The organism is Corynebacterium sp. UMB4614 (assembly GCF_030217065.1).
Lineage (GTDB): Bacteria > Actinomycetota > Actinomycetes > Mycobacteriales > Mycobacteriaceae > Corynebacterium.
In genome coordinates this window covers 115,343-173,013 of record NZ_JASONC010000002.1, presented here as the reverse complement: position 1 = coordinate 173,013, position 57,671 = coordinate 115,343, and the positions used below count along the sequence as shown (strand labels likewise).

The 57,671-nt window shown below is 63.7% G+C and carries 55 protein-coding genes and 1 pseudogene (2 of these 56 running past the window's edge); 34 read left to right on the top strand and 22 right to left on the bottom strand.

Annotated features, from left to right (window positions below; translation table 11 throughout):
• From QP413_RS01910 to QP413_RS01885, 6 genes are all read left to right on the top strand, one after another.
• Positions 1-36, top strand: partial view of a DNA translocase FtsK gene (locus QP413_RS01910; protein ID WP_284780338.1) — the final stretch only. It extends 3,243 nt beyond the left edge of the window; the window shows 36 of its 3,279 coding nt (coding positions 3,244-3,279); the start codon falls outside the window, past its left edge; it ends in the stop codon at positions 34-36.
• A gap of 243 nt (positions 37-279) precedes the next feature.
• Complete coding sequence (locus QP413_RS01905) at positions 280-1,395, top strand: TerC family protein (RefSeq protein WP_148811655.1); 1,116 nt, start codon at positions 280-282, stop codon at positions 1,393-1,395.
• Between the two features lie 10 nt (positions 1,396-1,405).
• Entirely contained in the window at positions 1,406-2,020 is a 615-nt protein-coding gene (gene pgsA / locus QP413_RS01900) for a CDP-diacylglycerol--glycerol-3-phosphate 3-phosphatidyltransferase (protein ID WP_070759031.1), read from the top strand.
• Positions 2,021-2,041: 21 nt separating this feature from the next.
• Positions 2,042-2,578 (top strand): CinA family protein, encoded by a 537-nt coding sequence (locus QP413_RS01895; RefSeq protein ID WP_284780295.1) that lies wholly within the window; start codon positions 2,042-2,044, stop codon positions 2,576-2,578.
• A gap of 22 nt (positions 2,579-2,600) precedes the next feature.
• A complete protein-coding gene (locus tag QP413_RS01890) occupies positions 2,601-3,041 on the top strand; it encodes a helix-turn-helix domain-containing protein (protein WP_070759029.1) in 441 nt (146 codons plus the stop codon).
• Between the two features lie 107 nt (positions 3,042-3,148).
• Positions 3,149-4,015: a PspA/IM30 family protein gene (locus QP413_RS01885; RefSeq protein WP_284780292.1), complete on the top strand. Its 867-nt coding sequence runs from the start codon at positions 3,149-3,151 to the stop codon at positions 4,013-4,015.
• A gap of 18 nt (positions 4,016-4,033) precedes the next feature.
• Here QP413_RS01885 and QP413_RS01880 read toward each other — a convergent pair whose 3' ends face one another.
• From QP413_RS01880 to QP413_RS01870, 3 genes are read right to left on the bottom strand one after another with little or no spacing between them, the layout of a single operon-like run.
• Positions 4,034-4,669, bottom strand: coding sequence for an energy-coupling factor transporter transmembrane protein EcfT (locus tag QP413_RS01880; protein ID WP_070760759.1), 636 nt, complete (start codon positions 4,667-4,669; stop codon positions 4,034-4,036).
• A complete protein-coding gene (locus QP413_RS01875; RefSeq protein WP_148811661.1) occupies positions 4,657-5,364 on the bottom strand; it encodes an energy-coupling factor ABC transporter ATP-binding protein in 708 nt (235 codons plus the stop codon). Before QP413_RS01875 ends, QP413_RS01880 begins: the two co-directional genes overlap by 13 nt.
• Positions 5,365-5,381: 17 nt before the next feature.
• Complete coding sequence (locus tag QP413_RS01870; RefSeq protein WP_284780289.1) at positions 5,382-6,014, bottom strand: biotin transporter BioY; 633 nt, start codon at positions 6,012-6,014, stop codon at positions 5,382-5,384.
• Positions 6,015-6,057: 43 nt separating this feature from the next.
• Between QP413_RS01870 and QP413_RS01865 the strand changes: the two genes are divergently transcribed.
• From QP413_RS01865 to QP413_RS01845, 5 genes are all read left to right on the top strand, one after another.
• Positions 6,058-6,264: a DUF3046 domain-containing protein gene (locus tag QP413_RS01865; protein WP_070760753.1), complete on the top strand. Its 207-nt coding sequence runs from the start codon at positions 6,058-6,060 to the stop codon at positions 6,262-6,264.
• A gap of 410 nt (positions 6,265-6,674) precedes the next feature.
• Positions 6,675-7,790, top strand: a complete 1,116-nt coding sequence (gene recA, locus QP413_RS01860; RefSeq protein ID WP_070759023.1) for a recombinase RecA — start codon at positions 6,675-6,677, stop codon at positions 7,788-7,790.
• Between the two features lie 8 nt (positions 7,791-7,798).
• Positions 7,799-8,440, top strand: coding sequence for a recombination regulator RecX (recX, locus tag QP413_RS01855; protein WP_284780288.1), 642 nt, complete (start codon positions 7,799-7,801; stop codon positions 8,438-8,440).
• Positions 8,441-8,533: 93 nt separating this feature from the next.
• Positions 8,534-10,075, top strand: a complete 1,542-nt coding sequence (gene miaB, locus QP413_RS01850) for a tRNA (N6-isopentenyl adenosine(37)-C2)-methylthiotransferase MiaB (RefSeq protein WP_284780337.1) — start codon at positions 8,534-8,536, stop codon at positions 10,073-10,075.
• Positions 10,068-10,832 carry a hypothetical protein gene (locus tag QP413_RS01845; RefSeq protein WP_148811671.1) on the top strand — a complete coding sequence of 255 codons (765 nt, stop codon included), beginning with the start codon at positions 10,068-10,070 and terminating at the stop codon, positions 10,830-10,832. Before miaB ends, QP413_RS01845 begins: the two co-directional genes overlap by 8 nt.
• A gap of 57 nt (positions 10,833-10,889) precedes the next feature.
• Here the strand turns inward: QP413_RS01845 and QP413_RS01840 are convergent, their stop codons facing one another.
• The gene (locus QP413_RS01840) at positions 10,890-12,278 is read right to left on the bottom strand and encodes a DUF349 domain-containing protein (protein ID WP_284780284.1); all 1,389 of its coding nucleotides are present in this window, start codon (positions 12,276-12,278) and stop codon (positions 10,890-10,892) included.
• A 141-nt stretch (positions 12,279-12,419) separates the two neighbouring features.
• Here QP413_RS01840 and miaA point away from each other — a divergent pair, with 141 nt between their 5' ends.
• The gene (gene miaA, locus QP413_RS01835; protein WP_284780283.1) at positions 12,420-13,406 is read left to right on the top strand and encodes a tRNA (adenosine(37)-N6)-dimethylallyltransferase MiaA; all 987 of its coding nucleotides are present in this window, start codon (positions 12,420-12,422) and stop codon (positions 13,404-13,406) included.
• A gap of 2 nt (positions 13,407-13,408) precedes the next feature.
• Here the strand turns inward: miaA and QP413_RS01830 are convergent, their stop codons facing one another.
• Complete coding sequence (locus QP413_RS01830) at positions 13,409-14,233, bottom strand: hypothetical protein (RefSeq protein ID WP_284780282.1); 825 nt, start codon at positions 14,231-14,233, stop codon at positions 13,409-13,411.
• Between the two features lie 179 nt (positions 14,234-14,412).
• Between QP413_RS01830 and hflX the strand changes: the two genes are divergently transcribed.
• Together hflX and QP413_RS01820 are read left to right on the top strand one after the other, a co-directional pair.
• Positions 14,413-15,933, top strand: coding sequence for a GTPase HflX (gene hflX / locus QP413_RS01825; protein ID WP_284780280.1), 1,521 nt, complete (start codon positions 14,413-14,415; stop codon positions 15,931-15,933).
• 63 nt (positions 15,934-15,996) lie between these two features.
• Positions 15,997-17,373 (top strand): uracil-xanthine permease family protein, encoded by a 1,377-nt coding sequence (locus QP413_RS01820; RefSeq protein ID WP_148811681.1) that lies wholly within the window; start codon positions 15,997-15,999, stop codon positions 17,371-17,373.
• 149 nt (positions 17,374-17,522) lie between these two features.
• On the opposite strand, the gene QP413_RS01815 is transcribed toward QP413_RS01820, so the two are convergent.
• Together QP413_RS01815 and lexA are read right to left on the bottom strand one after the other, a co-directional pair.
• Entirely contained in the window at positions 17,523-18,323 is an 801-nt protein-coding gene (locus QP413_RS01815) for a DeoR/GlpR family DNA-binding transcription regulator (protein WP_012360132.1), read from the bottom strand.
• Between the two features lie 32 nt (positions 18,324-18,355).
• Complete coding sequence (lexA, locus tag QP413_RS01810) at positions 18,356-19,105, bottom strand: transcriptional repressor LexA (protein ID WP_284780277.1); 750 nt, start codon at positions 19,103-19,105, stop codon at positions 18,356-18,358.
• 338 nt (positions 19,106-19,443) lie between these two features.
• Between lexA and QP413_RS01805 the strand changes: the two genes are divergently transcribed.
• Positions 19,444-19,893 (top strand): cell wall hydrolase, encoded by a 450-nt coding sequence (locus QP413_RS01805; protein WP_070759012.1) that lies wholly within the window; start codon positions 19,444-19,446, stop codon positions 19,891-19,893.
• A gap of 108 nt (positions 19,894-20,001) precedes the next feature.
• Positions 20,002-20,475, top strand: a complete 474-nt coding sequence (gene nrdR, locus QP413_RS01800) for a transcriptional regulator NrdR (protein ID WP_070759011.1) — start codon at positions 20,002-20,004, stop codon at positions 20,473-20,475.
• A gap of 52 nt (positions 20,476-20,527) precedes the next feature.
• On the opposite strand, the gene hrpA is transcribed toward nrdR, so the two are convergent.
• Positions 20,528-24,646 (bottom strand): ATP-dependent RNA helicase HrpA, encoded by a 4,119-nt coding sequence (gene hrpA / locus QP413_RS01795; RefSeq protein WP_284780274.1) that lies wholly within the window; start codon positions 24,644-24,646, stop codon positions 20,528-20,530.
• A gap of 130 nt (positions 24,647-24,776) precedes the next feature.
• Here hrpA and QP413_RS01790 point away from each other — a divergent pair, with 130 nt between their 5' ends.
• Positions 24,777-25,745, top strand: coding sequence for a hydrogen peroxide-inducible genes activator (locus tag QP413_RS01790; protein WP_284780271.1), 969 nt, complete (start codon positions 24,777-24,779; stop codon positions 25,743-25,745).
• Here the strand turns inward: QP413_RS01790 and QP413_RS01785 are convergent.
• Together QP413_RS01785 and QP413_RS01780 are read right to left on the bottom strand one after the other, a co-directional pair.
• The gene (locus QP413_RS01785; protein WP_284780270.1) at positions 25,729-28,287 is read right to left on the bottom strand and encodes an RNA helicase; all 2,559 of its coding nucleotides are present in this window, start codon (positions 28,285-28,287) and stop codon (positions 25,729-25,731) included. The two genes, QP413_RS01790 and QP413_RS01785, sit on opposite strands and share 17 nt — an antisense overlap.
• Positions 28,287-29,270, bottom strand: a complete 984-nt coding sequence (locus tag QP413_RS01780) for a PAC2 family protein (RefSeq protein WP_246818090.1) — start codon at positions 29,268-29,270, stop codon at positions 28,287-28,289. Before QP413_RS01780 ends, QP413_RS01785 begins: the two co-directional genes overlap by 1 nt.
• A 264-nt stretch (positions 29,271-29,534) precedes the next feature.
• Here QP413_RS01780 and QP413_RS01775 point away from each other — a divergent pair.
• Positions 29,535-30,128, top strand: a pseudogene (locus tag QP413_RS01775) (DUF4192 family protein); the annotation flags it as partial.
• 82 nt (positions 30,129-30,210) lie between these two features.
• Complete coding sequence (locus tag QP413_RS01770) at positions 30,211-30,852, top strand: hypothetical protein (protein WP_284780341.1); 642 nt, start codon at positions 30,211-30,213, stop codon at positions 30,850-30,852.
• On the opposite strand, the gene galE is transcribed toward QP413_RS01770, so the two are convergent.
• The 6 genes from galE to QP413_RS01740 form a co-directional block, all read right to left on the bottom strand.
• Entirely contained in the window at positions 30,849-31,865 is a 1,017-nt protein-coding gene (gene galE, locus QP413_RS01765; protein WP_187441025.1) for a UDP-glucose 4-epimerase GalE, read from the bottom strand. The two genes, QP413_RS01770 and galE, sit on opposite strands and share 4 nt — an antisense overlap.
• Positions 31,866-31,927: 62 nt before the next feature.
• A complete protein-coding gene (locus tag QP413_RS01760) occupies positions 31,928-32,647 on the bottom strand; it encodes a metal-dependent transcriptional regulator (protein ID WP_284780267.1) in 720 nt (239 codons plus the stop codon).
• Positions 32,648-32,738: 91 nt separating this feature from the next.
• A complete protein-coding gene (locus QP413_RS01755; RefSeq protein ID WP_070759003.1) occupies positions 32,739-33,761 on the bottom strand; it encodes a sigma-70 family RNA polymerase sigma factor in 1,023 nt (340 codons plus the stop codon).
• 173 nt (positions 33,762-33,934) lie between these two features.
• Positions 33,935-34,402 carry a D-aminoacyl-tRNA deacylase gene (gene dtd, locus QP413_RS01750; RefSeq protein ID WP_070759002.1) on the bottom strand — a complete coding sequence of 156 codons (468 nt, stop codon included), beginning with the start codon at positions 34,400-34,402 and terminating at the stop codon, positions 33,935-33,937.
• Positions 34,403-34,412: 10 nt separating this feature from the next.
• A complete protein-coding gene (locus QP413_RS01745; protein WP_284780265.1) occupies positions 34,413-36,143 on the bottom strand; it encodes a methyltransferase in 1,731 nt (576 codons plus the stop codon).
• A gap of 124 nt (positions 36,144-36,267) precedes the next feature.
• Positions 36,268-36,738 carry a DUF3099 domain-containing protein gene (locus QP413_RS01740; RefSeq protein WP_070760719.1) on the bottom strand — a complete coding sequence of 157 codons (471 nt, stop codon included), beginning with the start codon at positions 36,736-36,738 and terminating at the stop codon, positions 36,268-36,270.
• 60 nt (positions 36,739-36,798) lie between these two features.
• Between QP413_RS01740 and QP413_RS01735 the strand changes: the two genes are divergently transcribed.
• The 3 genes from QP413_RS01735 (at position 36,799) to QP413_RS01725 (ending at position 39,228) form a co-directional block, all read left to right on the top strand.
• The gene (locus QP413_RS01735) at positions 36,799-37,041 is read left to right on the top strand and encodes a DUF3039 domain-containing protein (RefSeq protein WP_070760717.1); all 243 of its coding nucleotides are present in this window, start codon (positions 36,799-36,801) and stop codon (positions 37,039-37,041) included.
• Positions 37,042-37,053: 12 nt separating this feature from the next.
• On the top strand, positions 37,054-38,790 hold the full coding sequence (locus QP413_RS01730; protein WP_148811699.1) for a DEAD/DEAH box helicase: 1,737 nt from the start codon (positions 37,054-37,056) through the stop codon (positions 38,788-38,790).
• 78 nt (positions 38,791-38,868) lie between these two features.
• Entirely contained in the window at positions 38,869-39,228 is a 360-nt protein-coding gene (locus tag QP413_RS01725) for a DUF308 domain-containing protein (protein WP_246818088.1), read from the top strand.
• An 87-nt stretch (positions 39,229-39,315) separates the two neighbouring features.
• Here the strand turns inward: QP413_RS01725 and QP413_RS01720 are convergent, their stop codons facing one another.
• Together QP413_RS01720 and QP413_RS01715 are read right to left on the bottom strand one after the other, a co-directional pair.
• Complete coding sequence (locus QP413_RS01720; protein ID WP_284780263.1) at positions 39,316-40,944, bottom strand: RNA polymerase sigma factor; 1,629 nt, start codon at positions 40,942-40,944, stop codon at positions 39,316-39,318.
• Positions 40,945-41,298: 354 nt separating this feature from the next.
• Positions 41,299-42,204, bottom strand: a complete 906-nt coding sequence (locus tag QP413_RS01715; protein WP_070760712.1) for an ROK family protein — start codon at positions 42,202-42,204, stop codon at positions 41,299-41,301.
• A gap of 38 nt (positions 42,205-42,242) precedes the next feature.
• Here QP413_RS01715 and QP413_RS01710 point away from each other — a divergent pair, with 38 nt between their 5' ends.
• Complete coding sequence (locus tag QP413_RS01710; protein ID WP_284780262.1) at positions 42,243-43,265, top strand: inositol monophosphatase family protein; 1,023 nt, start codon at positions 42,243-42,245, stop codon at positions 43,263-43,265.
• A gap of 185 nt (positions 43,266-43,450) precedes the next feature.
• Complete coding sequence (locus tag QP413_RS01705; protein WP_070758995.1) at positions 43,451-43,750, top strand: DUF4193 domain-containing protein; 300 nt, start codon at positions 43,451-43,453, stop codon at positions 43,748-43,750.
• 67 nt (positions 43,751-43,817) lie between these two features.
• Here the strand turns inward: QP413_RS01705 and QP413_RS01700 are convergent, their stop codons facing one another.
• Positions 43,818-44,339 carry a DUF3093 domain-containing protein gene (locus tag QP413_RS01700; RefSeq protein WP_070760708.1) on the bottom strand — a complete coding sequence of 174 codons (522 nt, stop codon included), beginning with the start codon at positions 44,337-44,339 and terminating at the stop codon, positions 43,818-43,820.
• Between the two features lie 221 nt (positions 44,340-44,560).
• Here QP413_RS01700 and dut point away from each other — a divergent pair, with 221 nt between their 5' ends.
• The 8 genes from dut to QP413_RS01660 all read left to right on the top strand — a co-directional run bounded on the left by dut (position 44,561) and on the right by QP413_RS01660 (position 53,265).
• Complete coding sequence (gene dut, locus QP413_RS01695) at positions 44,561-45,010, top strand: dUTP diphosphatase (protein ID WP_070758993.1); 450 nt, start codon at positions 44,561-44,563, stop codon at positions 45,008-45,010.
• Positions 45,011-45,125: 115 nt separating this feature from the next.
• Positions 45,126-45,872, top strand: a complete 747-nt coding sequence (locus tag QP413_RS01690; protein WP_070760706.1) for a DUF3710 domain-containing protein — start codon at positions 45,126-45,128, stop codon at positions 45,870-45,872.
• Entirely contained in the window at positions 45,865-47,115 is a 1,251-nt protein-coding gene (locus tag QP413_RS01685) for a class I SAM-dependent RNA methyltransferase (RefSeq protein WP_284780259.1), read from the top strand. The genes QP413_RS01690 and QP413_RS01685 overlap by 8 nt, the downstream gene beginning before the upstream one ends.
• Before the next feature lie 70 nt (positions 47,116-47,185).
• Complete coding sequence (gene dxs, locus QP413_RS01680) at positions 47,186-49,075, top strand: 1-deoxy-D-xylulose-5-phosphate synthase (protein WP_284780258.1); 1,890 nt, start codon at positions 47,186-47,188, stop codon at positions 49,073-49,075.
• 223 nt (positions 49,076-49,298) lie between these two features.
• Complete coding sequence (locus tag QP413_RS01675; protein ID WP_284780257.1) at positions 49,299-50,258, top strand: siderophore ABC transporter substrate-binding protein; 960 nt, start codon at positions 49,299-49,301, stop codon at positions 50,256-50,258.
• A gap of 87 nt (positions 50,259-50,345) precedes the next feature.
• On the top strand, positions 50,346-51,491 hold the full coding sequence (locus QP413_RS01670) for an iron chelate uptake ABC transporter family permease subunit (protein WP_284780255.1): 1,146 nt from the start codon (positions 50,346-50,348) through the stop codon (positions 51,489-51,491).
• Positions 51,492-51,526: 35 nt separating this feature from the next.
• A complete protein-coding gene (locus QP413_RS01665) occupies positions 51,527-52,513 on the top strand; it encodes an iron chelate uptake ABC transporter family permease subunit (RefSeq protein ID WP_284780254.1) in 987 nt (328 codons plus the stop codon).
• Complete coding sequence (locus tag QP413_RS01660) at positions 52,510-53,265, top strand: ABC transporter ATP-binding protein (RefSeq protein ID WP_070758986.1); 756 nt, start codon at positions 52,510-52,512, stop codon at positions 53,263-53,265. Before QP413_RS01665 ends, QP413_RS01660 begins: the two co-directional genes overlap by 4 nt.
• A 114-nt stretch (positions 53,266-53,379) precedes the next feature.
• On the opposite strand, the gene QP413_RS01655 is transcribed toward QP413_RS01660, so the two are convergent.
• On the bottom strand, positions 53,380-54,057 hold the full coding sequence (locus tag QP413_RS01655; protein WP_284757564.1) for a DUF3000 domain-containing protein: 678 nt from the start codon (positions 54,055-54,057) through the stop codon (positions 53,380-53,382).
• 107 nt (positions 54,058-54,164) lie between these two features.
• On the opposite strand from QP413_RS01655, the gene hemE reads away from it, so the two are divergent.
• Entirely contained in the window at positions 54,165-55,286 is a 1,122-nt protein-coding gene (gene hemE / locus QP413_RS01650; RefSeq protein ID WP_284780253.1) for a uroporphyrinogen decarboxylase, read from the top strand.
• Positions 55,283-56,686: a protoporphyrinogen oxidase gene (gene hemG, locus QP413_RS01645; RefSeq protein ID WP_284780252.1), complete on the top strand. Its 1,404-nt coding sequence runs from the start codon at positions 55,283-55,285 to the stop codon at positions 56,684-56,686. The genes hemE and hemG overlap by 4 nt, the downstream gene beginning before the upstream one ends.
• A gap of 94 nt (positions 56,687-56,780) precedes the next feature.
• On the opposite strand, the gene msrB is transcribed toward hemG, so the two are convergent.
• Both msrB and QP413_RS01635 read right to left on the bottom strand, forming a co-directional pair.
• Positions 56,781-57,191 carry a peptide-methionine (R)-S-oxide reductase MsrB gene (gene msrB, locus QP413_RS01640; protein ID WP_148811721.1) on the bottom strand — a complete coding sequence of 137 codons (411 nt, stop codon included), beginning with the start codon at positions 57,189-57,191 and terminating at the stop codon, positions 56,781-56,783.
• 7 nt (positions 57,192-57,198) lie between these two features.
• Positions 57,199-57,671, bottom strand: the 3' portion of a protein-coding gene (locus QP413_RS01635; protein WP_284780251.1) for a glycosyltransferase family 87 protein. It continues 874 nt past the right edge of the window; 473 of the gene's 1,347 nt are visible here — the last part of the coding sequence; its start codon lies beyond the right edge, outside the window; the stop codon is at positions 57,199-57,201.

Sequence of the window (57,671 nt, the reverse complement as noted above, 5' to 3'; positions counted from 1 at the left end):
GTCATTCCCGCCAGCCCGCCCTCGGGGGCTTTCTAAGGCACGCCTGCGGGGACGCCCCGGCGGGTGGTGCGGACCTTGTCTGCTCGCTGGTGTAGCATTGCTCCCGATGGAGGGGAGTACCCCAATCCACGGAGTCGGTCGTCAACACGGCGGAGCGGCGGCGAGCAGGCCTCAACCCTGCCGGCGTGGCGCTCACCCGGCCACTCCGGTCAGGTCGCGTTGACGCCTGGCGGGGGAGACCTCCGGTCATTGAACACGCTTTAAGGGCCGGAGGAACCAATGGAAGTTAACGCCTTAACCTGGATCATCACGATTGTCGTGGTGCTCGGATTCTTTGTTTTCGATTTTCTTACGCACGTGCGCACACCGCACGAGCCGACGCTGAAGGAGTCCGCACTCTGGTCGGCGTTTTACGTCGGCCTGGCGATGGCCTTCGGGGTGTTCCTGTGGTTCACCTGGGGCGAGCCGGGCAATCCTCACCAACACGGGCTGGAGTTCTTCGCCGGCTACATCACCGAGAAGGCGCTCAGCGTCGATAACCTGTTCATCTTCTCGCTGATCCTGACCACGTTTAAGATTCCGCGGAAGTACCAGCAGAAGGTACTGCTCGCCGGCATCCTCATGGCACTTGCCCTGCGCGGCATCTTTATCTGGCTCGGCGCGGCTGCGATCGCACGCTGGTCCGATGTGTTCTATCTCTTCGGCATCTTCCTGCTGTGGACCGCCGCGAAGCTGGCCTACGACGAGGTCACCGGCGCCGAGGAGACCGACCTCAACGACATGAAGATCATCCGGATCCTGCGCAAGGCAGTGCCGGTGACGGACAAGGTTCATTCGGACCGCCTCTTCGTTCGGGAGGGCGGTGCGACCGGCGACGTCGAAGGAAAGAAGAAGTCTTCCGGCAAGGGGCGCCTCGTGGTGACCCCGCTGTTCGTCGCGCTGTTGGCCATCGGCTTCATCGATGTGCTCTTCGCGCTGGATTCGATTCCCGCGATCTACGGCATCACCAGCGAGCCCTACATCGTCTTCACCGCCAATGCACTGGCTCTGATGGGGCTGCGACAGCTGTTCTTCCTGCTGAATGGGCTGCTGGAGAAGCTGGTCTACCTTTCCTACGGGCTGTCCATCATCCTCGCCTTCATCGGCGTGAAGCTGGTACTGCACGCGCTGCACGAAAATAACCTGCCGTTCATCAACGGTGGCGGCAACGTTTCCGTCCCGGAGGTGTCGGTCGAGTTCTCCTTGATCTTCATCGTGTTGACGCTGGCCATTACGACGGTGCTGAGCCTCACGGTGGGGAAGAAGGCCCAGCAGAAACAGGCCGGGGTGACCGAGGAGCCAGCACCTACGCATGCAAGCGATGCCGGTTTCGGTAAAGATCCCGCAGGTAGGTAGAATTACCAGCGTGGAGACAACAGTGGAGCGGAACACGCAACCAGATACGCTGAGCGCATTTGGTCGTTTTGTGCGTCGCTTTAACGTGCCGAACGTTCTCACGACCATTCGCATCCTGCTGATCCCCATCTTCCTGTGGGCGATCGCGGGCACAGGGGCGTGGCCGGACGAGGCCGCCGCTCGAGCGGACCGTTGGTGGGCGCTTGTCGTCTTCTTGCTGCTGATGGTGACCGACCAGCTGGACGGGTACCTCGCGCGCAAGTATGAGGTGATCACGGACTTCGGAAAGCTTGCCGATCCGATCGCCGACAAGCTGCTGATGCTTGCGGCCTTCATCAGCCTCAACCTGCTGGGCGAACTGTGGTGGACGGTCACTGCGGTCATCGTCGTCCGCGAACTCGGCATCACGCTGTGGCGGCTGGTTCTCGCCCGGCGCGGGCTGGTGGTCCCGGCATCCAAGGGTGGGAAGCTCAAAACCGTGCTGCAGACGCTTGCCGTCGCGCTGTACATCATGCCGCTGGCAGGTGCCGTCGCCTGGATCGGGCACGGGGTCATGGCCGTGGCTGTCGCGGTCACCGTGGTGACTGGACTGCAGTACATGGTGGACTCCCGGAAACAGAACTAGTCGAGAGGGCTGGGCAGGATCGTGCAGCAGGTTGGGAAAAACTCGCTGGAAGCGCTCCGCGCGCAGGCGGCGGAGCTATCCGCCCAGGTGATCGACACCTGCCGGGAACGAGGCTGGACACTGGCCACCGCTGAATCCCTCACTGCGGGAATGCTCGCCGCATGCATCGCCGATACTCCGGGGGCCTCAGCTGTACTGCGCGGTGGCCTGGTGGTGTACGCGACAGACCTCAAAGCCACGCTGGCGGGGGTGGACCGGGAGTTGCTGCGCAAGCGCGGCCCCGTCGACCCTGCGGTGGCGGTCCAGCTGTCCAAGGGTGCGGCGCAGCGTTGCGGGGCGAGCATTGGCATCGGGCTGACTGGTGTGGCGGGGCCGGATGGGCAGGACGGCCATTCGGTCGGCGAGGTGCATATCGGGTTGTCAGCGCCCGCAGGAGCCGGGGGAACGACCGTACGTACCCTGGATCTCGGAACCCGGTCACGCGCCGTGATCCGACAGCTCGCTGTGAATGGTGCGCTGGAGATGATCCTCGGGATCGCCGGCGACGGGAACAAATAGTCCGCCAGGATCGTTAGAGGTAATGATGGTAGAAAATATTTTGCTGCTAGATTCCCCCTCGCGCAGTCCAGAGACTTCCCGCGGGAGCGCTCAGCGAGCCCACTCGGCGGACAAGCTGGATGACTTCAGCGCGGAACACGTATTGGAGCAGAACTGGGATGCCTCCATGCCGATGGCACCCAGTGACGAGCCGCTGCTGCGCGAAGCTCTCGGCGCGACGCTGCGGGATACGCGTCGGCAGACAGGATTCACCCTCCGCGAGCTGGCTAAGCTCGCCAACGTCAGCCCCGGTTATCTTTCGGAGCTGGAGCGGGGGCGTAAGGAAGTTTCCTCCGAGCTGCTCGCGAGCGTGTGCCACGCTATGGGAATCAGCGTTGCTTCGGCGATCCTCGAAGCGGCGTCCATGATGACCCTTGACGCGGCAGCGGCAGAGCTGGCTTCGTCGATGGCGCGCGTGAACTAAGCACTATTGGCAGCGCGGATGCTGCTAAAATTAGCGCAGATGAGGCTCGTCTCCCACGGGGCGGGCAAAAATTTTGTCGATAGTTATCCCCAAGGAGTGCAGGCCGCATGGCAAATCCCTTCACTAAGGCGTGGAAGTACCTCATGGCTCTCTTCGACTCCAAGATTGAAGAGAATGCGGATCCGAAGATCCAGATCGAGCAGGCCATCCAGGAAGCTCAGCGCCAGCACCAGGCGCTGTCTCAGCAGGCAGCAGCGGTCATCGGTAACCAGCGCCAGCTGGAGATGAAGCTCAACCGCCAGCTGGCTGAGGTGGAGAAGCTCCAGGACAATACTCGCCAGGCGTTGAAGCTGGCGGACGATGCACAGAACAATGGCGACGCGGCCAAGGCTGCGGAGTACAACAACGCCGCTGAGGCCTTCGCCGCCCAGTTGGTGACAGCGGAGCAGTCCGTAGAGGATCTCAAGGGCCTCCACGACCAGTCGCTGCAGCAGGCCAACCAGGCCAAGCAGGCAGTTGAGCGCAACGCCATGCAGCTGCAGCAGAAGGTGGCCGAGCGCACCAAGCTGCTCAGCCAGCTGGAGCAGGCGAAGATGCAGGAGAAGGTCGCGGAATCCCTGCAGTCGATGAACCAGGCCGTATCCGGTTCCTCGCCGAACCTCGACCAGGTGCGGGAGAAGATCGAGGGTCGCTACGCACGTGCGCTGGGCCAGGCGGAGCTCGCCCAGAACTCGGTGCAGGGGCGCATGGCGGACATCAACCAAGCCAGCACCCAGCTCGCGGGGCACTCCCGTTTGGAACAGATCCGCTCGGAGATGCGCAAGGAGCAGGGGCAGATCAGCGGTTCGGCTCAGAAGTCCATCGACGCCAGCACTTCCGGGTCGGCTGGCACTGCACACTCTGCCGACCAGCAGGCGCAGCCGAATGCGGACGCCGTTGCCGAGCGCATGCGTCAGCTGCGCGAAGGCAACTAAACCCTTCCTCGTGGGCGCTTAGTCGCCCACCCCGCGCGCCTGCAGCGCCTCGCCGACTTCCCGGCCGCGAAGCAGGGTGCGGATCACCAGGGGGATGCCCAAGGCCCGGGCGGAAAACTTTCCGCCACGGGCCTGTTGTGCTTCTACGACCTCGTTGATGGTGCGCAGCTGCAGGGGGATCATGTGGATCGTCAGACTGATGGCCAGGGAGATCTTGTCCACCGGCAGGCCGATGGTAGCAGCCGGGGCGAGTGCCCGTTCCACGGCGCGCTGGAGGTCGGAGACCTTGGTGGTCATCGTCAACAGGATGGCTACGGAGACCGAGGCCCACAGCACTAGGAAACGCACCAGGGCTTCGTTCAGACCGCTGCGCCACCACGTCAGCGCGCCGAAAGCCAGCAGAATGATGAGAATCGGGATGAGCTGGCGTAGCGCGGTGCGCCAGGGGATCTTCGCCAGAGCGTAAGCGACAACCGCGGCCACCACACAGCCCGCGCCAGCCACCAGAGTCTTGGCGAAGATGGCGGCGAGCACGAGAAAAGCAATGAGACCAGTGAGCTTCGCTCCGGCGGGAAGCCTATGAATGACCGAGCCCGTCGGGATGTACAGAACCGGGGCCGCGGTATTGATGCGGGGCAGTCTCACAGCATGCACGTCCGGTAATCCGAGAGCACAGTGGTGACGGAATCTTCGTCGGCACTATCGGCCCGAATGCGACCATCGTCGATCCAAATGACCCGATCGAAGCCTTCGAAGAGCTCCAGGTCGTGCGACACCACGATCAGCTGCTGCTCCAATGACGCCAGCGTGCGGGCGATACGTTGGCGGTTGCGCAGATCGAGTAGCGTGGTCGGCTCATCGGCGATGATGAGACGCGGGTTCATCACGAGGATCGACGCCAGCGCAAGGAGCTGCTTCTCTCCGCCGGAGAGGGTGTGGGGTGACTGCTCTTCCTTGCCCGCCAGCCCAAGCTGGTCGAGAATCTCGGCCACCGCGGCGCGCTTCTCCTGGCGGCTCAGCTTCTTGCCGCGCAGGGAGAACCCGACGTCCTCAGCCACGGTGGGCATGATGATCTGGTTATCCGCGTTGGAGAACAGGAAGCCCACCTGGCGGCGGATCTCGCCGGCGCGCTTGGCGGTGGAGAGTCCATCGACGGTGACTTCACCCTCGTCGGGAATGTTGAGCCCGTTGATGCACCGCACCAGCGAAGACTTCCCGGAGCCGTTGGCGCCGATGATGCCGATGCGGTGTTCGGAGAGCCGGAGACTGATCGAATCGAGAATGGGCGGGGCGTCGGGGGAGCGGCCGATACCCCGCAAGGTAAGGTCGCGGAACTCGATGAGAGGCATGGGGGGGGGAGGGAAATCTAGTTGCGGGAGCGCAGGTTCGCGGCCGGAACCAGGTGAGGTACCGCGCGGAAGACACCGAAGGTGATGACAGCCGCGGCGACGCACTTAATCAGGTCGGGAAGGATGAACGGAGTGTTGGACACCAGGGCGCCCGGGAAATCCAGGCCGAGCCGGAACATCAGCCCGACGGAACCGAAAAGGTACATCACGGCCATACCGATCACACCCGCGATTGTCAGCCCGACGATGGAAGACCAGCTCTGTCCGGGTTGATCAGTGCGGTTGCGGCGGCCGAGGATTGCTTGAGAGATTGCACCAACGATGAAGGCTGCGAAGATATAGCCCACGATGTAGCCGATGCTGGGGCCGGAAATCGCGGAAATCGTCGGGCTCCACCCAGCGAGGTTCGGCACGCCCACGAGGCCGACGCCGACGAACAGGCTGATGGATAGCCCGCCACGGAGGCAGCCGAGAATCATGGCGGTGAGGATAACGCCCATGTTCTGGAGGACGATCGGCACACCGGTGAAGCCGACTGGAATGGTTACTGCGCCTAGTGCGATGGTCAGGGCGGCGAATGCGACGATCGCGCCCAGATCGCGAACATTGAGAGTTTTCATCGATGGACATATTAACAAGTCATTGAACAAAGCTTCCCATTTTGTTCAACTATTTTTGTGCTAGCGTCCGAGCATGAGGAGAACCGAGTTTGACCGGCTTATCGCGGGTGAGTTTGGCGCCACCTACGGTGGCTGGATCGTGGAAAGCCACGTGTTGTCCAGGCTGGGGAAGACCGCCGAGGAGGCGATCGAGGCTGGTGAAGAGCCACGAAATGTGTGGTGGGAGCTCTGCCGCGACTTCGACATTCCCGAAGAGCGGATGCTCGGGGAGGATGACTGAGCCCTAAGGGAGGAAAAGGCTTTTGACTCATTCGCGCCGTTTCCCGGTGGTGTGAGGGGGGCGGGCAAACGCTAAAAGCGTGCGGCGCGCCGTTCGAATAAATCGAACAAAGGTTCGTGTAATGTGGTTCGAGGTGGTGGGTGGCGCGCTGCGTGTCTGCCCGGTGTCCTATAACTAAATCCGAACAACGTGCCAGTACCTCATGTTCCTGTGGATAGCCGCCATCGCTGCCCACAGCGAGCGCAGGTGGGCGAGGTCGGTGTCCGCTGCGGGTGATAAAACTAGCCCCAAGCGGAAGACAATAGCTTTCGCCCTCGCCGCGCGGACGCGGGGCGAGGTGACGCCACGTTGTCGGCTTGAACTGATTAAGACAAGAACGAAAACACAGACGCGAAAACGAGGAGGGTGTCATGGCACCAAAGAAGAAGGCCACCACGGCGGCACAGAAGGATCGCTCCAAGGCTCTCGATCTAGCAATGGCCCAGATCGAGAAGGACTTCGGCAAGGGGGCGATCATGCGACTGGGCGATGACAATCGCCCACCCATTAGCGCAATCCCGTCGGGCAATATCGCCATCAATGTTGCTCTGGGTATCGGAGGCTTCCCGCGTGGCCGTGTCGTAGAGATTTACGGGCCGGAATCCTCGGGTAAGACCACCGTCGCGCTGCACGCCATTGCTGAAGCTCAGAAGGGCGGCGGCATTGCAGCCTTCATCGACGCCGAGCACGCGCTGGACCCGGAGTATGCCAAGGCTTTGGGCGTGGATACGGATGCGTTGCTGGTCTCCCAGCCGGACACGGGCGAGCAGGCCCTCGAGATTGCGGACATGCTGGTGCGTTCTGGCGCGATCGACGTGGTGGTCATCGACTCCGTGGCGGCGCTGACCCCCAAGGCGGAGATCGACGGCGAAATGGGAGATTCTCACGTGGGTCTCCAGGCTCGACTCATGAGCCAGGCGCTGCGCAAGATGACCAGCGCGCTGTACCAGACCGGCACCACCGCGATCTTTATTAACCAGCTGCGTGAGAAGATCGGCGTGATGTTCGGCTCTCCGGAGACCACCACCGGTGGTAAGGCCCTGAAGTTCTACGCCTCCGTTCGCTGCGACATCCGCCGCATCCAGGCACTGAAGGACGGCCAGGACGTGGTGGGTAACCGCACCCGGTTGAAGATCGTGAAGAACAAGGTTTCGCCACCGTTCAAGATCGCGGAGTTCGACATCCTCTATGGCGAGGGCATCTCTCGGGAAGGCTCGATCCTCGACCTCGGCGTGGACGCCGGGATTATCAAGAAGTCGGGGTCCTGGTTCACCTATGAGGGCGAACAGCTCGGCCAGGGCAAGGAAAAGGCCCGCGAGTTCCTGAAGTCCAACCCCGAGCTGGCCGAACAGCTAGAGGATCGCATCATGCAAGAGCTCAAGGTTGGCCCCTACGCCAAGGCGAAGGACGAGCCCATCGCCGATGAGGATAAGCCCATCGACGTGGTTCCGAACTTCGATGACCCAGACGTCGAGACGGAGAACTAGGCCCCGCTGTGACTGAAGGCAACGCAGACGACCATTGGGCTACAGCCGGGGGTGCCCCGGAGAGCCGGGAACAGAAGATTGCCGCGCTGCGGCGGGCAATCGCGTCCTGGACGCAGGGGAGCGGTAGCCCGCTCGTCGATCGGGAGAAGGAGGAGGCTCTCGCCCCGGTTGTCAACCGGGCGCAAAGCCTCATCAACCATCGCCCGCGCTCGGTGGCGGAGCTCGAGGAGCGGCTACTCAAGCAGGACTATGCCCCGGAACTCGTCAGGGAAGTCGTCGAGCGCTGCCAGCGCAACGGCATGCTCGATGACGGCGAGTTCGCGAGGCTCTGGGTCGAGCAAAGAAGCAGGAATCAAAAGAAATCTGTCGCTGTGCTGCGCCGCGAACTGCGGGATAAGGGGGTCGCCGAGCAACACATCGAGGCTGCTGTGGAGCTCGTCGACGAGGAGGATCAGGACGCGATCATGCGTGGACTGATCGACAAGAAGGCCGCGAGCATTCGGGCCGTGCCTGCGGACCGCGCGGAATACACTAAATTCCTCAAGCGAGTGGTGGGGGTCGCTGCCCGCCGCGGTTTTCCCGCGGGCACCAGCCTGGCCTACGCCCGTGAGGCGTTGGATCAACAGCTCGCCGAGCTCAAATCTAGTTAGCGCGGGGTGCCGGCGGGCGGGGCAGTGGCGAACGTGACACGGTTCGTGTTCGCCCCCGCCCTGGGGGTAGGATCTGCACACGTGACTCACGCTATGGAGAAGAAAACTTCCGCATCTGAGCAGCTCGAACAGCGCACCTACGAGGTCCGCACCTTCGGCTGCCAGATGAACGTTCACGATTCCGAGCGCCTCTCCGGGCTCCTCGAGGACTCGGGCTACCAACCTGCGGCGGACGGTGAGGAACCAGACGTCCTCGTCTTCAATACCTGCGCGGTGAGGGAGAATGCGGATAACCGGCTCTACGGAACGCTCGCCATGGTCAAGCCCATGAAGGATCGCAATCCCGGCATGCAGATCGCCGTTGGCGGTTGCATGGCGCAGAAGGACAAGGACGTGGTGGTCGACCGCGCCCCCTGGGTGGACGTCGTCTTCGGCACCCACAATATCGGCTCGCTGCCCACTCTGCTGGAGCGTTCCGCCCACAACCAGCGGGCAGAGGTTGAGATCCTCGATTCCCTCGAGGAATTCCCCTCCGTGCTCCCGGCAAAGCGGGAATCCGCTTACTCGGGTTGGGTATCGGTCTCCGTGGGCTGCAATAACACCTGCACCTTCTGCATCGTGCCCTCTCTCCGAGGCAAGGAGCAGGACCGCCGGCCGGGGGAGATCCTCGCTGAGGTTCAGGCGCTGGTGGACCAGGGCGTGCAGGAGGTCACCCTGCTGGGCCAGAACGTCAACGCCTACGGCGTGAACTTCGCCGACGAGGACCTGCAACGAGATCGGGGCGCATTCGCCAAGCTGCTGCGCGCCTGCGGCGAGATCGAAGGTCTCGAGAGGCTGCGCTTCACCAGCCCTCACCCTGCTGAATTCACCGACGACGTCATCGATGCGATGGCAGAGACCCCCAACGTCTGCCCCCAGCTGCACATGCCGCTACAGTCGGGTTCCGACCGCATCCTCAAGGAGATGCGTCGCTCCTACCGCTCGAAGAAATTCCTGGGGATCCTGGACAAGGTCCGCGAACGCATTCCACACGCGGCCATCACGACCGACATCATCGTGGGATTCCCCGGCGAAACGGAGGAGGACTTCCAGGCGACCCTCGACGTCGTCGAGAAGGCGCGTTTCTCCAGCGCATTTACCTTCCAGTACTCGCCACGCCCCGGCACCCCGGCAGCTAGCATGCCAGACCAGGTCCCCAAGGCCGTCGTGCAGGAGCGCTACGAGCGCCTCATCGCGCTGCAGGAGCGCATCCAGGCCGAGGACAACCAGGAGCTGGTGGGAACGACCCAGGAACTGCTGGTCCAGGAGACCGGTGGCCGCAAGGACGCCCAGCGCCACCGCATGTCGGGCCGTGCTCGGGACGGTCGGCTCGTGCACTTCACCCCAAGCGAGGACGTTCGTCCTGGGGATATAGTGGAAGTCACGATTACCGACGCCCGTCCGTTCTTCCTCATTGCGGACGGCCCACTCGTCAACCACCGGTTGACCAAGGCCGGCGACATGTCGGGTGCTGGCCAGACCCCGACCACCGCGCCGATCGGGGTGAGCCTCGGCGTGCCAACCATCGGTATTAGGCCCCAGGCTGATGCAACCGCGGCGCCCAAGAACGTCCACGAAGGGTGTGGCTGTGACTAAAAAGAACGACGCGAATTCCGCCGATTCACCGCAGGAAAGCAAGCCCGGCGTAGCCGGCGCCACCGAGGACACGCAGGGCAAGGATCCGCTGGCCGCCTACCGGGGCGACCTCACAGCCGCCGAGGAAAAGGCCGCGAAGATGGTCGACTACCGCCAGCAGCTGCCGTTCATGGCTCTCGGCCTCATGTTGGTGCTCGTCTCCCTCTTCCTGCCGCACTCCCGGGACGTGCTGGGCATCGATGTGCTCTTCAACTCGCCGACCGCACAGAAATTCCAAATCACCATGCCGGAACGGGTGTACGCCACCCTCGCCGTCCTGGGCGGCGTCATGCTGACCATCGGAACGATCGTCTCGCGATCCTGGTTGGTTGCGTGGGTCAACTGGGCTTTCGCAGGCGTGGGCTGGTGGTATAGCGTGTTCGCGATTTGGATGCGCCAATCCCGCCCGGTCACCGACCCGGCCGGCCCGCCTTCTTATGGCCTGGTCATTGGTGCGATCGGCATGACGATCTTGTTCGTGATGATCACGTGGGTCCTGTTCCGCCGTAATCCATTGCAGCGCGCGCTCGCGGCCGCCCGTCGCGAGGAGGCACACCGTTCTGCGGAGGCCCAGGCCGCCCAGCAGCGCCTACGCACGGGCGTCGAGGAATGGCCTAAGGCGGATCTTGAGGACATCGTCGATGATCGCCGCGCTCGCGCTAAGCAGCGCCGCCGGAAAACCGACGGCGATAAGAACATCGGTGGCCAAGAAGGCTAAAGACAAGCCCTAGCTCTTGACAAAAAGCTAGGGCTAGGGGGCTTCGAGCCCCCTCTTTTAGTTTTCCTCGGATTCGGAGCCAGACTTGGTGGAGGCCTGTGCGGTCTCCGCCCACTGCCGCCACTGATCGGCCTGCTCCTGCAGCGTAGCGGCGAGCTTATCCTTCGCAGCCTCCTTGGCCTCATTGGCCTGCTGCTGCAGATCCTTCGCCTTGGCGAAGAACTGGTCGACCCGAGCCTGCAGCTCCGGATCGGTCTGGCGCCACTTCTCCTCAACCGCGTCCGTGACGCGCTTTTCGATCGCCCCGATCTTGTCCTCGAATTCGCGGATCTTAGCCCGCGGCACGAAGCCGATCTCGTCCCACTTCTCCTGCAGCTCCCGCAGCAGGCGCTGGGCGTTCTCGAGGTGAGCCTTGGGGTCGATCAGGGAGGAGTATTCGTCGAGCAGCTGCTGCTTCTTGGTCGCATTCTCTTCGAACTCTTCGTCGCGGGCATCCTGATCCGCCCTGCGGGCGTTGAAGAATACCTCGCGCGCAGCGCGGAAGCGCTCCCACAGCTCGTCGTCGACGTTGCGCGGGGCGTGCCCGGCGGCCTTCCACTGGTCCATCAGATCGCGGTAGGCTGCCGACGTCTCCGCCCAGCGGGTGGAGTGCTGGAGCTCCTCCGCGGCGACGATGAGCTCTTCCTTCTTTCGGCGTGCCACCTCACGCTGCTTATCGAGGTCTGCGAAGTGAGCCCCGCGACGCTTATTGAACTGCTCGCGAGCCCGGGAGAAACGCTCCCACAACTCATCGTCGGTCTTCTTATCAAGGCCGCGGAATCCTCGCCACTCGTCGACCATCGCGCGGAAACGGTCTCCCGTTGCCTTCCACTCGGTCGAGCTTTCGCCCAGCTTCTCAGCCTCCTCGGCAAGCGCCCTCTTACCCCGGAGGGCCCGGTCCTTGCGGTCCGCCTTGGCCTGCGCGACCTCCTGCTGCGCCTTATCGCAGTCCCGCAGCAACGCCTCTAGCTTGACCTGCAGGGCATTGAGGTCACCCACGACCTCCGCATCATCCAGTCCGTCGAGGAGCTCGGTGGCCGAGGCCTTGATCGTTGCCGCTTGCTCCGGCTGGGTGCTCAGCCGTGTTTCGAGCGTGGCGACCTGTGTGGCGAGGTCATCGAATTTCGCCCCGAAGTGCTTGAGACCCTCCTCGGGAGCCCCAGCCTGCCACTGCCCGACAACGCGGTTCTCATGGCCTTCGCGGCGCAGCCACACCGCACCGTCGGCGTCGACTCGCCCGAAGTCCGCTGGATTGGACCTGACCGGGTGTACTGACACAGGAGCTTGCGCCTTCATCCCCGGGGTGGGCTTCACCTTTTTGGGCATGGCACCCGGGCCTGGGCGTGGGCCCGGCTTCGGGCGGGCAGCCCCGGTCTGGGGCTGGGAACTCTGCTGCTTGTCGGTCATGCTTTCTTCCTTTGCACGTCAGTCACCGGCTCCGCGAGCGGAAATACTCGTTGCGGACTCATTATGGCAGATGCCCCGGCCAAGACCGCGGCCAACTGAGGCTTTAAGGCGTCCGGAGACTAAGATTTGGCGGTGATAGCCATGGATAACTCTCAAACTGATTCGCCGCTCACCGCACCCGCCGGGGTAACCGCAGCGGACGGCCTGCGTCCACTATTGATCGTGGGGCCCACAGGCTCCGGTAAATCCGAGCTTTCCCTTGAACTTGCGCGCAGACTGGATCAGCCGGTGGAGATTATCAACGGCGATTCGATGCAGATGTACCGCGGCATGGATATCGGCACCGCCAAGATATCCCGCGCTGAACGCGCCGAATTCCCGCACCACCTCTTCGACTGTTTGGACGTCGACGACACGGCCAGCGTGGCTGCGTACCGCGCGATGGCGGGGGAGACGGTGGAACAGATCCAGGCCCGCGGTGCCCGTCCGATCATCGTCGGCGGCTCGATGATGTACCTGCAGGCGCTGGTCGACGACTGGCAGTTCCCGCCGACCGATCCGGCGGTGCGGGCGAAGTGGATGGCCGAACAGGATCGCATCGGGGTGGAAGCGCTCCATGAGGTGTTGCGTTCCAAGGATCCCGATGCGGCAGACATCATTGAGCAAAAGGACCCGCGCCGCATTGTCCGCGCCTTGGAGGTCATCGAGCTGACGGGCAAACCCTTCGCGGCCTCGCAACCGCCGAAGAACGTCCCAACCCGGTGGGGGACGAGGATCTTCGGGCTCAACGCCCCGGGGAATTGGCTCAACCCCCGGCTGGAGGCTCGCGTCGATCGTATGTTTGCCGCTGGTCTCGTCGGTGAGGTCGAGGCCTTGGCCGCAGCTGGGCTGAGTCGGGAATCCACGGCCGGCAAAGCGATTGGCTACGCCCAGGTCTTAAGCGCGCTGGCGGGCGAGTGCAGCATGGAACAGGCCCGGGAGGATACGGTCGTGGGAACCCGTCGCTATGCCCGCCGCCAGCGCAGCTGGTTCCGCCGTGACCCGCGGATCCACTGGTTGGATGCGACTCTCGCCGACCCTGGCCTGCTCGCCGACCAGGTCGTCGACGAGCTGCGGGGAAACACCTAGAGCTAGTGGCCTCCGCAGCCACAATCCCCGCTGCCGCAGCCGCCGGGGCTGCATGCGCCAGGATCGTTAATGCTGACGGCGAACTGGACGTCCCCGCTGACGATGGTTCCAGGTGTGGCGAACGGCGGGCGAGTGGCGTCTGTCGGAAGGTCGGGGTGATCCGCGGCCACCGCGAGCGAAAACTCGAACGGGTGGCGGCACGTCAGCGCCCAAAACTGCTGGCCGTTGAGTTCGTTCGTCTTCAGCTCTGCCTCGGTGACTTCGACCGCGACCGTGGCCTGCGCGTGCGGGGAAGCAGAGCCGTTGTTGAGCTCGGATAGGCCCCGGGAAGTCACGGAGCCGACCTCGGTTCCGCCGGACTCAGCGAAGGCGACTGCGTCCGGGAAGATGCGAACATCCGTGGCCAAGGCGGAGATCGAGAGCGGCTGATACTCCAGCGGCTCCTGCTCTGCGATCATGGGGCCCTGCCCAACCGTCGCGGTGAAGGAGGCGATGACCGGGGCGCTAGCGCCACTGACCTGCAGCATCGGGCTATCAGCGACGATGTCCACGATCCCGATGAGGTCGTTAACCATCGTCACGTGCCCCGTCGTCGACAGCTGACCTGCCGGGTGCAGACCCACGAAGGAGCCATACGGCGGGGCAGCGAGGATCGTCAGCGTCGCCCCGGAAGCGTCCGCGTACTGGAGGACCTGGCCGCCCGATACCTCCCCGATGACCGAGAGCTGGCCGGAAGCATAAGCGGCCTCGAGGGCATCCTGCCACTGGGGATAGGCCAATCCAACGCTGCTGAGCTCGGGAATCTCCTTCTGAGATGCAGTAGCCATGGGGAACCAACGCCTTAAAACTCGGGGAGCGGGATAGCGGGGTTGACACGTGCTCAGCGTCCCGGCCCACAGCCGGTGAAAGGAGCATGAGCGAGTGGGGACACCGCCGGGGTTTACGCCCCGAATAAGCCCGCTATTTACTTTCTTTTATGCAGGTGACAGTGTAGAACTGGAAGGCAATGGCTTCAAATTCAGATAATGTTGTCGATCTTTTTACAGACTCGTCGGAGGGCGAGGATTTCGACCTCGAATCTCAGCAGAGTCCGACCATCGGTGAGCTCGATCTGGAGGCGCGTTCCAGCCTCCGGCGGCTGACCAGAGGGGTCAGCAGCTACACGGACGATCAGTCCGAGATTACTGAGGTCGAGTACCGCCAGCTTCGCCTGGAGAAGGTCATCCTCGTGGGGGTGTGGACCGAGGGAACAATCGCTCAGATCGAAGCGAGCCTGGAGGAGCTGGTCGCCCTTGCTGAGACCGCTGGATCCGAGGTCCTGGAGACGGTCTATCAGAAGCGCGATAAGCCGGACCCGGGCACCTATATCGGCCGCGGCAAAGTCAGCGAGCTCGCGGAGATCATCCAATCCACGGGTGCGGATACCGTGATCTGCGATGGTGAGCTGAGCCCCGGACAGATGATCGCCCTGGAGAACGCGCTGAACGCGAAGGTCATCGACCGCACCATGCTGATTCTCGATATCTTCGCGCAGCACGCGAAGTCCCGCGAGGGCAAAGCCCAGGTCTCCCTGGCTCAGATGGAGTACCTCATCAACCGGGTTCGCGGCTGGGGTACCTCGCTGTCACGACAGACGGGTGGCCGGGCTGGCTCCAATGGCGGCGTCGGTCTGCGTGGCCCGGGTGAGACGAAGATCGAGGCCGACCGTCGCCGCTTGCGCGCCGAGATGGCACGCCTGCGCAAGGAAATCGCGGCGATGAAGACCTCCCGCGATACCAAGCGCCAGCGCCGCGACGCCTCTGCGGTTCCCCAGGTCGCAATCGCCGGATACACCAACGCAGGAAAGTCCTCGCTGATTAATGCGCTGACTGGCGCGGGTGTGCTCGTCGAGGACGCGCTGTTTGCCACCCTGGACCCCACGACCCGCAAGGCGGAACTCGCCGATGGGCGCAGCGTGATTTTCAGCGACACCGTGGGCTTCGTCCGCCACCTGCCGACGCAGCTGGTCGAAGCCTTCCGCTCCACGCTGGAGGAGGTCATGGCCGCGGACGTCGTTCTGCACGTCGTCGACGGCTCCGACCCCTTCCCACTCGAGCAGATCCGTTCGGTGAACACGGTGATCAGCGAGATCGTCGCCGAGAGTGGCCAGGACGCCCCGCCGGAGATCATGGTGGTCAACAAGATCGACAAGGCGGATCCGCTGGTCCTCGCCGAGCTGCGCCACAAGCTCAACGACGTGGTGTTCGTCTCCGCACACACCGGGGAGGGCATCGACGAGCTGGAGACCAGGCTCGAGCTCTTCCTAAACTCACTGGACGAGACGGGAGTGTTCGCGGTCCCGTTCGACCGGGGCGACGTCGTCTCCCGCATTCACGACCTGGGTAGCGTCACACAGGAGGAATACGACGCCACCGGCACCGTCCTCACCGCTCGCGTCCCGAAGAAGCTCGCCCGGGAACTGGACGCCTTCCGCGTGACTGACCGACACCACGACGATCTGGACGTCAACGGCGCCGCGACCAGCTAATCCGCCCGCAGCGCGCGGGACGCGGAGCTGACGCACTGAACCTTCCTTAGCTGCAGTAGTGTTATGGCCGTGACTAAGGACAATGGGGCGCTCAACGCGCAGAACAAAGCAGGTAGTTCGGAGCCGGGCACGCCCGGGCCAGGAGAGAAGACGGAGCACCGCGGCTCGTTCTTCGGGTGGGATTTGCACGGCAACGGCCGCGACATCGAACCGGGTGGGGTCGTTAAGCCTGAGGAGCGCCTCTCGTGGCCACGCACCATCGGCGTGGGTATGCAGCACGTCATCGCGATGTTCGGTGCGACCCTCCTGGTGCCGACGATCACGGGTTTCCCGGTGAACACCACCCTGCTGTTCTCCGGACTCGGGACGATCCTCTTCCTGTTGGTGACCCGCAACCGACTGCCGTCCTACCTCGGTTCCTCCTTCGCCTTCCTCGCCCCGCTGGCGGCAACCCAAGCGGAGGGTTTCGCGGCACAGCTCGGCGGGATTGTGGCCACCGGTGCGCTGCTGTTCCTGATCGGTCTCGTGGTCCAGCTCGCCGGACGCCAGGTGCTGGATGCCGTGATGCCACCGGCGGTGACTGGTGCGATCGTGGCCCTGATCGGGTTGAACCTCGCTCCCACCTCGACGGGGAACGTCCAGGAGCAGCCACTGATCGCCGGCGTGACGCTGCTGGGGATCCTCCTGTTCACAGTGATGGGCCGCGGAATGGTGGCGCGACTCGGAATTCTTTTGGGCGTGCTGACCGGTTGGGGCTTCGCCTTCCTTTCGGGCGGTGTTTCTGAGGAGGCGCGGCAGCACGTGGGTGAGGCCGCGTGGATCGGCTTCCCGCACTTCGAGACCCCGGAATTCACGGTGACCGCCGTGACGATCACGCTGCCAGTGGTGGTCGTCCTCATCGCTGAGAACGTCGGCCATGTGAAGGCCGTGTCGACGATGACTAACCGTAACCTCGACGATCTTGCAGGCAAGGCGTTGATGGCCGACGGCATGTCCACGGTGCTCGCTGGATCCGGTGGTGGATCCGGTACCACCACGTATGCGGAGAACATTGGCGTGATGGCGGCGACGAAGGTGTACTCCTCGGCCGCGTACTGGGTGGCGGCCGCAACGGCGATCGTGCTGGCCTTCATCCCGAAGTTTGGCGCCGCGATTCTTACCATCCCGGTGGGCGTGTTGGGCGGGGCAACGCTCGTGCTCTACGGCATGATCGGCCTGCTCGGGGTGCGCATTTGGATGGATAACGAGGTCTCGTTGACGGACCCGGTGAACCTCACCGCTGCTGCGGTGGCGATGATCGTCGGCATCGGTAACCTGACGCTGAACGTGGGTTCCATCCCGATGGAGGGCATTGCTTGGGGCTCGGTGGGCATCATCCTGGGCTACCCGGTGCTGCGCTACCTCTACGACAACTTCGGCGAGGGGCGCTACATTTCTTAGCGCTATTTCCAGTAAAGGGGGGGGGGGCTGGGTGGAGGCTCGCCATTGGTAATGTCGGCCGCCTGCGGGAGGGAAAGGGAAACCGGGCTTGAGCGCAGCGAGGGGCAGTGGGAACTGCCGGCCCGGTCGGGGCTCGGCAGCTTCCAGTGCTATCCCTGCTCGTCGACGACCACCGTGTGAATGCCAGTGTCGTTGAGCTGGGCGACGAAGCCCTTGGGGGCGGAGTTATCGGTGATGACCACATCGATCTTCTCGGGCTCAGCAAAACTCACGATGTAGTCGAGCCCGAATTTCGTCGAATCGCACAGCGTCACCACCTTGTCGGAGTAGGCAATCATCGCGCGCTTAATGGCGGCCTCGGCCGCGTCGTGGGTGGACAGCCCGTGAGTGAGGGTGAAGGCGTCGGTGCCGATGAACGCCACATCGGCGTGCAACAGCGCCAATGTCTGGAGGGCAACATCTCCCACCACCGCCTGCGACTGGGCGCGGATCTTGCCACCCAGCAGCTGCACCTTGATGCGGGGGTCGGTAGAAAGTAGCAGTGCGTTGTGCGGCGAGTTCGTCACGACGGACAGGGAGTAGTTCTTGTCGATGCTCTCGGCATGCTCGACGATGGCCTCGGCGATCATCGCCGTGGTGGTTCCGGAGTCCAGGAAGATGGTTCCGCCGTCGAGGGGAACGAACTGCACTGCGGCCCTGCCGATCGCCTGCTTGGCGAGCGCGGCGGAGTGTTTTCGCGTCTCCAGGGGGACGTAGTCGGTCTGGAACTGCCGTGCCGGGACGGCCCCGCCGTGGACCCGGTAGAGCTTGCCCTCGGCCGTAAGCTGGGCTAAGTCCCGACGGATGGTTTCGGCCGTGACCCCAAACTGGGCCGCGAGTTCGGTGACGGTGACCTTGCCCTGCACGGCGGCAAGCGAGGTGATTTGTCGACGACGCTGAGCTGAAAGCACGCTTAGATACCCACTTAATCCAAAAACTTGGGTTAGATCTTGCGCAGGACCGCGGAGACTTTACCGAGGATCTGCGCTTCATTGCCGGCGATTGGTTCGAACAGATCGTTGTGGGGGAGCAGCCACACACCGTCCTCATCGTGGTGCAGTTCCTTGACCGTGGCCTCCCCGTCGATCATGGCGGCGACAAAGTCACCCTGATCTGCGGTCGGCTGCGAGCGGACCACAACCCAGTCGGAGTCGTAGATGCCCGCATCGCGCATGGACTCGCCGACCACCTGCAAGAGGAAAAGCTCGTCGGAAGTACCGACCAGCTCGGCGGGGAGTGGGAACTGCGCTTCCACGTTCTGCTCCGCCAGGATCGGATTGCCGGCGGCGATTTGGCCGACGACGGGCACGTACGTCGCTGCGGGGCGGTCGTCGGAGACGGGAGCGGGGGTGGTCTTGGGCTGCTTCCGCGGCACGGGCTTCACGAGGCCGGGGTTGGTGTGGTCCTCGTAGCCTCGAACATCGAATGCGCGAGGCTTGTTGTCCTCCCGGCGCAGGTAGCCCTTCTCCTCAAGTTGCTTGAGTTGGTAGGACACCGAGGATGTGGATTGGAGACCGACAGCATCTGCGATTTCGCGGATGCTTGGGGGATAGCCCCGGAGAACCGTGGAGTTCTTGATGACCTCCAGGATGCGGCGTTGGCGGGAGCTCAGGTTGCCCTTGATCTTCGCATCTGCAGCGCTCTTCTTGGGGCGGCCTGGGCGCCGACGGGGGGACTCGGGGGACGTCGTCACGGTGAACTCTCCTTGCGGCCCGGGCGGCAGTCAGCTGCGTGTGCCACCTGGCTTGTGATTGAAAACTTATGCTCCCGCGTTCGAGGGAGGCCTCGACCGCGCTGGCACCCACTGTATCACCTGCATGTTCGATATTTGGGGTAAAACGCTCGACTTTCTTCGAACGTGCGTGCTATATTTTCGATGTAGCCGCCTAGAACACCCGTTCGATACATGTGAGGCGGTGTTGGGGCGCTGTCCCTAGCGGATGATTCACTCCTATCCAACGGCTGGTTACCGGTGATTCATCGGAAAGATCAGCGCTGATGATCGGAATTCGAACGAGGAAGGAATCTACTATGACTCTCGTTAAGAACGTTTCCCACGCCCCTGCGGCTGCGTCTCGCGCCGGTCGACGCGTCGCTATTCCAACTGAGCGGGTCCTGTTCGAAGGTTCCGAGTCGCTTTCCGGGGTCGTTTCACCTGGCGTCGGCAAGAATGTACGTTCGAATACCCATGGTGAGGGGCGGGCCTTCACTCCGAACTTCGTGCAGCAGCGTCGCTTCGCTCACCCGCTAGCGAATGCTCGTTCCCAGCGGGTCATGGCTTCGCAGGCCTCTGCACTTCGCCGTGGAATGGATATTGCCAACCGGGTGGCCACTTCCCGGGGTGGGGTGCTGCTGAGTGGAATTGCATTGGTACTCAGCCTTGGACTGTCTCCGCTGGCGATGGGCCAGGGTGGTGACGAGCAGGATCCTGCCGCCACCGCGGCCGTGTCTGAGATCGCGTCAGCCGAGGCGGCGGACTAGCCATCTTCCGCTCGGCTTGGCGGAGTAGTGCCGTGGCGATCGAATTGGGGGGGGAACTGTGGAATCCGCCGGGGCGCTTTTTCTGCGTGCTGGGCATAAACTAGTGGCGTGCTGTGCCCAAGTTGTCGCTGTGAAGATTCCCGTGTTGTGGACTCCCGAGTTGTCGAAGGCGGAATTGCCATCCGCCGCCGCCGGGAGTGCCTGCAATGCCTCACTCGGTTCACCACCATGGAGCGCTCGGTCCTTCTTGTAACGAAGCGCAACGGGGTGACGGAGGAATTCAGCCGCGAGAAGGTCATCAAGGGTGTAAGGCAAGCCTGCCAGGGACGCGATGTGTCAGATGACGACCTCAAGCTGCTCGCCCACGAGGTTGAGCAGAGCGTTCGTGCGGACTACGGATCCCAGGTCAACGCCCACGACATTGGCCTGGCGATCCTGCCTCCGCTGCGCCGACTCGACGAAGTCGCCTACCTCCGCTTCGCCTCCGTGTATAAGTCCTTCAGCTCCTCCGAGGACTTCGAGGCAGAGATCGCATTGCTGCGCAGCCAGCACCAGTGCAACCCTCCGCACCCGGGCAACTAAAACCGAGACCATAGCGCCGTCCCCGGCGCTCACTCTCCCGGCGCACCACGGACTAGCGGATCTGACCGGCAGCCTTGCGAACCCGCTGCAGTGATGCGCTGCGTGCAGTGCCCAAATGCTGGGCAAACAGAGCCACCATGAGCTCCTCGATCAGCCAACGCAGGTCCTTGACCTGGGGCGAAGCCTGCCGGGCGCTGGGCAGGCGATCCACCGTCTGCTGATAAATCTTCATCGCTTCCGCCAGCTCCTCCGCCAGCTCCGCCTCGCGATCAGGATCCCGCTCCAGCAGTGCCAGCCTCTCCTTCATAGCCTCGACGTACCGGGGGACGTGCCGGAGGCGCTGAATGCCCCACGTGACCAGACTGTGGTCCGCGGCGTACAACTGCACCTGCTTTTTCATCTCCGCAATCGCGGGACCATCCCACTGCTCCAGCTCCGAGGAGATGTCCTGGATGGCTAATGCAGCAGGGGCGAATGCAACCAGGATCTGGCGCACCAGACCAGGAGCCTGCTGGCGGGCCGTCTGGCAGGCCCGTTCGCACTCGTCAGGGGTTCTGATCACCGGGCCAACCTTCTCCAGAAGCTGGCGGCACGCCGCCGTGCGCGCATCGTCCACCAACGCCTCAATACCACCGTTCGGATAGTTCTCCAGCGCCACGCGCTGGCGCAACGGCAGCCCCTTGAGCATCTGTCCGGCGGAAATCGGGGTGGCCTCGGCCATCAGGCTTAGCGCCGTCGAGAACTGCTGAGCCTTCGCCGCCTGCTCGGTGGGGAAGGCCTTGAGCTCGAAACGCGTGCTGCGGTGACCCGTCTTGCCAGCGGAGAAGCTGGCAACCAGTGCGGGGAAAGCGTTCACGGCCTGGCCGTCGACGACGGTCTCGATGGACTCAGGGATATCGCCGATGCTTTCGGCCGACCACTCGTCAGCGTGCTGAAGCACGCCACCCACGCCGGCCCCGCCCTGAGGTGCCTTCTGCTTCCCGCCAGTGCCACGGCCCTTCTTGCCAGCTGCGCCCGCACCCTTCTGGTGCACCTTGGCGTCCAGCGGGCTGGCAGCCGTAGAACCCTGGCCACCACGCAGGGACCGAGCACTCGCCGCCGCAATTGCCTGGCGGACATCACCGGCCAGGTCCCGCTGGAGTGCGACGATGTCCCGGCCGGTGCGCACCACATTGCCGCGGCGGTCAATAACCGCAACATTCATGCGCAGGTGGTCAGGCACCTTGGTCCAGTCGAAGTCGGTGGCGTTGATGCCCCGACCGCCCAGCGAGCGCAGCGCATCGGCCAGCGACTCATCGATCGCCCCGTCGTAGGGCATCATGGCCTCCAGCGCCCGTGCTGCGAAATCCGTGGCCGGCACCACCGACTTGCGGATCGCCTTTGGCAGGGAACGGATGAGCGCCACGGCTAGCTCGTGGCGCATGCCTGGAACCAACCACTGCGTGATTTCGGGGTCGATGTTCGCCAGCAGGGGCAGTGGAACCTGCATGGTGATGCCGTCGCGCGGATCGGTGGGGTCGAAGACATACTCCAGGTCGAACTCCAGGCTGCCCTGCCGCCAGGTATCCGGGAATTCGTTGGCCTCCGCGGCCCCTTCGTGCGAATCGATGAGCGCGTCGAGCGAAAAATCCAGCAGGTCTGGCTTCTTGTGGCGTGCCTTCTTCCACCAGGAATCAAAATGTCGGCTGGAGATGATGTCTGCGGGCAGGCGGGCGTCGTAAAAAGAAAACAGGGCATCATCGTCGATCACGATGTCCCGGCGCCGGGCCTTATCCTCCAGTTTCTCGGCCTGCTCAAGGAGCTCCTGATTGTGGCGGTAGAACTTGTGGCGCGTCTCCCAGTCGCCCTCGACCAGCGCCTTGCGGATGAACATATCCCGCGCCAGCTCCGGGTCGATACGACCCAGGTTGACGCGTCGCTCCGTGACGATGGGCAACCCAAGCAGGAGGGCCTTTTCGTAGACCATCGCCGCACCGCGCTTCGAGGACCAGTGAGGCTCCGAATGGGTGTACTTCACCATGTGGGGTGCGATTGATTCCACCCACTCCGGGCGGATCGGCCCCACCGTTCGGGCGAAAATCCGGGATGTCTCGACCAGCTCCGCGGCCATGATCCACTGCGGTGGTTTCTTCGCCACATGGGAGCTCGGGTGCACCACAAAGTGCGAATTGCGGGGGCCGGTGAACTGGCGGCTCTCGCCCTCCCGCATGCCGATGTGGCTGATCAGCCCGGCCAGCAGGGCTCGGTGGACATCATCTTCGGCGATGGGCTCGCCGTCGAAGGTCAGCTGCCGGACATGCCGAATATTCGGCACGGACCAGCGCAGCTCCTTGGCGATATTGAGCAGCTGACGAACCAGATCCGCCCACTCCAGGACACGCAAGTAGTGGATGAACTCCCGCTGGCAGAGCTTGCGGAACTGGTTACCGCTGAGCTCGGCGCGCTGCTGTTGCAGGTAGCTCCACAGCTTCAAGGTGGAGATGAAGTCCGAGTTCGCCTTGAAACGTGCGTGGAGCTCATCGGCCTGCTGCTGCTTCTCCAGCGGCCGTTCCCGGACGTCCTGGATGGATAGCGCAGCGACGATGACGGTGACCTGATCCAGGATGTTCAGCCGGTGGGCGGCGACCATCATGCGCGCCAAGCGGGGGTCGGTCGGGATGCGAGACATGTCCCGTCCCACGTCCGTCAACGCGTGCCGGTCGCCTCCGGAGATCGCGCCCAGCTCGCTGAGCAGGGCCACGCCGTCGCGCACCGCGCGAGAGTCAGGGGCCTGCAGGAAGGGGAACTTCTGGATATCACCGAGGCCAAGAGCAAGCATCGCCAGGATGACGCTGGCCAGGTGGGTGCGCAGAATTTCGGGGTCGGTGAACTCCGGTCGGGCTTCGAAGTTTTCTTCCGAATACAGCCGGATCGCAATACCGTCGGCGACACGGCCACAACGGCCCGAACGCTGCTTCGCGGAGGCCTGGCTGATCTCCTCGACCGGCAGTCGCTGTACCTTCGTGCGATTGGAGTAGCGGGAGATGCGCGCATAGCCGGTATCCACGACGAAGCGGATGCCCGGCACGGTCAGGGACGTCTCGGCGATATTCGTGGCCAACACGATCCGGCGGCGTTGGCCAGGGTTGAACACGCGGTGCTGTTCCGCATTCGACAGTCGCCCAAACAGGGGGAGGATGTCGACGCGTGCCCCGCGCCGGTCGCGGTTCAGATGCTTATCCAGCGCCTCGGCGGCGTCGCGGATCTCGCGTTCCCCGGAGAAGAAGCACAGGATGTCGCCGCTGCCGAAGCTCCACAGCTCGTCGACGGCCTCGATGAGCCCGTCCAACGGGTCCGTCACGTGGGTGGTGATCTCCCCACTGTCCGGGTCGGTATAGCTTCGCTCCAGCGGGCGGTACAGGATCTCGACCGGGTAGGTTCGCCCCGAGACCTCGACGATCGGCGCGGGTGTGCCATCGGCGCTGGCGAAGTGCTCCGCGAAGCTTTCGGGATCGATCGTCGCGGAGGTGATGATCAGCTTCAGATCCGGGCGCTTCGGCAGCAGATTCTTCAGGTAGCCCAGCAGGAAGTCGATGTTCAGGCTGCGCTCGTGCGCCTCATCGATGATGATCGTGTCGTATTCGCGGAGTAGCCGGTCGCGCTGGATCTCGTTGAGAAGCACACCGTCGGTCATGAGCTTGACCGCGGTGTTCTCGCTGGTCTTATCGTCGAAGCGGATCTTGTAACCGACCAGGGAATCCGGCTTATCCGTGCTCGATCCGAGCTCCTCGGCGATGCGGTCCGCCACGCTGCGGGCGGCGATGCGCCGCGGCTGGGTGTGCCCGATGCGCTGCCGCTTGCCGCGACCCAGGTTCAGGCACATCTTCGGGATCTGCGTGGTCTTACCGGAGCCAGTCTCACCGGCGATGATGACAACCTGATTTTCAGCGATAGCCTTTTCGATATCCGCCTGGCGCTCCGAGACGGGCAGCTCGCTAGGGAAGTGGATCTGAGGGAAGACCCGGTCCTGCTGGGGCAGATTGACGCCGGCCGTGCGCTCCCGGCGCTGTCGGCCGCTGCGTCCCCGGCGGCGCGACTTGCCCCCGCGGTTGCGGTGACGCCCGTTTCTGGCGTGCCGCGACGGCTGTTGCGCTGATTTTTGCGTGCTCTTATCGCTATTTTCCCTGCTCATTAGGGCTCCAGCTTAACAACTCTGTGGCTGGCACCTGTAGCCGGGAGCCATTCATAGCTTTTGGCTAAAACCACCCGGCCAGCTCGCGTAGGATAAGGCTTCAGCATTGTTGAAACATTGATAGGTAGCTGTGACCCACAAAGAGTATCGGCCGACCATTGCGCAGGTCCGGACCTTCGCGACGATCGCGGAACACGGCCACTTCGGCACCGCCGCGGCGCACCTGGGCATTTCCCAGCCATCGCTCTCGCAGGCTCTCGCGACCCTCGAGCAGGGGCTCGGAGTGCAGCTGATCGAGCGCTCCACCCGAAAAGTCATCGTGACGCCGATGGGGCGCTCGCTGCTGCCTTTCGCCCACGCCACGCTGGAGAGCGTGGACGCCCTCGTTGATCACGCCAATTCTGTGAAAGGCGGGTTGGGCAGTGCCCTGGTCGTGGGCATGATCCCGACGATCGCCCCATTCCTGCTCCCGGATTTCTTGCGCGTCCTCGACGAACCGCAGGCTAGGGATGCCCCCCGCATCGTGGAGGAGAAGACCCACCACCTGGTGGATGCCCTTCGGCAGGGGCGCATCGACGTCGCGGTGTTGGGGCTTCCGTTTGAGGACGCCGGGCTGACCACGATTCCCCTCTACGAGGAGGAGTTCGTGGTGGTCGTCCCAGAAGGCCACCCGATGGCCGGTCGCCGCGACCTGCGCGTCTCCGACCTCGAAAAACTCGACCTCCTGCTTCTCGACGAGGGGCACTGTTTGCGGGACCAGGTGATGGACCTGTGCCGCAGGGTGAATATGAGCCATGACCCCCGGCTGGCGGTGACCCGGGCAACGAGTCTGTCCACCGTGGTTCACCTCGTTGCCGCCGGGCAGGGCGCGACCCTTGTTCCGCTGAGTGCGGTGCCCAGTGAGTGCCAGCGCCCGGGCATCGGCTTGGCGACCTTCCACCCCGAGGAGAAGGCGGCTGGCCGCACGGTGGGGATTGCCCACCGCTCCAGCAGCGTGCGTACCGAGGATTATGAGGAGCTCGGCCGCATCCTCTCTGAGTCCTTTGCAGCGGTGCAGGAAACCGCCCGGGCGGAGCTGGCCGCTAGCCTTGGTGAATAACCAGGCTGGCTAGGCGCACCTCTCCGGCTTCGTCGGTAGCGGCCAGGTCCACCATGCCCTCGAAGGCCCAGCCGTGGTCCTTCTCCGGGTCATCCAGAATCTGGCGCACCCGCCATTGGCCGGGCGCAGCCTCCGGGTTCTCGTCGATGAGCACCATTGAGTTGGAACGCGCGTCGGCGTCAACCCCCAGGTCCGCATACTCCTCGAAGTAATCGTCCATGGCGGCGGGCCAATCGGGGGCGTCCTCCAGGTAGGAATCCAGCTCCGCCAGCTGCTCCTCCTTCTCGAAGGCGAAGAGCTCCACGTGGCGGAACATGTGGTTGCGTACCATCCGCCGCAGTGCTCGCTTGTTGGCCGAGAGCGCGGAACTATCGGTGACCCCGAAGGCATGCTCCGTGACCTGCTCCTCGGTCAGCGGAGCATCCGGGTCGGAGAGGGTGGCCCACTCATCCAGCAGGGAGGAGTCCACCTGGCGGATGAGCTCGCCCAGCCACTCGATGATGTCCTCGAGCTCCTCCGTGCGGTAGCTCTGTGGCACCGAATGGTCCAGGGTGCGCCACGCGTCGGTGAGGTAGCGCAGCACCACGCCCTCGGAACGTCCCAAACGGTAGGTGGCGATGATGTCCGAGAAGGTCATGCCCTTTTCGATCATGTCGCGCAGAACGGACTTCGGGGAGATGTCGAAGTCCTTCGCCCAGGGGTTGGATTCGCAGAAGATGTCGAAGGCATTGTCGAGGGATTCGGCCAGCGGCTGCGGGTAGGTGACGTCCTCGAGGATGTTCATCCGCTCGGTGTAGTCGACGCCCTCCGCCTTGAGCGCGGCGAGCTCCTCATCGCGGGCTGCGCGTTGCTGGCCGCTGAGTACCTGGCGGGGATCGTCGAGAACCGCCTCGAAGGTGGAGATCACGTCCAGGGTGAACTCCGGGGACTCCGGGTCGAGCAGGTCTAGAGCAGCCAGCGCGAACGGGGCCAGCGGTTGGTTGAGCGCGAAGTCTCGCTGCAGTTCCTGGGTTAGCCGGGCGTCCTTCCCGGACGGCGTGTCCGCCGCGAACTCCTCGACCACCTCGGACCGAAGCAGGCCACGGTAGAGCTCGATCGTGGTGCGGATGTGAGAGTTCTGCTTCGCGCGGGTCTCGTGGCTGCTGCGGAGCAGACGCTTGAGGGCAGCAAAGGTCCATTCCTTGCGAGCGACGATGTTCAGCAGCATCGAGTTGCTCATCGTGAACTGGCTGACCAGCTCCTCTGGCTCCGCGGTGAGCAGGCGTTCGTACGTGGACTCGGACCAGGTGGTTCGGCCCTGTGGTGCGGACTTCTTGCGCAGCCGCTTGAGCTTCTTCGGGTCCGTCCCAGCGCGCTGGCGAAGCCGGAAGTTCTCGATCTCGTGTTCCGGCGCCTGGACGACGACGGTGCCTTCCGTGTCGTAGCCTGCGCGTCCTGCTCGTCCGGCGATCTGGTGGAACTCCCGGGACTTCAGGATGCGGTGGCGTTCGCCGTCGAACTTCGCTAGCTCCGTCATGAGCACCGAGCGGATCGGGACGTTGATTCCCACGCCCAGGGTGTCGGTGCCGCAGATGACGGTCAGCAGACCCTGCTGGGCGAGCTGTTCCACCAGGCGCCGGTATTTTGGCAGCAGGCCGGCGTGGTGGACACCAATCCCGCGGCGCAGCAGTTTGGATAGGGTCTTGCCGAAGCTGGTGGTGAACTTGAAGTTCCCGATCGCCTCGGCGATCGCCTTCTTCTTCTCTTCGCTGACCAAGCTCAGGCTCGTCAGCGCCTGGGCGCGCTCGATGGCCTCGCGCTGGGTGAAGTGTACGACGTAGACCGGGGCCTTGCCATCCTTGACTAGCTCCTCGATCGTCTCGTGCACCGGGGTATAGACGTAGTCGAAGCTCAGCGGAACCGGGCGGACGGAGCCAGAAACGTGGGTGCAGGGCCTGCCGGTGCGGTCGGTCAGATCCTTCTCCAGCCACGCAGTGTCTCCCAGCGTGGCGCTCATCAGCAGGAACTGGGCGTGGGGGAGTTCCAGGAGGGGCACCTGCCAGGCCCAGCCACGGTCGGGCTCGGAGTAGTAGTGGAACTCATCCATGACCACCTGGTCGACCTGCGCGTCCTTCCCGTCGCGCAACGCGATATTGGCGAGGATCTCGGCGGTGGCGCAGATGATGGGGGCACCACCATTGACGGTCGCATCACCGGTCATCATGCCCACATTCTCAGGGCCAAAGGTTGCGCAGAGGTCGAAGAACTTCTCGCTGACCAGGGCTTTGATTGGGGCGGTGTAGAAACTGCGCTGCCCGCGCGCCAGCGCCACGAAGTGGGCAGCCAGGGCCACCATCGACTTCCCGGACCCCGTGGGGGTCGCCAGGATGACGTGGTCCTGGGCGACCAACGCCGTGGCTGCCTCCTTCTGCGCCTCGTAGAGGCTGATCCCGCGGTCTTCCGTCCACCGCAGGAAGGACGCCAACACGGCGTCGTCAACGAGCCCTTCAGGGACCTCGTCGAGGTCGGGGAGTAGGTCGGCCAGCTGGGCAGCGATTCCCACTACTGTGAGTCTCCTTCATCGTCGTCGTGTGGGTCGTTGCTATGGGTGGGATCCGCCGGATCCTCCCCGCCGGCCGCGGAATCGGTATCCGCCGCGTCATTCATGCGGGCCAGGAATGCCTCGAACTCGGCGCCCAGCTCCTCGCCAGTAGGGATGTCCTGTCCTGGCTCGAGCAACGAACTCTTCTTCTTTCGAAGCCTACGGACTTCCTTGTCGTACTGCTGCTCGAGGGCCCCAACGACGGTAGCGATCTCGTGGGAATCCTCCGTCTGCTGTGCGAGCTGCTGCTGTACGCGCGACATATCCTTCTCCAGCGCCTTCAACGGCAGCTCGCGGTCGGCAAGGTCGCCGAAGGCCTTCAGCAGCGCGTAGCTTGCCTCCGGGTACTCTGAACCCGCGATGTAGTGCGGCACATGGGCCGTGAGCCCAATGGCGTCGAATCCCGCGGCAGACAGCTGCATCTCGGTCTCGAGCGCAGCAGCCCCCGGGATCACCAGCCGTGCGTCCCACGTGTGGTAATCCCGCACCAGGGACGGGTCCGAAGCGTGCGCGGAAATCACCAGCGGGCGGGTGTGCGGCACCGTCATCGGGGCAGCATAGAAGGAAATCGCCCGGGAGACATTCGCGCGCTGCGCCAACTCCATGATCGCGTGCCCGAATGCCTCCCACTTCAGGTCCGGCTCTGGGCCGGCGACCAGCAGGAACGGCCGGTCGTTGACGTCCTTGACGATGCGCACGTCCAGGCTGAGCTTGTCGGACTTAGTGATACGATTCTGGTCGATCGTGATGCTGGGGCGCCGTGCGCGGTAATCCAGTAGATCATCGAGGTTGAAGCTGGCGACAACCGAGCTATCCAGAGCCTCCAGGAGGTGATTTCCACTGACTGCGATGGCCTGGCCCGCATCGGCATAGCCCTGGAGCGCGATCAGCATCGGAATACCTTCGTCCGGCGAATCCGCCTCCAGCGGAACGGGATATTCCATCTCATACATGGTGTTCCGGGGACGGCGGCTAAAAGAATTGTCCTGAGGCATCGTCTTTGCGCTCCCTTTCTTTACAACGACTGCGGGGCAGCGGGCCGGAGATCTCGGCATTAACCGAGTTCAGGCCAGCCAAAACACGTGGCGGGCTCCGGCGTGGGGAAGTTATCCACAGTCCACTGCGTGTCCACAGGGTCCTGGCGGTTCTCCTCCGCAGACCAACGCTGCTGCGCTGGGGCTGACCGGGTGATCGAGCACACTTTGCTCATGAGATCACACGATTCACGTCATTCCAACCACAACGACCATCGCAATATTCCCCACGAGACAACCGCCGCGCAGGCCCCACCATCCGACAACAGGCTACGGGGCCGCCAAGGGCACAGCACAGCACCAGCTGGGCATCGCAGCATCTCCCTGGGAGCCGACCCCGGGGCTCTGCTCGCAGGCCTACCAGCCATGCTCGGTTTCACACCGCAGGACTCCTTGGTGCTCATCGGACTCCAACCGGTCAGCAAGGACGGGCCACCTCGAGGCAGCAACCCGGGTGACCGCGCCACCACACACGCCACCGTCACCTTTCAGGTAGGCCCCGTCGTGAGAGCCGACCTGGACGGCGATAGCACCGAGGAGGCCCTCGACACCTTCTGTGCCGCACTGGGGGCTCCCATCTCGGACACCGTGCCGACGGATCAATGCCCGCAGGCGATCATCCTCGTTATCGGTGGCACCCCGGCCCGCGCCGTCGACGTATTCACTGACACACGCACCCAACTCGCCCTGGCCGGAATCCCCGTGCACACCAGCCACTGGGCTCAGGAGATTGCAGACCACCAAGAGTGGGCGACATACGACCTCCACACACAACTATGGGTGGACGAGGGGGACCATCCCGGTACAAAGCGCCAACCCAGTAGCTCTCCACGCGGGGGTGACCAATGCCTTGAACTTCGCAGCTCGCGAGGACATGGAATGCTGGCTGGACCAGCAGGACCCACCCCTGGCAGGGCAGGCGGAACCGCAGTGTCTGGACACCGCCCTCCACCAACTATTGGCAAAAACAGAAGAGATACTCGACGGGTTCACCACGGTGGAGGATGCAATGGCAGACCTGGCGCTGCTGACCGCGATCGCCCGGCTCTGCGGCGAGCCCCGCAGCCAGGCCTTTCTCATCACCACATCAATCGGCATGCCCTCGCCCGTCATCCGCTCACTGCTCGCGGCAACTGCGCGCCACACAGCCGGCGACGTGAGAAGCAATGTGCTTTACGTGCTCACCCAGGTACTCGTCGGGAATGGGGAAGGAGTGGTCGCATTTCACACCGCGCGCCGGGCAGTCTCCGAGGCGACCAGCGCCATGGGATGGAAGGATAACCAGGTGCTCGTCATAGCCCTGAAAACCGGCCTCGCGCTCCAGATCGTCAAGGATAAGGTCGCAATCGCCACAGGGGTCCTGAACGGGAAGAACCCGCGCGAACACGTCCCGGCCGACACGCGCGAGGCCTTCATGCGGGTGCTGGACTGGGATGCCCTTGAACACCTACGTCACCTGGACACCGAGGGAGGTGAGCTCGCGAAACCTTAGGGACGGGGAGCGGAGTGGGCCGCATCTCCCAGGGCGGAGGTAAACCGCCACGCGTCCGACACCACCGTCTTCAGGTCCGAGAGTTGCGGCTCCCAGCCCAGCTCAGCGATAGCCTTCGCACTCGAGGCGATGAGCACTGCTGGGTCTCCGGCGCGTCGTGGGGCCTCGATCGCCGGAATGTCGGCCCCGGTGACCTCCCGGCAGGTGTCGATGACCTCCCGGACGCTGAACCCGTCACCGCTACCAAGGTTGAAGATCCGGTGCTCGCCGGCCACGTTGGACGTCGCAGCGAGCACGTGGGCATCCGCGAGGTCCTTGATGTGGATGTAGTCGCGCACTGCTGTGCCGTCCTTGGTGGGCCAATCGGAGCCGAAGATGCTGATCGACTCGCGGTGGCCCAGAGCGACCTGCAGGACGATCGGGATCAGGTGGGTCTCCACCTCACGGTTCTCACCGAACTGCTGATAGGCGCCCGCGACGTTGAAGTAGCGCAGGCTCGTCGCTGCCAGTCCGTAAGCCTTGGCGTAGGAGGAGAGCATGTAGTCGATCGTCAGCTTCGAGGCACCGTAGGGGTTCGTCGGGGCCGTGGGCATATCCTCCGTGATAGGCACCTGCTCCGGTTCGCCGTAGCAGGCAGCGGTGGAGGAGAAGACGATGTTCTTCACTCCTGCTTCGCGCATCGCGTCCAGCAGCGTGAGGGTTGTGAGAACATTGTGGTGCCAGTAGGCATCCGGCTGCTCCACGGATTCGCCCACGAGCGAGCGCGCGGCGAAGTGGAAGACGGCAGCGAAATCGCCATCCGCCAAAACTTCGCTGGCCACATCCGCAATGTCGCCTTCCACGAAGTTGGCTTTGGGGTGGATCGCGGAGCGATTGCCGGTGCTCAAGTTATCCACGACGGTGACGTGGAACCCGTTTTCAACGAGGACGGCGGTGCATACGCTACCCACGTAGCCCGCACCACCGGTGACGAGGACGTTGCTGCCAGGTTCAATTGCGTTGTGTTCAGTCACTGTGGGGGCTTTCTTCAATTGAGGAATGCGAGGTCTGGCGGGGCCGGGAGGCGCTGAGGTGGTTAAGCGCCCGACACGTTGCGTACGCGGACCGCGTGCGCCAGCTCGCTGGGGATAGCGACCTCAGCGGATTCGCCACGCAGAATGAGGTGATCCTCAGTCGGGATGACGGAGACGGCGACACCTGGGAGAATGCCCGCCTCGCGCAGCCGCTTCATCAACGAGCCCTCGACCTGCACGATCTCGTTAAAGCTGGTGACCACGGCCTCGTGTTCCTCGCCGGTGGCCAGGTCGGCGGCGCGAACCGAATTCGGGTCTTCCGCCACGGCCGTCTGGGAGATATCCGTGCCGTCCGCCGCCTGTTCGGTCAGGAAATTCAGCCCCGGGATGGGGTTGCCGAAGGGGGAGGTGTCGTGCTCGTCGAGAACCTCAACGAGGCGCTGCTCGACCTCGTCACTCATGACGTGCTCCCAGCGGCAGGCCTCGTCGTGAACCTTGTCCCACGGCAGGCCGATCACGTCGGTCAGCAGGCGTTCGGCAAGGCGGTGCTTGCGCATCACGGCGGTCGCGAGTGCTCGACCCTCGTCGGAGAGCTTCAGGGAACGGTCCTTCTCAACGGAGAGCAGACCATCGCGCTCCATGCGGGCCACCGTCTGGCTCACCGTGGGGCCGGACTGCTCAAGCCGCTCAGCGATCCGGGCGCGCAGCGGCGGGATGCCCTCTTCCTCGAGCTCGTAAATCGTCCGGAGATACATCTCCGTGGTGTCTACTAGGTCACGCACCCTACTCGCCCTTTCTCACCTTTCGAGCTGATGGAAGCCTCGAAAAAATCAATGCCTCAACCATACATCCCCGGTCTTGGGGAGTGGCGCACTATACGGCGTATTCGCGGAGCTTGTCCGCGCGCTGGCCCTCCCGCAGCTTAGCCATGACCTCGCGCTCGATCTGGCGCACCCGCTCACGGGAGAGGCCGAACTGACGGCCGATCTGGTCCAACGTGCGGGGCAGGCCATCATCGAGGCCATAGCGCAGGGTGATGACATCCTGCTCTCGCTGCTCCAACGTGGCCAGCACGGAGCGGATGTCGGAGTGGCGCAGGCTGGCGACGACTGCAGCCTCGGCGTCCTCTGCCTCGGAGTCCTCGATGAAGTCGCCCAACGGGGCTTCCTCGTCGGTGCCGACGGGCATGTCGAGGCTCACCGGGTCGCGGGACTGCTTCATCAGCATCTCGATCCGGTCCTCCGGGATCCCCGACTCCTCAGCCAGCTCCTCGTACGTCGCCTCACGGCCCAGGTGCTGGTACATCTCGCGCTTGATGCGGGAGAGCTTATTGACCTGCTCCACCAGGTGCACCGGCAGGCGAATAGTGCGCGACTGGTCCGCCATGCCGCGGGTGATCGCCTGGCGGATCCACCAGGTGGCGTAAGTGGAGAACTTGAAGCCCTTCTTGTAATCGAACTTCTCCATCGCGCGGATGAGCCCCAGGTTGCCCTCCTGGATCAGGTCCAGCAGTGGCATGCCACGGCCCGTGTAGCGCTTGGCCAGCGAGACCACGAGGCGCAGATTAGCCTCAAGCAGGTGAGTACGTGCGGCCTTGCCTTCGCGTGCCAGGATCTTCACGTCGCGCTTCTTCGCACGAGTCAACGGCTCGCCGCTCTTGAGCAGCTGCTCCGCATACAGCCCGGCCTCAATGCGCTGGGAGAGTTCAACCTCGTCCTCAGCAGTCAGCAGGGCAGTCTTACCAATGCCGTTCAGGTAGACGCGGACGAGGTCGGCCGAAGGGTTCTCGTTATTGCCTCGGCGCCGACGGCGGTCAGTATTCTGCTCCGGCTGCGAGGCATCATCCTTGGCGGACGTCGCGCGGGCGGAATCACTGCCGCTGGTGGACTTGCTCATGCAGTTAGGTCTCCTCTTGAGCTCACGATGGGCATCCGACGGGGCGCTATTTTTGAGGCGCTAATACAACCAACGGCCAGAACCCGGTTTTTGTTCCCAGACCCAACTCCATGGTCGGGGCGAAGAACGCTTGCACCCCACAAACGGGGCTAGCTACCCCAAGCATCGCCGACCTAACACTCGACCAACACGGTATAAGGTCCCTCGTTGACTGAGCTGACCTGCATATCCGCCCCGAACTCGCCAGTTTCAACGTGGATCCCACGGTCCCGAAGCCCCTGGACGATGCTCTCAATCACCGGCTCAGCAGCCGGACCCGGCATCGCCTCTGACCAGCTGGGGCGCCGCCCCCGCTTCGTCTTGCCCATCAGGGTGAACTGGCTGACCACCAGCACGGAACCGCCCACCTCCTCAACCGACAGATCCCGTTGACCACCCCACGGCTCACCCGAGGCGGGGAACAACCGCAGCTCGGCGATCTTGCGCACCATCGTCTCCCAGGCGTCGGCGTCGTCGTCCTTGCCGCTGCCGATGAGGGCAAGCAACGCCGGACCGGAGACCTCGCCGACCCGACGGACCTCACCGGATTCATCCCGGACGTCGACGCTGGCCTGACTCACCGTGCTAATAACTGCCTTCATGGTCCTCCTCTTAACTTTCTGCCCAGTCGACCAGACCGCTCGGCAATACGATGCCGTGGCGCACAAGGTCGACGATGATCCCCAGCATCCTCTCCGCCAGGACTTCCTCATAATCTTCGCCTGCAGCAGCCAGGTCCTCGCCCTCGGCAGGCCCGGTCACAGCCGCATAGAGACCCAGCACATCCTCCAGGGCCAAGCCCTCCGGATTCAGACCCGCGAGAATCGACTCCACCGCGGCATCGATCTCATGCGTCCACGCCGGACCGTCTGTCCTGGCCAGGCGCAGACACAGCTCCCGGAACCCCTGCCCGGCCTCCGCATCGGCCTGCCGAACCAACTCGGTGGCCACCCCCGGGCGCACGGCAAAACGCTCGCCCAGGACATCCTCGGCGGAGACATCGGCCAGCCACTGACTACGGATGAACCACTCCGCCACGTCAGCACCCAGCGGGGTACCCGGCACCATGGTGTCGGGCAACTGCTCGACGGTGACCTCAGTGGGTCCATCAATCGCACGCAGGTGGGCGAAACCCAAGGCAATATGGCTGACCCCGTTCTCAGCCAGGTAGTGAAGCCATTGCCCGGCCTTCCGCCGGCCCGCCGGGGAGCGTGGGTCAATACCTTCGTCGCTCAGCCACGTCGTCACGTAGGTCTCCGGGTCCACGTATTCTCGCACGAGGCCGTAGGCACGCACCCCCTCCGTCGGCAGCCAACGCCCCATCTTCGACGCCACGGAATCCTCGGCGGACACCGCCCAAGAACACAGAATATGCGCCGTGCCGCCGGGGGTGAGATGCTCAGGAGCGTGGGAGATCACGAGCTCGGTCGCGCGGTCCAAGCCCAGCCCAGAATCGCGGTAAACATGCCCGACCTCCGGGGGCTGGACCACAAAAGGCGGATTCGACACGATGAGGTCGAAGCGCTCACCCGCCACGGGCTCGAACCAGGAACCCTCTCGCCACTCGATGCCGCTCGCGGGGGCTGCCTCAGCCGTGGAGAACTCGCCTCGTGCCTGACCCAGCTGAGCGCCATTGACCGCAGCGAAGTCCAATGCTCGGCCACTAATATCCGTCCCCACCACCTGCGCCTCGGGGTAGGCCAACTGCAAGGCCAGGCTCAGCGCCCCACCACCGCAACCCAGGTCCAGGATCCGCCGCGGGGAGGGTAGCCACGGATTGTCCGCCGGCGGGATCACCCGAAGCAACGACCGCGGAGCGTTACCCAGGCCCGGTACGTGATCGTCCGCGGTGGGCTCCTGCGGCCACAGGCCAGCGTCCGGATCCGACGCGAGCAGGAATTCTCCACTCAGGCCTGATGCATCGCCATCCGCATCACCGAACAGGCGAGGGAAAGAGTACGGGCGGATATCCACCCGCAACTGCAGCTCATCCGCACTGCCGGGCAGGGAGGTGATCAGGCGGGCGTCGATGGCACGTCGGGTGAGGTCTGTGCCGATGACTTCCTGCCACGTCGCAAGGGCAGCTGGTTCCCGTAAGACGAAGAGCTCCACCAGTTGTGCTGCGTTTGTGGCGTCTGGGGAGTCGCCCCGGCCATGGGTGCGGACCGCGCGCAGCGCTCCGGCAGGATTGGCGAGGTTGAGGGCGCGGAGACCGGGCTCGCCGAGGACGTCCTCGAGCAGGGTGGTGCTGAGTCCGCGTTCACGGGCAACGGCGAGCAGGCCACCGAGAGCCTCGCGGGCGGGCTGGGAGGTGAGCTGCATGCTGGAAGGGTGGGTTGTCACTGCGGGGTGTGCCTTCTTGTCTCGGTCGTGGTTGGGGAACGGGCTCTGCGTGCCGCCGGTACAGCATTGGTCTCGTCAAGGGCGCTGGGGAAGTCGCAAGCTGTACGCCCAGGTGATGGTCGGGCTAGTCCTCGGACTCGTGGTCGATGACGGGGTGGCGGTCGGTGGAGTCCACCTCGTTGGGCTCCAGCTGTCGCTGTGGGCTCGTTGCCTGGGAGAGCTGGGAATTGGCCATCGCCGCCCGGTTGGCCCGCACGAGGCCAGGCTTATAGACCTTTTCCGACTCCTTCGTGGCTTCCCCGGACTCGTTGGCGAGCATGACCGCAACCCAGGGCAGCGGAACACTGATGAACGCCACGATCGCACCCACAATGATGTTATTGGTGACCCACAGCAGGATCACGGCCAGGACAAGCACCGGGATGCGTGCAATCTGTAGCCCCAAATAGAGGCGACGCCGGTGGTGCCAGTCCTCCAGCTGCGACTTCCTCGCGTCGGTGATCCGATCGACCCGCTTGCCAGGGCGGCGGAAACGGCGCGCCCCGGTGGCTGAACTGCCCCGGGCGCGACCGGCACGTTTCTCTGCTGCTGACATACCGTCTACGGTAGTACGAGAGTCAACTGTGGGAAGCCCTCAGGGGCAAGATGGAGGATTGTGAGCGCCACGAGCACCAGCACGCTGGAACGTCCGAAGGTCGATGAGCAGGAGCAGACCCAGGACGACACCCCAAAGTTTTTCCACTACGTCAAGAAGGACCAGATCGTGGAGTCAGCGGTCATGGGCCGGTTGGTGGTTGCACTGTGCGGTGAGACCTTCCCGGTGACCAAGCAGGCAAAACCGGGCTCCCCGGTGTGCCCAGAGTGCGAGGAAATTTACCAGAGCCTGCGTAAGAAGTAGGTCCGATACAAGGTGAAAAGAACCCTCCGTGCCTGGCAGCAGGAGGCCCTGGACCTCTACCAGGAGCAGCAGCCACGGGACTTCCTTGCGGTCGCAACCCCGGGTGCCGGTAAGACCACCTTCGCCCTGACGCTGGCGTCGATGTTGCTGGAGAAACGCGTTGTCCAGCGACTCGTCATCGTGGTTCCCACCGAGCACCTGAAGGTCCAGTGGGCGCTCTCCGCCGCTGCCATGGGGATTGCTCTCGACGCTGAGTTTTCCAACTCTTCGCCGTTTAACAACTCCTTCGACGGCGTGGCCGTGACCTATGCCCAGGTTGGTATGAAGCCCACCAAGCACTATCAGGTAGCCACCGCCCAAAAGACCCTGGTGATCCTCGACGAGATCCACCACGCAGGTGACGCGAAGAGCTGGGGAGACGGCGTTCGCTTGGCCTATGCCCACGCTGAGCGCCGACTGGCGCTGACCGGTACCCCGTTCCGCTCCGACGATGCGCAAATCCCTTTCGTGGACTACATCGAGGTGCCGGGCACAGACGGCGCGCTGGAATCGCGTGCGGACTATACCTACGGCTACTCGGAGGCCCTGCGCGACGGCGTGGTTCGGCCGGTAGTCTTCATGGCCTACTCCGGCCACGCCCGGTGGCGTTCCAGCGCGGGCGAGGAGTTCGAGGCTCGGCTGGGTGAGACCCTCACCCCGGAGCAGACCGCCCGTGCGTGGCGGACGGCGCTGGACCCGAAGGGGGAGTGGATCCCCGCGGTCTTAAAGGCTGCTCATACCCGCCTGCTGAAGCTGCGCACCCACATCCCGGACGCCGGCGGTCTCGTCATCGCGACCGATAAGACGACCGCCCGCGCCTACGCCAAGATCCTGTCGACGATCAGCAGCACCCCGGTCACCGTCGTCCTTTCCGACGAGGTCGGTGCCTCCGACCGCATTAAGGAATTCTCCGCCAGCCAGGACGAATGGATGGTCGCGGTGCGCATGGTTTCGGAGGGCGTGGACGTGCCCCGCCTGGCGGTGGGTGTTTATGCCACGAGCGCTGCAACGCCGCTGTTCTTCGCCCAGGCGATCGGTCGTTTCGTCCGTTCCCGCCGTAAGGGCGAGTCCGCCAGCGTGTTCCTGCCCAGCGTGCCGGTGCTGTTGGACCTGGCGTCCAAGCTGGAAAAGCAGCGCAACCACGTGCTGGGCACACCGAAGAAGGACGAGGAAGGCTGGGATGATGAGCTGCTGGCCCAGGCTAATCGCGAGGAGAACGAGCCGGACGAGCTGACGACCTACGAGTCCATCGGCGCGGAGGCCGAGCTGGACTCCTTGATTTACGACGGCTCGACCTACGGCACGACCACCCTGGCCGGTTCCGCGGAGGAACAGGACTACCTTGGTCTTCCAGGCCTGTTGGATGCGGAGCAGATGCGCACCCTGTTGAAGCAGCGCCAGGCCGACCAGGTCGAGGCACGCGCCCGCGAAGCTGAGGAGCGCAAGCGTCGGGAGGCCGAAGAGCGTCGCAACGGCGGGGCTGCCGGTGGGATGAGCGGTGCAGAGGCGCACCGTCGCCGCGTGGCCAGCGAGGAGCTGCCGGCCCTGCGCAAGGAGCTCAACGCGCTGGTGAACATGACCGCGGCACGAACCGGTAGACCACAGGGGGCGATCCACAACGAGGCGCGCCGCAACTGCGGTGGCCCTCCGACGGCGTTGTGCACTGCTGAGCAGCTGCGAGACCGCATCGCCTACCTGCGCGACTGGTAGGCTATGCCCTCATGCCGGGTACACCGCAGCCCGGGAAGGGCTATTAGATAAATTCCGAGAAAGGATCGTTGAGGCGAGATGGCGAAGAAGAATCCAGCTGGTGGCCAGCCGGCCGTACCGGCCCGCGCACCCCAGGTAGCCAGCCGGATGTCGCTGGCCGCACTGATCCTGGGTGTGCTTGCCCTCCCGGCTGGCCTGCTCCCGCTGATCGGCATTTTCGTGGCGATGATTGCGCTGGTCGTGGCGATCGTTGCCCTCATCCGCGCGAACCGCCACGGCACGGCGCGAACCTACCCCATCGCAGGCCTCGTGCTCGCGATCCTCGCGATGGGTCTTGCGCTGATCACCACGAAGGTGGCCACCGAGTTTCCGGAACAGTGCCAGGGACTCAGCGACGAGGAGCTGACCCAGTGCGTCAAGGAGCACCGCGAAAACTAGGGGACAGATAGAGATAAAAACAACCGCCGGGTTTCCCGGCGGTTGTTTTCTTTTCCGGCCCCGCTAATGGCGGGCTCGGCGTGTGGGTTAGTCCAGGTAGTCCCGCAGAACCTGGGAGCGGGATGGGTGGCGCAGTTTGGACATCGTCTTCGACTCGATCTGTCGGATGCGCTCGCGGGTCACGCCGTAAACCTGGCCGATCTCGTCCAGGGTGCGCGGCATGCCGTCGGTCAGGCCGAAGCGGAGCTTCACCACGCCGGCCTCACGCTCGGACAGGGTGTGAAGGACGTCCTGCAGCTGATCCTGCAGCAGCGTGAAGGAGACCGCGTCTACCGCGATGACCGCCTCGGAGTCCTCGATGAAGTCTCCCAGCTGGGAATCGCCCTCGTCGCCGATGGTCTGGTCCAGGGAGATTGGCTCGCGCGCGTACTGCTGGATCTCCAGCACCTTGTCGACCGTGATGTCCATCTCGCGGGCGAGTTCCTCCGGGGTGGGCTCGCGACCAAGGTCCTGCAGCAGCTCGCGCTGAATGCGGCCGAGTTTGTTGATGACCTCCACCATGTGAACCGGGATGCGGATCGTGCGCGCCTGGTCAGCCATCGCGCGGGTGATCGCCTGGCGGATCCACCAGGTGGCGTAGGTGGAGAACTTATAGCCCTTGGAGTAGTCGAACTTCTCCACCGCGCGGATCAGGCCCAGGTTGCCCTCCTGGATCAGATCCAGGAAGGCCATGCCACGGCCGGTGTAGCGCTTGGCCAGGGAGACCACGAGGCGCAGGTTCGCCTCCAGCAGGTGGTTCTTCGCCTTGCGGCCGTCGCGGTCGATCTCGCGCAGGTCGCGACGGTTCATGGGGGAGAGGCGCTCGCCGGACTCCTTGATCTGCTTCAGCCGGTAGTTCGCGTACAGGCCAGCCTCGATGCGCTTGGCCAGCGAGACCTCCTGCTCTGCGTTCAGCAGCGCGACCTTACCGATTTGCTTCAGGTAGGCGCGGACGGAGTCTGCCGAGGCGGTCAGGGCTGCGTCGCGGCGGGCCTGGCGCAGGGCGGCGGACTCGTCCTCGTCCCACACGCTGTCGTCGCGACCGTCCTTCGAGGTCGAGGACTCCTCTTCGTCGTCGTCCTCGTCTTCTTCCTCGTCGTCGGCGTCGTCCTCATCCTCGAGGTCGTCGTCCAGATCCTCGTCGAGATCCTCATCCAGGTCCTCGTCGATGTCCTCCAGATCCGGTTCGACGTCGTGGTCGAACTCGTCGTCGACGTCCTTCGGATCCTCGCTGGCGGTGACCTCGGCGTCCTTACTCTTCGCCTCGATCTGCTCCTGCTTCTTCGCAGCAGCCGTCGCCTTGGTCGCCTTCCGTGCGGTCTTCTTGGCTGTCTTCTTCGCCGTCTTTTTAGCGGTCTTCTTAGCAGCCTTCTTGGCGGTCTTTTTCGCCGCCTTCTTCGCGACCTTGCGGGTAGTCTTCTTGGCCGCCTTCTTTGCGGTCTTCTTCGCGACCTTCTTCGGCTCTTCGGCTGCATCCTCCGACGGAGACGCCGCCGTGTCTGCGGTGGCAGCTGCAGCCGTGGTCTTCTTCGCGGCGGTGGCGCTCGTTACCTTACGGGCCGTGCGCTTGACCGCCTTACGGGCCGTCTTCTTGGCGACTTTCCGTGCAGCAGTGCCAGACGTCCCGCTTGCGTCCTGGACGCTATCACCGCTGGTGGTCGAGTCTTGAGAAGCCACAGAAGCCCTTTCGGTCGGGGATTGTTGCAACGTACGGGTGCGACCGCCGGGAAGAGCCGACGAGCGCGCTGTACGTTTAGGAAGGTCACCCGCTTGGGGGTTTTCCTACCAGTCGCTATCCAAACTACGTTTGCTCGCCGTTTCCTGGTGGATAGCGACCAGGAAACGACGCATTCAGTTCTACTCGCCAGCATACGTTCACCAACGAGTTCGTGTCGGTGGCGTACAACCGACCCGGTTCACCGGACGGTGTTCTACTGGGGGAGCAGTTTCTCTGAGCAGCTGAAAGGCTGCCTCTGGCGCTCAAGCGCCCAACGGCCGACCATTATAGCCAAGCTTTATTACTCATGCCGTCTAGGGGCGTAGGTCCCAGGCAGCGGCGAGCCCTGCTCCGATGACCCCGGCGCTATTGAAGTGGCGAGCGATGCTCACCCGGACCGAAGACTCCTCGAGGTTAAGCATCGGCAGCCACCGTTCTGCCTCGGCGGAAATTCCGCCACCGAGGATCAGCTCCTGGGGGCGCAGCAGTGCGACATAGGTATTGAGTACTGTGCTCAGCCGGGCCGCCCACTCGGGGAACGTGAGATTTTGGCGCGCCTTCACCGCGGCCGAGGCCCAATGCTCCGCAGCACTGGGGGAGCCGTCGTCGGTCAACACGGTCAGGTGACCCAGCTCGGTATTGGGGTACAGCCTCGCGCCGCGGAAGAGAGCAGAGCCGATCCCAGTGCCCAAGGTTAGGAAAAGCCGGCTGTATTCCGGGTCGGCCGTCTCGTCGGCGCTAAACGGGCCGCATTCAGAGATCCCAGCAGCGTCGGCGTCGTTGAGGAAGAACCACTCCACCTGGAGGGAGGAAGACCCCGATGTGCCACCCGATAACGCCTGTCGCAGGGCGTCGTCGAAAAGCGCAGCGGGACGGGTACCGACCCACGACGGTGCGATATTCGCTGCGGTGCGTGCCTCCTGGTTGGTGACCACGCTGGGAATGGCGACGCCGATCCGCAGCGCACGGAACCCGCCTGGGCTAGCAGGCGTGGTGAGCTCCGCGCCCACCTCCTGGGTGAGTACCTGCGTTGCGAGAGCTGCGGCGGCGCCAGCAACCCTCTCGGGCGTTGCCGGTTGGGGTGTAGGGGCGGTGAATCTTTCCCCGACGAGGCAGTGGGAGCGGGTGTCGACGAAGCCTGCTTTGATCGCGGACCCACCGACGTCGATTCCCACGGTGATTCCGGCCCATTCGGCGCTACTAGCCTGCTCGGTGCTCATGGGTCTGAATGCTACACATCAGTGGTATCTGTGGAGGCATGACCGAGACCTTGTTGCTTGATAAAACCACCACCGACCACGCTCCGGCGGTAATCTCCGGCGGGGCGAGCGTGCACGAGCTGCAAGCCGCGGCTGAAGAGGTCGCGGCACTCGCCGCTGCCTTGGTGTTGCGCACTCGTCGGGAACGCACCGATGGTGAGGCGGTGGCGGGCTCCATCATCGAGCTGATGGGTTCGGCGATGCCGGTGGCTCAGACCAAGTCTTCCGCAGTCGACCCCGTCACCGAAGCAGACCGCGGCGCGGAGACGTTCATCCGCGAGTGGCTGCATCACAGGTTCCCGCAGGCCACCGTGATCGGCGAGGAGGAGGGTGCGGATAGTTCCGCCCCCGCTGCAGGATCCTTGGGTGCCGATCCTGGGGACTCTGCAGGGCCAAGGCTGGAGTGGATCGTGGATCCGATCGACGGCACCGTCAATTTCGTCTACGGGATTCCCGCCTTCGCTGTGTCGGTGGCAGCTGCCCTCGACGGGGTGCCGGTAGCTGGCGCGGTCGTAGACGCCGCCCATGGCCATGTCTTCGGCGCCTGTGTCGGCGGCCCCGCGACAGTCGCTCCCGTTGATTTGAGGACCGAGGAGGCAGTCGTCGGTGAACGCCAGAACATCAGTCGGCAGGAGGCACGAAAGGACGCTGCACAGGCGCTCGTGGCGACCGGTTTTTCCTACGACGCTGAACGCCGTCAGCGGCAGGCACGCGTGCTGGGCGCCGTACTGCCCCACGTGCGGGACATCCGACGCCTGGGCTCCGCCGCGCTCGACCTCTGCATGGTGGCCAGCGGTCAGGTGGACGGCTACTACGAGCACGGGCTTAACGGGTGGGACTTCGCTGCCGGGGCGTTGATTGCTGCCCGGGCGGGCGCAACCGTGGTTACCCCCACGCTGAACTACACGGCGGAGAGCGGGCTGCCCATCATCGCTGGAGTGCCGGGGGTGCAGGAAGAACTCGAAAAAATGCTGCTGAGCCAGGGTGCAGGGGGTAGCATCGAGCAACTTTCTTTGCCCTGAGTATGGGGGAGGTGACAAGTGTGCACCTCATGGCCTAATATCCGCGTTCAGCACACATGAGGCGCCCTCGACTAGGGGCCGAATGGCTGCCGTGAAGAATGGGCTTGTGGCCCGCGATACGGCAGGTGGCGGGGATCCCGCCCAAGAACTGATGAGCATCATCCGAGGAGTGTGGGAGGACAACGATGGCCACGGACTACGATGCACCACGGCGAAGCGACGAGGAAGAGCTGGAGACCGATTCTCTCGAAGGCTTGAAGGCCGCTGAGAAGGCGGAGCCAGCGATCTCGGACACCGACGATGGCGAAATCGTGGAACCCTTCGAACTGCCGATGGAGGAAGTCTCCGGCGAGGAACTGTCCACCACGGTCACGCCAAAGCAGAACGACGAATTCACCTGCTCCGAGTGCTTCCTCGTGCAGCACCGCAGCCGTATCGGTGAGAAGATCAGCGATACCGAGTTCATCTGCATCGACTGCGCTTAAGACATAAAAAGACCCGGCCTGTGGGTGTAACACCGAGCAGACCGGGAGCGCGGAGGCGCTGGGAACCCTAGTAAATGGGCCTTCCCAGCGCCTCCAGCAGTTCCTGGGGGTTCTTGCTGGAGACCAGCCAGTAGGGGGTGGGATCCAACGGGTCATCGAGCACGAGCATCGCCATCGTCGGAATCCAGCCCTTGTGAATGACGAAAGCGGCAGGATCAAGCTGGCGTCCCAACGCAGCTTGCTTCGCGGTGGGCGGGATGACCAGCGTGCGGTCGACCACGGAGGCCGGTAGCTGGGCGTCTCCCGCGCGGATGATCCTGCCACCCTGGGAGTCTTCCACGACCTCGACCTTCGTGCGAGAAAGCGCGATGAGCCCCCAGGCCGCGAGGGCAGCCGCGATCACGCCCGCCACGATCGACCACCACCAGTCGCGTCCCATTTGAGCCTGCCAAGCGATGATAGCCACCACGCCGGCGGCGACGAGCCACCAGGACAGCGGAACGCGCTGGGTCTCGCTGTACAGCACCCGCGTGCCCGCCGCCTCGTCGGTCTTCGCCGGTGGGGTCGATGCTCCGTTCGCAGCGTCCATGACTCGCAGAGTGCTCCTCGTCTACATGTGGATCTTTACCCGGGCCCGGCCTCGCAGGCGGTGAGGCGCCATACCGAGCCGTTATTGGGTGGCAATTACCGGCCACCATCTTACCCACACACCACCAGGTGTTCCGAAGCCGCCGTGGCTCCCACCAAGGAGGAGACTTTCCTACAGCGGGCCAATAACGAGATGGGAACGACCTTGTAGAGTGGAGCCTCATGAGCAGCCCGTTGGAAATTTTTCAGATTGATCCATCTCTCCCGCTACCGAACCGGGCACACCCCGAAGATGCGGGCATCGATCTTTACTCCGCCGAGGACATCACCTTGAACCCCGGGCAGCGCAGCCTGGTGGGGACGGGCATTGCGATGGCGGTGCCGGTCGGCAAGGTTGGTCTGGTTCACCCGCGCAGCGGACTGGCGGTGAAGAAGGGATTGTCGATCGTTAATGCGCCCGGCACCATCGATGCGGGATATCGGGGGGAGGTCAAGGTCAACCTGATCAACCTTGACCCGCAAGAAACAATCAGCATCAGCCGGGGTGAACGCATCGCTCAGCTGCTCATTCAGGAGGTCAGCCTCTGCGACGTCGTGGCTGTGGACAGCATTGAGCAACTCGGGGAGACCGCCCGCGGAAGTGGTGGCCACGGCTCCACCGGCACGCGTTGATGCGGGGTCGGGCAGCTGGTCCCGATAGCCGATTGAGTTTAATTTCCAGCTTTTAAACCCCAACGGTGGCGCTAGCCAGCGCCGTGTTGGCAAGTGCGGAAGGAATGTTTAAAAAATGTGGCCATTTTCTAAGAAGAAAAACGAACCCAGCGGTGCAGATCCAAGCGCACCTCAGAGCCAGGCCGAGCAGGAGGTCTCCGACGCGACGGAAAACGCCGCAGGCGGACCGCTAGACGCTGACCAACCCGTCCAGGGTGAGGACTTTGGGCCCTTCGACGGGGACACGCTGGACTACCGTGAATACAATTTCAGCGATTTCGCCAAGGGCGGGCTCGACCTGGGGTCCATGATGATCCCGGTCCCACACGAGGCCGAGGTACAGGTGGAGATGGGCGATGATGGCCCGCAAATGCTCCACATCCTCACCCCCTTCGGCCGGGTCACCCCGGTGGCCTTCGCCGCCCCAACCACCGGCGAACTCTGGGATAACACGGTGCCTACCCTCATCGAGGGCATGGCAGCCGACGGGCTGGAGGCAACCACCGAGGAAGGCCCCTGGGGCGCGGAGATCGTTGCAGAGTCCGGTGAGGGCACACTCCGAGTTATTGGGGCGACCGGCCCGCGATGGATGCTGCGCATGACGCTCGCCGGCCCACAGGAGGCAGCTGAGCAGATGGCGGCGCTGGGCCGCGAGATCATCGCCCGCACCTTCGTTGTTCGCGGCACGGACCCAATCCCTGCCGGCGATCCGTTGCCGGTTCAGCTGCCGCAGGCCATGGTTGAGGAGCTGGCGCGACACCTGCAGGAGCAGCAGAATGCCCCGGCACAGCAGCAGGATCCCAACGAGGACGGCAATGACTAGCCCGGAGACCGTCACTCTGGATCTGGATCAACCCGGCCACCGAGGTGTGGTCATCGGCCAGCACGACGGACAGATCGTTTTTGTTCGTGGCGGGTTGCCCGGGGAGAAGGGGGTCGAGGTTGCGCTGGACCCGGCTAAAAAGAACGGCAAGCAAAGGTTCCGTACTGGTCAAGCGCTAGCTATTGACCAGCCGAGCCCGCACCGGGTGGCTGGGCAATGCGACGCTGCTGAGGCCGGAGCTGGTTGCTGCGACCTCGACTTCGTTGATGCCCACGGCTCCCTGGAATTTAAGCAGGCGGTGGTCATCGACCAGTTCCGCCGCCTCGCCAAGTTCGAGCTGCCGCAGGAATTCCTCGATGCTCATGTTCGCGCGACGAGCCTATGGCCTTTTACCCACTACCGCCACCGCGTACGCCTCGGCGTCGACGCGGAAGGGCAGGCCGGGTTGCGGAAGCCGAAGAGCAATGAGATCGTCCCGCTGGCTGAGGTGGAGTGCTCCCAATGGTTGCCCGGGCTGACCGACGGTGTTGCCGGGCTCAATCCCAGCCCACACAGCGAGGTTGTTGTGGGGGTCGGTCGCGACGGTAAGCGCTCCGTCGTGGAGCTCAAGAAGACCCGACGGGGCCGGAAACGCCGTGTTCTCGACGGCGATGGCGATGTGCTGCATTCGCACCTCGGCGTGAGCTGGAAGGTGCCGGTGGACGCGTTCTGGCAGTCTCACATCCAAGCCAGTGCCTATTACGCCCGCTGGGTCGCCGACCGGCTGAACGGGGAGCTGCACACCGTGTGGGATCTCTACGGTGGCTGCGGTGCTCTGTCCGCGGGCCTGCTGGGCTCCGCTCGCAATGTTGAGATTGTGGACGTCGCGAGCAGTGCAACTCGTGCTGGACAGGAAGCCTTCGCTGCAGCCCAGGAAGCTGGCTCAGAAGGGACGGACACGGCCGTTCGGTTCCGCAGCAGCGACGTCGGTGCGTGGCTGGAGGACCTCGAGGAGGTCGCGGACCTGGACGCCGTCGTTCTCGACCCGCCACGTACGGGGGCGGGGGCCGCCGTCATTCAGAACATCGCGCAGCACCGCCCACCGCGGGTGATTCACATCGGCTGCGACCCCGCCACGGCAGCCCGCGACGCGGGTCTGTGGCGAGACGCGGGTTATGAGTTGCGCGAGATGGAGATCGTCGACGCTTTCGGGTTGACCCATCACGTCGAAACACTGATGTACTTCGAGGCGGCGGGCGAATAACGCTGAAGGCGGTGTCCCCACTAAGATGGGGCCAGCGAATTCAATGTGGGATGGAGAGAAACTGAGTTCAATGGGAATCCTTGAAAATATTTCCTCACCAGCGGATCTGAAGATGCTCGATGAGGGCAAGCTGGATCAGCTGGCGCGGGAGATTCGGGAGTTTTTGATTGAAAAAGTTTCCGCGACCGGCGGACACTTGGGTCCGAACCTCGGTGTCGTCGAGCTGACGATGGCGCTGCACCGGGTCTTCGACTCGCCGTCCGACCCTCTGATCTTCGACACGGGACACCAGGCGTACGTGCACAAGATCCTCACGGGGCGCCGCGATCTCTTCGACACGCTGCGACAGAAGGACGGCCTGTCGGGCTACCCTGACCGCGCGGAAAGCCCGCATGACTGGACCGAGTCCTCCCACGCCTCGGCATCCCTTTCTTATGCCGACGGGCTGGCCAAGGCCTTCGAGCTCAGCGGCCAGTCTCACCGTCACGTCGCGGCTGTCGTTGGTGATGGGGCACTCACAGGTGGCATGTGCTGGGAGGCGCTGAACAACATCGCCACCGGCAAGAAGCGCTCGATCGTCATCGTCGTCAACGACAATGGGCGTTCCTACTCGCCGACCATCGGCGGGCTGGCGGAGAACCTCGCTGCACTTCGCTTGCAGCCTGCCTACGACAAGGTCATGGAGTCCGGGAAAAACACCCTCGGCCGCATGGGCTGGGTTGGGGACCGTGCATTCCAGCTGATTTCCGGTCTCAAGGAAGGGGTCAAGCACTCCATCCTCCCGCAGGAAATGTTCTCCGACCTGGGGCTGAAGTACATCGGTCCGGTTGATGGGCACGATATCGGCCAGGTGGAGAACGCACTGCGTTACGCCAAGGACTACGGTGGCCCCGTCATCGTCCACACGATCACCCACAAGGGCAAGGGCTTCGACCCTGCGGAGAACGACGAAGCTGATCAGATGCACGCCACGGGTGTGATCGACCCAGTCACCGGTGTGCCGAAGGAAGCCTCGAAGCCTGGCTGGACCCAGGTGTTCTCCTCCCACCTCATCGAGCAGGCGGGGGAGAGGGATGACGTCGTGGCGATCACCGCCGCGATGGCTGGCCCCACTGGACTCGCTGAGTTTGGTGAGGTCTTTCCGCAGCGCACCTTCGATGTCGGCATCGCAGAACAGCATGCCGTCACCTCCGCGGCTGGCCTTGCCTTGGGCGGCTTGCACCCGGTTGTTGCGGTGTATTCGACCTTCCTCAACCGCGCCTTCGACCAGATGCTGATGGATGTCGGTTTGCTGGGGCTGGGCGTGACCTTTGTGCTGGATCGCGCTGGCATTACCGGCCCAGATGGCGCAAGCCACAACGGTATGTGGGACATGTCCATCACCGGAATTGTGCCGGGGATTCATGTCGCTGCTCCTCGCGACGGAGCGCAACTGCGCTCGGCGCTGGACCGGTGCCTCGATGTTGACGACGCCCCCACCGTCGTGCGCTTCCCGAAGGGCAGCGTTCCGGCAGACATTCCTGCTCTGCGGCAGGAGGAGAGCTACGACGTCCTGTTTGAGCACCGCACCGCTGACCAAGGCGACGCAAAGAAGCTGCTGGTGATTAACTACGGCGCGCTCGTGGGGCAGTCCCGGGCGGCAGCTGAGGCGGCCAAGGCAAAGGGCTGGGAGTCTGCGGTCGTGGATCCACACTGGGTCTACCCGGTCTCCGAGGAGCTCGTCGAGCTCGCCAGCGATGCCGACCTAGTGGTGACGGTCGAGGATAACGGTATCCACGGCGGGGCTGGCTCTGCGCTACAGGCGGCATTGAGCGCTGCAGAGGTTAATACACCGGTGCGTTTGCTCGCGGTGCCACAGGAGTACCTGGCGCACGCATCGCGGGGAGAAGTGCTCGAGGAAGTGGGCCTCGATGTGGCATCCGTGGAGGAGCGCGTGACGGGGTGGCTCGACCGCTTCTAGTGGCTTTTACCCCCTGTTCACCCGCCAACGGGGGTAATTAGAAACAATAATGTTGCCTAATTCCGCGAAGGGCTCAATTTAGGCTTGCCTATCTTCACTGTCTTTGACAGTATCTAGGGGGACTTAGGGCAAGCTAACCTTGCTTGTTCGGTCAACTTTCGGAATAATACCGGCCGTGTCTCCCTGCAGAGGCGGACCGGGACGAACTAGGAAGAGCAAAAGATTGAAGATCTCCCACGCACTCGTTGCAGCAGCTGCCGGATTCTCTCTGATCCTCACGGGCTGCGCAGCCGAGGACAACTCCGCCGAGAATAACTCCGCGTCCAGCCAGCAGAATAACGCGGATCGCACCTACACCCTCGAGGCCGAAAATGGCACCGTCGAGCTGAAGTCCGAGCCGAAGCGCATCGTCGTCCTCGACTACGCTTCCCTCGATACCCTGGCTGCGCTGGGAGAGAAGGACCGCGTCGTGTCCACCGCCAAGGCTGCCACCATGCCGAAGGCTGCAGAGGGGATCGAGGCTAACGCCGGTTCTCTGAAGGAGCCGGACATGGAGGCCATCGCCGCAGCAGATCCGGATCTGATCCTCATCGGCGGACGTCAGGCGAAGATGCTCAAGGAGTTCGAGAAGATCGCTCCGACCGCGAACATGACGATCAACTACGATCACTACACGATCGAGAGCAATCTGGAGCGCGTCGAGGCCCTGGGCAAGCTCTTCGGCAAGGAGGCCGAAGCGAAGGAAAAGGCTGACGAGATCCGCGATCGAGTGAAGAAGATTGCCGACTCTGTTCCGGCCGATAAGAAGGAAGCTGCAGTCCTGATGACCAGTGGCGGCGAGATCAGCCTCTACGGTGCGGATTCCCGCTTCGGCCTGGTCTTCAACGACCTCGGCTTCACCCCGGCAGGCGACATCAAGAGCGATAGCGCCCACGGTGAGAACGCTTCCTTCGAGCTGCTGAAGAAGATCAACCCGAAGACCATGTTCGTCATCGACCGTGACGCAGCCATCGGTCAGGAGGGTCACTCCGCTAAGGCCACCCTCGACAACGAGCTGGTCAAGCAGACGGATGCGGCCAAGGAGGACCGGATCTACATGCTGAGCGGTGCTGATTGGTACCTCAACGGTGGCGGTATCGCCGGCATGAACACCATGCTCGATGATATCGAGCAGGCACTCTAATAAAACAACAACCGCGCCACGGGCACCCGGGGCGCGGTTCAATCACGTAACAAGCGAGCGAGACTGTAGTAGGAGAGTAGCGAGCAGATGGGTACCAACGGTTCCGTGAGCACCCTAACGAGGCAGGCAGGGGCTCCCTTGTCACGCGCCCCGCAGACCTCGTACCGGGGTCAGGTCGGTGCTCAGCGCGCCGCTGCCGACACCGCTGCGGGGAGCAATTCCGCAGCAACGGCCGAATCCGCAGATCGGAAAACGCCTCGGTCGCGCGGCCCCGTCTATGCCATGATCCTCGCGGGCGTTCTCGTTCTACTCTCGCTGCTCAGCCTGATGCTGGGGGCTGCGGATGCGGATTCCTCGGTTGTCGCAGTTTCCCGTATCCCGCGCACTCTCGCTGCCTTGCTGGCCGGATCCGCGTTGGCCATGGGCGGGCTGATTATGCAACTGCTGGCACGCAACCGCTTCGTCGAAGCCTCTACCGTCGGCTCCACGGAGTCCGCGATGGCAGGACTGCTGGCCATCGCGCTACTGCTCCCCGGTGCCCCGATGTGGGCGAAGCTCGGGATGGCCAGCCTCACCGCGCTCATCGGCACGATCGGATTCCTGTTTATCGTGTCCCGCATCAAGGTGCGAACCGGGTTCACGGTTCCGCTGGTCGGTATCATTTACGGTGGCATTATTGGCGCCGCCACCACGTTTTTTGCATACTCCTTCGACCTGCTGCAGAGCCTCGGTGCGTGGCAGCTCGGATCCTTCGCAGGTGTGCTCCGTGGCCGCTACGAGCTCCTCTGGCTCGTTGCAGTGCTCGCCCTCGCAGCCTATGTCCTCGCTGACCGGTTGACTCTGCTCGGCCTGGGCCACGACCTGGCTAAGGGAGTGGGAGTCCGCGTCAAGCTCGTCGAGTACTCTGCCATAGTCATCGTGGCTGTCATCGCGGCTGTCACCGTCACCGTCGTGGGTGCTATCCCGTTCATCGGGCTGATCGTCCCGAACCTGGTTCGCGCACGCATTGGTGACAACGCCCGCAAGGCACTGCCTTGGGTCGCGGCCTGCGGCGCAGTCATGACGCTGGGCGGGGACATTCTGAGCCGCGTCATCCGTTACCCATACGAAATCCCGGTGGGTACCGTTCTTGGCGTGCTGGGTGCTGCCGTATTCCTCTACATCTTGATTCGTGGGGCTCGCATCCAGAACTCAACGAAGCCAAAGCTGTTCCGTCGCGCTCGTCGCGGCTAACGATAGTAAGGAAAGGTTAGCTTTTGCTGGGACGCGTGACACACGCATCGAGCACGAAGCGGGATGATTCGAAAAGGCCACGGCGCACGTTCGTGGCGGTACTCCTCATTACCGTAGCGCTGCTAGGCCTGTTCATCTTGTGGCAGCTTCCCCGCGCCTGGGGTTTTGTACTGCCCATGCGGTTGACCACCGTCGGCGCGCTCGCTGTGGCCGGGATTACCGCTGGCGTATCCACCGTGGTCTTTCACACACTGACCCGGAACCATATTTTGACCCCGGGCCTGATCGGTTTCGATTCAATTTATGTGCTGATCAACACGCTGATCGTGTTTTTCCTCGGCAGTAGTGCGCTGAGTGGAATGCACCCCATCGCGGGCTTCGTGCTGAATACGGTGATCATGGTCGTTTTTGCCGTAGTCGTGTTCAGCCCCCTGGTGACATCGACGACGATGACCCTGGACGTTCTGCTGCTCATTGGTGTGGTGTGCGGGATCTTCTTTAAGTCGCTGGCCGGACTTCTGCAGAAGATGATCGACCCCAATGAGTACCAGGTGCTGCAGGATGCCTTCTTTGCATCCTTCACCGGTATCGACCGGCCGCTGCTGGTCTTTACACTGCTGGTGACGATCGTTGTCTGCGCCTGGATCTGGCATAAACGCCATGTGCTCGATGTCATGGCGCTGGGGCAAGAGACGTCAATTGGCCTGGGCGTGGGGTACCGCAAGGAAAGCCTGCTCCTGCTCGCTGCGATCACCATCCTGGTAGCAGCCTCCACCGCGCTGGTCGGCCCGATCCTGTTCTTAGGGCTCATTGTCGCGCACCTGGCTTACCGGGCGACGGGCACGACCCGGCATACCTGGACCCTCCCGGTTGCTGCTCTGTTCGGCGTTTCCTCCCTCGTGGGCGCGCAGTTTATTCTGGGCCAGATTCTTGGCTACGGCACCACCGTCTCCGTGCTGATTGAATTTGTGGGCGGTATTTTGTTCCTGTTCCTGCTCTTGCGGAAGGAGAAACTCAAGTGATTGAGACCAAGCAACTCAGCAAACGCTACGGTGATTCGCTGGTTCTGGATCACGTCGACCTTCGTATCCCCGAGGGCGGAGTCACCAGCATTATCGGAGCCAACGGAGCAGGAAAATCCACCCTGCTGACTGCGATCGCGCGCCTGATCGACGCCGACGGTGGCACCGCGGAGGTCGCGGGAATGGACGTATACGCCACGGACACCCGAGAGCTCGCGAAGATTCTCGCGGTCCTCCGGCAGGAAAACCACACCTTGAGCCGAATTCGGGTGAGGGAGCTGGTGGCTTTCGGACGCTTCCCGCATTCCCGTGGCCGACTCACGGCCGAGTGCGAAGAAGCCGTCGATGCGGCGATTGAGTCGATGGAACTCGGTGAGATCGCCGATAAGTTCATCGACGAGCTCTCCGGCGGACAGCGCCAGCGCGCCTTCGTTGCGATGGTGCTCGCCCAGGACACCGAATACATCCTGCTGGACGAGCCGCTGAACAACCTCGACATGAAGCACTCCGTGTCGATGATGCGCACGATTAAGGCTGCCGCCCACGAGCAGGGCCGCACCGTCGTCATCGTCATTCACGACATCAACATGGCCGCTGCGTTCTCCGACCGGCTTGTTGCAATGAAGAACGGCAAGGTCCACACCACGGGGACGCCGGAGGAAGTCATGACCGAGGAGACGCTCAGCAGCCTCTATGACTTTCCCGTTCAGGTCGAGCGGATCCACGGTCGACCGACCGCCATCTACTACTAGAGGCAGATGGGATAAAACCAACCCCGGCCTTGCAGCGATAACCTGCAGGGGCCGGGGTTGAATATTTGCATTCGCGCCGCCTGTCGACGCGAACAGAACGAGCGTGAGGTGAGCCTAGAAGCGCGGCAGCTGCGAGACACCCTCCGGCGGAAGGCCAGCGACGTTCGCCAAGACATTCGCGAAGGCCTGGACGTGGCCTTCCAGATCAACGCCTGTCGCGGTCCAGGACGCACGCATCTCCAGCTGGAAGGCGCGCGGTGGCCCACCGATCTCGCCGTAGCGTACGGAGGCCGTGGAGGTGACGGTGCCACCGAGGTCGGAGTACTCGGCACCAGGGCCACCAAGCTCCTCGGTAAGCCAGTCCCACGCGACCTCGGGCAGCAGCGGGTCGGACGCGACGTCGGCGTCCATATCTGCCTGGATATAGGCGACCATGCGCATCTTGGCTCCCTGCCACGGCTCCTCGCCGTGCGGGTCGTGGAGAAGAATGAGCCGGCCGAAGGCATCCCCGGCGGCCACCGTGCCATCTGGCTCTTCCTGCGAGGCAATTCGGTCGGCCAGATTCACCTGGCTGATCTCCAGGCCGATCGCGTGGCTGAGTGGCGCGAGGTTACGCGGTGGCCGAATCTCCGCGATGGTGATGCCCGAGCGCAGGGGTGCCTCCGACATCGACTTCACGGCGTGCTCGAAATACTCCGGCGTCTGTTCAGGCTCCGCCTCGGGGGTGCGGACGCCGAGCGCGGTTGCTCCCGGGCGCTGGTGATTGTCTTTCGCGTTGTTCAGCTCATTCACAATGTCTAAACCTAGCCTTTAAGGTTTTTGGTGGGGGTTGCCACGCCGAGGGAAGCCCAAGAAGACCGCCATTACCACCTGCCGGTTATTTGGGGATAGCTGGCATAATGGGAGCCATGACTAATGAGTTGTTGACGCCCGATCTCGCTGCAGCCTCTGCCGCCCGACGCGCCGATGCGGACGCCCCGTATCTGGCGGCGGTGCGTGGCGAGAAGCCATCCCGCCGACCTGTGTGGATGATGCGCCAGGCCGGCCGCTCCCTGCCGGAATACCGCAAGGTTCGCGAGGGCATTCCGATGCTGGATTCCTGTTTCATGCCGGATCTGCTCGCTGAGATCACCATGCAGCCCGTCGTCCGCCACGATGCTGACGCAGCGATCCTGTTCAGCGACATCGTTGTCCCACTGAAGGCCGCCGGGATGGACGTCGAGATCGTTGCTGGGCGCGGTCCAGTCATGGGGGAGGCGGTGCGAACCGCCGAGCAGATCGCGAACATCCCGGACCTCGAGCCCGACCAGCTCGGCCCGATCGTGGAGGGCATCGGGCAGATCCTCGAGCGCCTGCGCACGGACCAGGTACTCATTGGCTTTGCGGGAGCTCCGTTCACGGTGGCTAGCTACTTGATCGAGGGTGGGCCGTCGAAGAACCATGAGGTCACCAAGGCGATGATGTACGCCGAGCCACAGTTGTGGCACGCGCTCATGGAAAAGCTCAGCCCGATGATCGCGCACTTCCTTCAGGCCCAGATCGAGGCCGGTGTGGACGCGATCCAGCTTTTCGACTCCTGGGCAGGCTTCCTCACCGCCCGCGACTACCGGGAGTACGTCGCCCCGTATTCCCAGAAGATCCTCGATGCAGTGCGACCGTACGGTATCCCAATGACGCACTTCGGCGTCGGCACTGGCGAGTTGCTGGTCGACCTGGCGAAGGTTGGCCCGGATGTGGTGGGTGTGGACTGGCGCGTGCCAATGAACGTCGCCGCGAAGCGGGTGCAGGAGGCGCTGCCTGACCAGACCCCGAAGGCTTATCAGGGAAACCTCGACCCGGCGGTGCTCTTTGCAGGCCGTGACGTGATCCGCGAGCACGTGCAGCGGATCGCCGCCGAGGCCGACGAGGCCATCGAATTGGGCTATTCCCGCGGCCACATCTTTAACCTTGGCCACGGAGTGATGCCACACACGGACGCCGACGCCATCACCGCAGCCTTCGAGGAGGTTCACAACTCATGACCACGGCGCGAAAGCCACGCATTGCCGTTATCGGCGGCGGGATCGCCGGAGTCAGCGCGGTCTGGCAGCTGCGCCAACAGCTCGGGGATCGCGCCCAGCTGATGCTCGCCGAGGCCTACGGACGCCTGGGCGGGAAGCTAAAGACGGTGCGCTTTTCCACCGGCCCCGTGGATATGGGCGCCGAGGCGTTCCTGAGCTTCGACCAGCCATTCATGGAACTGATCGACAAGCTGGGAATGAGCTCCGAGCTACGCACCCCCTCTACGGCGCGCTCGTCCTTCCTGGTGGATGGCAAGTTCGTTGACATCCCGCGGGAGACCCTGATGGGCATTCCTGTCTCGGCTGCTGCGGTGTCCGAGATCCTCAGCCCTGCGGAAGCTGCCCGGCTGGATGCCGAGCGCGATGGCCAGCGGATGACGTGGAACGCGGGCGACGACACCACCGTGGGCGCGCTCGTTGAGGCCCGGTTGGGCAAGGCTGTGGTGGATAAGCTGGTCTCCCCGCTTCTGGGTGGGGTGTACTCCTGCAGCGCCTACGATCTCGGTGTGCGGGCAACCCTGCCGCAGCTGGCGGCGGCACTGGATCGCGCAGGTGAGGGATGGCAGGGCTTCTTCCTGCTCGACGTGGTGGAAGATCTGCTGGCGAAGCGACGGGCCACTGCGGTGGGCGGTGGGGGATCACCGTTCCGCTCTTTCGACAAGGGCTACCGCAGCCTGATCGAGGAGATGATGCGTCAGGCCGACCCCGAGCTGATCCTGAACTCCGCTGTCGAGTCTCTCGGCCGGACCTCGGATGGCCGGTGGGTGATTGATCCACTGGGGACGGTGGACGCCGTCGTTGTCGCGACCTCCGCGCCGACCGCGTCCGTCATCTTGGAGGACGCTGCGCCGGTGGCAGCGGAGGTATTGGGCAGCGTGGAGCTCTCGAGCTCTGCGGTGGTGGGCATGCGTTTTGCCTCTGACCACGGTATTCCCGAGCGCTCCGGCGTGCTGCTGGGGCCCAACTCGGGCACCGCGGCGAAAGCCTTCACCTTCAGCTCCAAGAAGTGGCCGCACCTCGCCCAGGGCGGTGGGGCCTTCGTCCGCGCCTCCTTCGGCACCAAGGACGAGCCCTGGTACGTCGACGCTAGTGATCGGGCTCTGTTGGCTTACGCTCTGGAGGACCTGGAGCGGGTTACGGGCGAGCGGAAGACGCCGGAGGAGATCTTCGTGCAGCGATGGCATGGCGGGATCCCGTGCTACGGGGTTAAGCACGCCGAGAAGATGTCGCAGGTGCTGGATGACGTAGCCGGGGTGCCACGTCTCGCGGTCGCTGGTTCGATGCTCCGCGGCGTCGGGGTGCCAGCTACCGTTGCGACCGGGATCGCTGCGGCAGATAAGATCATTGCCGACTTGGGTTAGGGCCCACGCTGCGCGTTAGCAGTGAGCGACTAAAGCCGGGTGCAGCTCCTGAGGATGGGGCTGCACCCGGCTTTTTCTTCGGGGAGTGGTTGGGCTAAAGCTGGCGGGGCTCGAGGGTCATCGCGATGCTATTGATGCAGTAGCGCAGGTCGGTGGGCGTATCGTAGCCTTCGCCCTCAAAGACGTGTCCCAGGTGGCCGTGGCAGGTCGCGCAGAGAACCTCTACGCGGCGCATGCCGAGGCTCAGATCTTCTCGCAGCACAACCGCATCGCTATCAGCTGGGTCGAAGAAGCTCGGCCAGCCGCAACCAGAGTGGAATTTCTCCGAGGAACGGAAGAGCTCGGAGCCACAGCCGCGGCAACGGTAGACACCCTCGGTTTCGGTATCGACGTACTCGCCGGTGTGGGGGCGCTCGGTGCCAGCCAGTCGCAGCACCTGAAACTCTTCGGGATTGAGGCGCTGGCGCCACTGCTCGTTAGTAAGATTCTGGAAATCTTCGGTCATTGGAAAACTATTCACCTTCCCAGGCTTGGGTTTTGTTCTCTTCCGCTGGCTTGCGATGCCGTCCACCGGAGATGGACGGGGTGGAGCGGTTGAGGAACCAGATCAGCGCGCTGATCGAGATGCTGATGAGCAGCAGCATCCAGCCTACGGTGCCGCGCAGAGTTTCGAAGATTCGCCCGGCCCAGAACCATTGATCCGAGTACCAGCTGTCGATGGCCAGGCACAGGTAGACGCCCAGCCACGCGACTGGATTATGCATTGTCGATCGGCGGAGGAATGCCGTGAAGAGCAGCGGCACGATGAGCAGTGAATAGTACATCTGCCCGAGGGAACTGACGAGGAACACCCCGATCAGCAGCAGCGAGGAGGTGGTGAATGCCCACATCGCGCGATCCCCGGGCCGGGTGGAGTTGCGCCACGGCAGCAGGGTAAATGCGCCGATGAGTACGAGGACGGCGGCGAGAATGCGCCAGAACCAAA

Coding starts and splice junctions, on each gene's coding strand:
- QP413_RS01840 (WP_284780284.1), bottom strand. CDS start 12,278: ATGACCGACAAGCAGCAGAGTTCCCAGCCCCAGACCGGGGCTGCCCGC.
- QP413_RS01905 (WP_148811655.1), top strand. CDS start 280: ATGGAAGTTAACGCCTTAACCTGGATCATCACGATTGTCGTGGTGCTC.
- QP413_RS01830 (WP_284780282.1), bottom strand. CDS start 14,233: ATGGCTACTGCATCTCAGAAGGAGATTCCCGAGCTCAGCAGCGTTGGA.
- QP413_RS01740 (WP_070760719.1), bottom strand. CDS start 36,738: ATGTCAGCAGCAGAGAAACGTGCCGGTCGCGCCCGGGGCAGTTCAGCC.
- msrB (WP_148811721.1), bottom strand. CDS start 57,191: ATGACCGAAGATTTCCAGAATCTTACTAACGAGCAGTGGCGCCAGCGC.
- QP413_RS01690 (WP_070760706.1), top strand. CDS start 45,126: ATGTGGCCATTTTCTAAGAAGAAAAACGAACCCAGCGGTGCAGATCCA.
- QP413_RS01875 (WP_148811661.1), bottom strand. CDS start 5,364: ATGCCTCTCATCGAGTTCCGCGACCTTACCTTGCGGGGTATCGGCCGC.
- QP413_RS01700 (WP_070760708.1), bottom strand. CDS start 44,339: ATGGACGCTGCGAACGGAGCATCGACCCCACCGGCGAAGACCGACGAG.
- hemG (WP_284780252.1), top strand. CDS start 55,283: ATGACCACGGCGCGAAAGCCACGCATTGCCGTTATCGGCGGCGGGATC.
- miaA (WP_284780283.1), top strand. CDS start 12,420: ATGGATAACTCTCAAACTGATTCGCCGCTCACCGCACCCGCCGGGGTA.
- dut (WP_070758993.1), top strand. CDS start 44,561: ATGAGCAGCCCGTTGGAAATTTTTCAGATTGATCCATCTCTCCCGCTA.
- miaB (WP_284780337.1), top strand. CDS start 8,534: ATGGAGAAGAAAACTTCCGCATCTGAGCAGCTCGAACAGCGCACCTAC.
- QP413_RS01725 (WP_246818088.1), top strand. CDS start 38,869: ATGGCGAAGAAGAATCCAGCTGGTGGCCAGCCGGCCGTACCGGCCCGC.
- QP413_RS01865 (WP_070760753.1), top strand. CDS start 6,058: ATGAGGAGAACCGAGTTTGACCGGCTTATCGCGGGTGAGTTTGGCGCC.
- recA (WP_070759023.1), top strand. CDS start 6,675: ATGGCACCAAAGAAGAAGGCCACCACGGCGGCACAGAAGGATCGCTCC.
- QP413_RS01715 (WP_070760712.1), bottom strand. CDS start 42,204: ATGAGCACCGAGCAGGCTAGTAGCGCCGAATGGGCCGGAATCACCGTG.
- QP413_RS01805 (WP_070759012.1), top strand. CDS start 19,444: ATGACTCTCGTTAAGAACGTTTCCCACGCCCCTGCGGCTGCGTCTCGC.
- QP413_RS01705 (WP_070758995.1), top strand. CDS start 43,451: ATGGCCACGGACTACGATGCACCACGGCGAAGCGACGAGGAAGAGCTG.
- hflX (WP_284780280.1), top strand. CDS start 14,413: ATGGCTTCAAATTCAGATAATGTTGTCGATCTTTTTACAGACTCGTCG.
- QP413_RS01710 (WP_284780262.1), top strand. CDS start 42,243: ATGACCGAGACCTTGTTGCTTGATAAAACCACCACCGACCACGCTCCG.
- QP413_RS01780 (WP_246818090.1), bottom strand. CDS start 29,270: ATGGAATATCCCGTTCCGCTGGAGGCGGATTCGCCGGACGAAGGTATT.
- QP413_RS01885 (WP_284780292.1), top strand. CDS start 3,149: ATGGCAAATCCCTTCACTAAGGCGTGGAAGTACCTCATGGCTCTCTTC.
- QP413_RS01890 (WP_070759029.1), top strand. CDS start 2,601: ATGATGGTAGAAAATATTTTGCTGCTAGATTCCCCCTCGCGCAGTCCA.
- hrpA (WP_284780274.1), bottom strand. CDS start 24,646: ATGAGCAGGGAAAATAGCGATAAGAGCACGCAAAAATCAGCGCAACAG.
- QP413_RS01670 (WP_284780255.1), top strand. CDS start 50,346: ATGGGTACCAACGGTTCCGTGAGCACCCTAACGAGGCAGGCAGGGGCT.
- hemE (WP_284780253.1), top strand. CDS start 54,165: ATGGGAGCCATGACTAATGAGTTGTTGACGCCCGATCTCGCTGCAGCC.
- dtd (WP_070759002.1), bottom strand. CDS start 34,402: ATGAAGGCAGTTATTAGCACGGTGAGTCAGGCCAGCGTCGACGTCCGG.
- QP413_RS01820 (WP_148811681.1), top strand. CDS start 15,997: ATGGCCGTGACTAAGGACAATGGGGCGCTCAACGCGCAGAACAAAGCA.
- QP413_RS01685 (WP_284780259.1), top strand. CDS start 45,865: ATGACTAGCCCGGAGACCGTCACTCTGGATCTGGATCAACCCGGCCAC.
- dxs (WP_284780258.1), top strand. CDS start 47,186: ATGGGAATCCTTGAAAATATTTCCTCACCAGCGGATCTGAAGATGCTC.
- QP413_RS01755 (WP_070759003.1), bottom strand. CDS start 33,761: ATGAGCAAGTCCACCAGCGGCAGTGATTCCGCCCGCGCGACGTCCGCC.